Origin of the sequence: Kallipyga massiliensis ph2 (assembly GCF_000311985.1) — a bacterium.
In the GTDB taxonomy this organism is placed as follows: Bacteria; Bacillota; Clostridia; order Tissierellales; family Peptoniphilaceae; genus Kallipyga; species Kallipyga massiliensis.
In genome coordinates this window covers 173,015-230,685 of record NZ_HE978585.1, presented here as the reverse complement: position 1 = coordinate 230,685, position 57,671 = coordinate 173,015, and the positions used below count along the sequence as shown (strand labels likewise).

The following is a 57,671-nucleotide window of genomic DNA, read 5'->3' as shown; positions in this document are numbered from 1 at the left end:
AATTCGTTACGGCTCCGGTTATTCCGCCGAAAGAGGGATACACTTTCGACGGCTGGAAAGAAACAACGAGTGGATTGACCTTCAATCCTAGTCAGCCGGTCACCGCCCAGGCCACCTACAAAGCGACCTGGAAAAAGATCCCGGCAACCCAGGTGTCCGTCAGCTTTGACTCTCAAGGCGGAAGCCCGGTTCGCACTCAGCTCATTAACAAGGGAAGCAGGGTTACTAAGCCCAAGGATCCCACCAAGAAAGGCTACATCTTCGACAAATGGCTGCTCAATGGCCAAGCCTTTGACTTTAACCAGCCGGTGAAAGAGAGTATAGTTCTTACAGCTTCCTGGACGGAAAAGCCCGATCCGGGTACGATGAACGAGTTGATCGTCAAGAACCTGAAAAAGGAATTTGAAGGGGAGTTCTCCATCGACAAGTTCCAGAAGCTGGGTGAAAACCGTGTCAAACTGAGAGGAACCTACTTCAGTTTAACCAAACGCGAGGAGGCAGAACTTCCGGAGTCCTTCGATCCGGCCGCCTACGCCGAGAAATATTTTGATAAGGATCATTGGGATGTGGACAAGGGACTCTTTAAGACCGGTAAAAATGGCGATCTTACCTTCCCCCACCTGCAGCCGGGTGTCTATGACCTGAAGGAGGAAATTTCCCCGGATGGCTACCTGGTTAATCCGGAAAAGTATGTCATTGTGGTGAATAAAATCGGGAACACCATTATCGTTCCGGAGTCCGGCTATGACCCGGATAAGTATCCCGTAGAGGTTGACCATGGGACAGAGCCTACGCCCGATCCCGACCAGCCGACCAAGCGGACAACGCCCAAATCGTTGGATGGGGAATTGACCGTGGAGGACTACAAGCTTAAGACCTCTGCAGAGGACGGCGTCATTCGTCCTTTGAAGGACCAACGCTTCTCCATGGAATACACCATCCGCTTGCCGGAGGATGCCATCCCCGGAGATACCTTCACCATCACTTTGGATAAACATTTGAACTGGGGTGGAATAAGGATTGATCCGGAAAAAGTACAGGATATTGTTACGGAACACGGACAGGTGGTTGCGACAACCCAAGATCAGACCCAGGATAAAAATGGAAGTGTGGTGAGAAAGATCACCTACACCCTGACGGACTATGTGGCTAACCGAACCGACATTGTTATCCACCAGACCGTCCCCGTATTTGTGGACCACAATGAGGTGACCAATAGTACCGGCCTCACCTTCACCAACACCATTGGAGGAGCAGCGCAAACCTCCGAGAGTATCTGGGTGGATTTCCGGTCCTACTACGGCACAGGCGGTTATGTGGACAGTGATTTGAATTGGCCCCTGGGAGGAAAACACCAGGGCTACGAGAATTATTTGGGCGGTTGGTTCTATGAGAACCGTGCTACGAAGGAGATTGAACATTACTACTACGTGTTTGGAGAGAATATCAGCTGGTCCACGGAATATACCCTGAACTTGGAGGCCAAGAGCTGGTTGCGAAACACGCCTTCGGATGTGATCTACAATGATCCGAACCATCCGGTCAAGGTCTCGGTCTATAAGGTGGATGCTTTCACGGCATCAGGAGGGCCCAATACGACGGCCATGCCGCCGAGCTATGGACCTCGAATGATGGATTTGAAGGATGAGAACCGGGTAATGACGGATCAACCCTTTGTCGCCGGTCAGGATGGAATCATCAGGATTCCTCTCAACGTTAACAAGGACTATCCGGACGGCCGATTCGGCTACATCGTCAAGGCGGTAGCACCTTTCGATCGTACCAAAGACCAAGTGGACCTCTACACCTACGCCAAGCTGTCCCATAAAACGAACTTCTACTATCGGGACTTCTGGAACAGGGAATATCATGTGGAGAGTAGAGCGGGAGCCGCTACCTATTGGAACTACCTCCACCGCTATACCGGCACGACTGATGCGAGCGGCAAGGACCTCGTCAATATGACCCTAACTAAGCGAGAACTTTTAGGAAAAGAGGGCGAGGACAAGGATAAGACAAAGCTCATTCCGGGCGCCGGCTTCAAGCTCACCAACAACCAAGGTTTCCAGGACTATGCAGTTACCGGTCCGGATGGGACGCTGAAATTTACCAAGCTCAAACCGGGCAACTACTTCCTGGAGGAAGTCCTGACCCCCAAGGGCTATACACCGGTCAACGTGGTCTGGGATATTCACGTAGGCGAGGACGGAACCATCACGATCTCCGAACCGGAGGCCAGCGACCTGATCCAAGGCGGACAAAACCTCCTGACTGTTTGGAACCGGAAGACGCCGATTGACAAGCCGGTTCTCCAGTTCCCCAACATCCCCAACCGGATTGAATTTACCAAGGTTGGGGAGAGTGAAGCTCCACTGGAAGGAGCGACCTTCGAACTGAGAAGGTCGGATACCCAGACGGGACCCTACACCGTATTAAAAGGATCCCTGTCCGGGGAAAAGATCAGCGGGAAAGATGGGAAGTTCGTCTGGACCAACCTCAAGCCCGGCTACTACCAGGTCTGGGAGAAGAATGCACCCGAGGGCTATATCACTCCCTCTAAAGAAGTAGCCAGCTTCCAAGTCGATTCCACAACCGGCGAAATCAAGAATCTCCGGATCAACGGACGAGACCCCGTCGGGGAAAATATGATCCGAAACCTCCGGCCCATGAAGATGGGGCTCCGGAAGATCGATGAGAAGAAGCTGGATATCACCAAGGGCAAGGTCACCTTCGCCGTCAAAGCGGCCGCCGGAAACAACGATCATCCGGTTCCGGACGACCTAAAAACGATCACTATCGATCTGACTAAGGCCGGTCCCTATGTCCGGGAGATCCCGGGATCCATGGAGGGAAAATACATCCTTAGCGAGGAAACGCCTCCGAACGGATATATCAAGACGACCCACCAGTATGAGATCGAAATCAACCAAGAAAAGCGGACCATCCGCCTCACCCGTGTCATGGATGGGGATACAGAGGTGTCCTACCTTGATAAGGGTCTGCTTAGCGAAGCCGGCCCGGTCATTCTTTACCAAGAGGGTACCAGCGACCAGATCAGCTTAGATATTGTGAACCACCTGTACTATGAATTGCCGTCCACAGCAGGACCCGGCACCTTCCTCTTCACCTTGGTCGGTGCCTTCCTCCTCAGCCTGGCCATCAGCCTATTGCGAAAGGATGATGGCCGGGGCGGTCGGCCCCGAAAAGGTCTCCGCCGATTGCGGAGGCAGTTGGAATGAACCCCTTGTCGATAGATTCCTGAGACACTTGTCTCACCCGTCCACCGAAGCCGACAGGTTTCTGTCGGTAACTGAAAAAAGAAAAGAGGAATGATGATGAAACAGTTGAAGAAATGGACTGCTGTCCTTCTGGCTCTCTTGCTGGTTGTGACACTGGTTCCGGCAAATGTCTTTGCCGCGAAACCGACCACAAAGCTCATCGTAACTGGCGTTGAAGACGGCGCATTGGTAAACGCCTACAAGCTCACTGAAGCGGACTTTACTGCTGACGGTGGATTCAAAGGTTATAAGAATCTTATCGAAAACGCCTTTGCTAACCCCGCCGCCCCAACGACAGACGAGTGGTCTGCATTACTGAATAAGCCGGTCGGTGAGTTGGGAATGGCAATCCCCCTTACCCAGGCTGCAGCAGGCGGAGCTTATGAGTCCGAGCCCCAAGAAGCCGGTCTTTACATGATTCTGGTTACTTCCAAAGAGGGTAAAAAAACGGTGTCGGTTTACAATCCTATGTTGGTAGGCATAACCTACACCACAGAAGGTGGCGAACAGGTAAAGGGTGGTAAGATTAATGTACCAGCCGAATTTCAGCTTGGAAAAGATGCGGTTCTTTATGCAAAGAAGAGCGACGTCCCTCTGAAGAAGACCGTAAAAGATCCAACAGGAAATGAGCCTGAAGCAACGAATCCGACGGACCATGTTATTGGTTTAGGCCAAGGTGAAAAACCGGAATTTACCATTGAAACCACAATTCCTTCCTATCCGAAAACGGACAAGAATCTTGTATTCACCATTACCGATACTTTGGATAAGGGCTTAACTGCACCAAAAGCGGAAGAGATCACCGTTACTGTCGCTGGCCAACCCCTTCCCAAGGATGCGGCAACGGTCGAAGTTGCAAACAATGTCATCACCATCACTTTCACGGATGCTTATCTGAAAGGGTTGAATGGAAAAGCTACGGACGTTAAGGTTGTTTATACCGCTGAACTGAATGATCAGGCAACCACCAACGCCATTCCCAACAAGAATACGGTTAAGGTTACTTACACCAATGATCCGAAGACCGGTAAAACGTCTGAACATGAAGATATTACCAGACAGTACACCTTTGAGATTGACGGCTTGACGAAGGGATCAGGTTCTGAAAAGACCCATGAAATTACCAAGCATGGCGAGATCACTAAGGAAAGCACATGGAAAGACAATCCGCTGGCCGGAGCTGAATTCACCCTCTATGATAAAGATCCGTCAAAAGATCAGACAGCAAAAGCTCTGCGGACAACCACAACGGATGCAACCGGCCGCATGACCTTCAGCCGGTTGGATGAAGGCACCTACTATATCAAAGAAACCAAAGCTCCTAACGGATACCAGCTCAGCGAAAAGGTATACAAGGCAGAGATCAAAGCTGAGTATGATTCGACTAAACACGTGCTGAAATCCTGGTCTGTTGTGATTGATGGAAAGTCTTCCACCTTTACCCTCGATCATACGAAAGAGGAAGTTACTGTTAAGCAAACGGAAGAGAACAATACCCTGATCGAGAACACCAAGATCCCCGGACTGCCCACCACCGGTGGTATGGGTACCTACCTCTTCACCGGCATTGGCGTTGCCCTCCTCGCCGGTGCTGTCGTTCTGATTGCTGCTCAGCGGAAGAAGAAAGTCCAAGCGGAGTAGTTAAGAAAGACGAATAGTTCGTGGAAGAAGCCGCTTTGCCCGGAGTCTTTCCGGGCCGGCCGGCTTCCCGAAACGAGGCCTCGGGCCTCACATTTGATGTGCGGATAGAAAGGAAAGCCATGGAAAGGGAAAAAGAGGAAAAGGAGTCAGGGAAAAAATCATCGAAGAAAGTCAAGATCCTGGCGACCTTTCTCATTCTTGCCGGACTCTTGGTTCTCCTCTATCCGACCATCAGCAATCTCTTTAACCAGTGGCGGGCGGAGCAATTGTCTACCGTTTACCAGGAAGTGGTTAAAGAGATTCCTGATGACCATTTTGCCGAAGAGTTGGAAAAGGCACGGAAGTATAACGAGAAATTGACCGGAGAAAGTGTGCCGGATGTCTTTGCTCTTCGGGAAAAGCATGATGACCCCCTCTATGATTCCCTTCTTAATGTGACCGGCGATGGGATGATGGGGGAGGTGGAAATTCCGGCCATCAATGTCAAGATTCCGGTCTACCACTACACGACCGACCAGGTTCTCCAGCAGAACGTGGGACACCTGGCGGGGTCCTCCCTTCCGGTAGGCGGAAAAGGGACCCATGCGGTTCTCTCGGCTCACCGAGGCCTGCCCTCGGCCAAACTTTTCACCGACCTCAACCTCTTGAAAAAAGGAGATCTCTTCTTCCTCCGGGTCTTGAACGAGTTCATGGCCTATGAGGTGGACCAGATGATCGAGGTGGAGCCGACGGAAACGGCCTCCCTGGCCATCGACCGGGATAAAGACCTTTGCACCCTCTTCACCTGCACTCCCTACGGGGTCAATACCCAGCGTCTCCTCGTTCGGGGCCACCGGGTGGATTACACTCCAGAGGAAATGGCCAAGAAGTACGAAGAAGAAAAGGACATCCGGATTGATAAATCCCGTTTACTCTTTCACATCCTGGCCGGAACAGCCGGTGCCGGGCTTGGCTTCCTTCCCTACCTCATGGTGAGGAAGCGGAGAAAGAAAAATGAGGAGGTCAGGCCATGAAAAAGACCCGCCGTCAGGGTTTCCTCTTCTTCTTAACCCTGGTCATGGTGATCGGTGGCCTGGGCTTCCTCCTTTACCCGACGGCTTCCGACCTCTGGAACCGCTACCGAAACAGCAAGCTGGTCGATGTCTATAACGAGGTCGTCCATGAATTGCCGGCGGATACCAACAAGGCCCTCTGGGATAAGGCCAGGGACTATAACGAGAAACATCGGGCCAACACCATCATCGATGCCTTCAAGGAGGAAGAGGAATATGTCCTGACGGCTCCCTATGACAAACTCCTCAACCCCACCGGGGACAACATCATGGGGACCATCGAAATCCCCAAGATCAAGGTCAAGCTCCCCATCTTCCATGGGGTGGGGGAGGATGCCCTCCAGCGGGGGGCGGGTCACCTGGAAGGGACTTCCCTTCCCATCGGCGGGCCCTCCACCCACTCGGTCATCTCGGCCCACAGGGGTCTGCCCTCGGCGGTCCTCTTCACCGACCTGGACCAAATGGCCCAAGGCGACCTCTTCTTCCTCCACATCCTGGACCAGGTCTTCGCCTATAAGGTGGTGGACATCCAGACGGTCCTGCCCCACCAATCCGAGGCCCTGGCCATCCAGGAGGGCCGCGACCTCTGCACTCTCCTGACCTGCACTCCCTATGGAGTCAACAGCCACCGGCTCTTGGTGGTGGGGGAGCGAACGACCTACCATCCTCAAGAAGCCCCGCCTGTGGAGGAAAAAGATGTGGCGGTTTTGGATACGGTTATTTCGAACTGGCAAATTACTCTGGGCGGTTTCATCCTCCTCCTACTTTTCCTCCTGGTCCTCTGGATCAGCCAAGGCAGGAAAAAGCGGAAGGAGGAGAGCAATAACGCAGGACCCAAAGAAAAGGAGTAAACCATGCAGTATCACCATCAAGAAAAGAATAGGCCCGGAGCGTGGGCGCGGCTGCTGGCCCTCCTTGCTGCCCTTGTCTTGTGCCTGACGGTCCTCTATCCCGGCAGAGCTCTTGCCGAGGGCGAAGAGACCGAGGCCATGGTCCGGTCCTATGACGCCGGAAAATGGGGCTCCCTAACCCTCCGCCTCTCCTACACCAAGGAGGAGAAAGCGGATGCCATCCCCCTGGACGGAGCCCAAATCCGCATCGTCCGGATCGCTGACCTCCAAATGACGGACAAAGGGCCCAGCTACCCCCTTCGGGAGGGTTTGGACAAGCTCCACTATGACTTCCTCACCCTTTCGGCCGGCGGCCTCCGCCAGGCAGCAAAGGAGATCGCCGACTACCTCAAGACCCACCCCGAGGCTCTCACAGCCCTGGAAAAGGAGTCCAACCCCCAGGTTTCCCCCAAGCCGGACGGGTCTACCTCCAAGGGGGTCCGGACCGCCACTTCCGATGCCCAGGGCAAGGTCTTCTTCGACCACCTGGTCCACGGCATCTACCTCATCACCCAGGAAGGCCAGACCGGCACGGCCAAGAACTTTGCCCCCCTGGCCCCGGTTCTCTGCTTTATGCCCGAATACCTGAACGCAGAAGGGAAGGGGACCTGGATTTATGACGTGGTCGCCAACCCCAAGTACTCCCCTAAGAAGCCACCCACTCCTGTTCCTCCACCGGAAAACCCGCCACCGGAAAAGCCGCCCACACCAAATACGCCTCCGGAAAAGCCCAAGACCCCATCGACCCCGGTCCCCAAGCCGCCCTTCACCGGCGACATGATCCATATGGGCCTCTGGATCGGCATGGGCCTAGTCGCCCTGATCGCCCTCTTTGTGGTCTTGCGGAAGAACAAGAAGAAGTAGGCTGGGCTGGTCAATGAGAAGAAGAATCCCCCTGGAATCGAGAATTCGTCGGTTCCAGGGGGATTTTTTATTTCAGAGGGTATTTCACATTGCCTCAACCAAGAATTATTGGGACGGGATGAGATGTGGCTGGTTGAAAGAAACCGATATAATGAATCTGAGTTGTTCTCGATCAGTGATTTTATGAGGTCATGAGGGAGCGGAGGATTGGAAAAAATATGTCGATGGTTTTGGAGGTGCATTTTATGGCAGAAAATAAAGAGATTGTGGTAATCGATGAAACTACAATTAGAAGTAAGATTTACTATATAAGAAATCAAAAGGTTATGCTTGATTTTGAACTTGCTGAAATTTATGGGTATACAACGACAAGATTTAATGAACAAGTAAAAAATAATTCGGAGAAATTTGATGATGATTTTATATTTCAGTTGACGAAATCAGAATTTGAAAACTTGATATCGAAAAAATCGACATCAAGTTGGGGTGGTCGTAGAAAACTACCTTATGCTTTTACAGAGCAGGGTATTTATATGCTTATGACTGTATTAAGGGGAGAACTGGCAGTTAAACAGAGCAAGGCTTTAATACGAATGTTTAAGCAGATGAAAGACTTCATTATTGAAAATCAAGATTTTATCAGCTCAAAGGAATTAGTTCAAATAGCAATTCAAACAAATCAAAACACGAATGATATTGCAAGGATAGATAGCAAGATTAACACATTAGCTACTAAAGAAGATTTGAAAAAGGTGATGGATAATTTTATCGACCCGGAAACATATAAACATTTCCTTTTGATGAATGGAAATAAGATAGAAGCTGATGTAGCCTATACCAAAATATATAAATCAGCAAAGAAAAGTATTTATGTTATCGATAACTATATAGGGCTTAAAACATTGGAACTTTTAAGAGTGGCAAGAGATAATACTCAAATTATCGTCTTCAGTGATAATATAAGAAATAAAGATATGCTTACAAAAAATATCTTAGATGATTTTAGAAAAGAGTATCCTAATGTAGACCTGAGTCTGAAGATAGCCGGTAAAAAATACCATGATAGATATATTGCTATAGACTACGGAAGAGAAAATGAAGCCTTTTATCTTTGTGGAGCATCATCAAAGGATGCAGGAAATAAAATATCAAGTATTACCAAGATAGAAGAATCATCAAAGGATATGTATCATACAATGTTTGGTGGAATGTTAAACAATGTGAATTTGATCATTTAATATGCAAATAACAGATTAGACAGTGATATGAATATGAATGAAAAGGGCCTTGCAGTACTCTGCAAGACCCTTTTTTTGTTTAACTAATAAATGCTCAAATTTAATGCCTGGGACAAAAACTCCAGCATTCGGACGCCGGCGTAGGAGTTGCCGTGCTTGTCCAGGGCCGGGCCAAAGACGGCCAGGCCGAAGGGGTCGGGGGAGGCGGTCAGGATGCCGCCGCCCACGCCGGACTTGGCGGGGAGGCCGACCCGGAGGGCAAACTCGCCGCTGTAGTCGTAGGTCCCGCATGAGGCCATGAGGGAGCGGAGGATCTGGGCATTGACTCGGGAAAGGATGGGGCGGTCATCCTCATCCTTGCCCTCATTGGAGAGGACGAAGGAGAAGTGGGCCAGGTCCCGGCAGGTGACCAGGAAGGAGCATGAGGTGAAATAGATGTCCAGGATTTCCTCCACCGGGAGGTCGGCGGGGAGGATCTTGCAAGAGAGCATGAGGTAGATGAGGGTCCGGTTTCCGTAGGCCGTGGCGGATTCGGAGGCTTTGACCTTCTCGCTGTAGTCCGCTTTTCGGCCGATGAGGTTGGCCAGGCGGTCGGCGATGACCTCGCGGGACCGGTCGCCATAGACCCGGTGGATGAGGGCGACGGTGACGATGGCTCCCGCATTGATGAAGGGGTTGACGGGGACATTCTTGTTGGACAGCTCCAATTCGATGACGGAGTTGAAGGGCTTGGCCGAGGGCTGGACCCCCACATAGTGGCGGAGCTCATCCATGGAATAGTGCTCCAGGACGATCGAATAGAGGGCCACCTTGATGATGGATTGGATGGTGAAGGGGATGTCCGCATGGCCCGCAGTCAGGAGCCGGCCATCCTGGTAGGAGGCCAAACCCAGGAGGTGGGGGTTCTGCATGGACAGCTCGGGGATGTAGTCAGCCACCTTTCCGTCCTTGGTGAAGAGTTTGCCCAGGGCTAGAGCCTGGTCCAATAGGGATTGTGTGAAAACTTCCATGAGAATGATCCTTTGTGGGGTTTGGGTGGTGGGATGTCGGCGGGGGCGTTGGGGCGTTGGGTGGGTGGGGAGCCTGCGGTCTGGCGGCGCATGAGGCGTTTGACTGGATTATACCACGAATGGGAGGCTCCCAGGGGCTCTTCAAACCCTGATAATTGCTAGATCTGAGTAATTATCAGGGTTATAGACCCTGACATTATTTCGGCCCTCCAAATTGTCAGGGCCTTTTTTTGCCCTGATATTTTTGAAATTTTTCAGATTGGTAGGGCTTTTTCCCTGATATTCTTGCGATTAGCCCATTTGACAGGGTCTTTTTTCACCCTGATTTTCTTACAATCTAGCGAATTGTCAGGGCTCTCGGCCCTAACAATCTTAGGATTAAGAAATTTGTCAGGGTTTTGGATCCTTTTTTTGAGATTTGACAAATGGCCAGGCCGCAAGCTTTGGAATTTCATACTCAGGGAGCGGGAGCCTTGTCAATGGACATATGTCGGGCGGTGCCCAAGTGGCAAAAACGGAAGAAAGGGCGGTATCCTCATACCGCCACTACCCCAGCCGGGCTCATCGTATGCTGTTTCCCATGGCGACCCATCCCATTTATGGTAAAATCAACCAGCGAGATACAACGATACAACGAACGGTTGAGAAATATGGGGCTTTTCCAACCGCCGGGATATGGTTTTGGGATCCTCATGGTCCTAGAATAAGGGCAGATCAAGGGAAAGGCTCCTGGTCGACGGCCAAGAACAAAAGGTTCCCTATATAGAAAGAAGGTTGCCATGAACCACCAAGCGATTTGCAAGAATATTGCCAAGTATCGGAAAGAAAAGAAGATGACCCAGGATGACCTGGCAGAGCGGATTGGGGTGTCTCCCCAGGCGGTGTCCAAGTGGGAGAACGGGGTGTCCTGTCCGGATATTGCCTACCTTCCGGAGATTGCTGAGGTCTTGGGAGTGGATATCAATGCTCTTTTCCGGGAGGAAGAGGAAGAACCGGAGACCTATTTGGTCGAAGACCACCAGAAGAAGGATCCGGCCAAGATGCTTTTCCGGATCAAGGTTCTTTCGTCGGATGGGGATAAGGTTCGGGTCAATCTCCCTCTCCCTCTTCTCAAGATGATGATGAACACCGGGGCCTCCATGCAGTTGGGGGATACCGACCTGTCCAGCCTCCGAAACATCGACTGGGACAGCCTCTTCGCCATGATTGACAATGGGGTCATGGGGAAGCTGGTTGAGGTGGAGTCGGCGGATGGGGACTTTGTGGAAATCTATGTGGAATAGCCATGAAGATCATCATTGACCCGGCGGATGGCCACCGCATGGTTATCCCCCTGCCCACTCGCTTCGTTTTCTCCGGCTTCTCCGGACACATCATAAAAAAAAGCCTCCAGGCAGCAAAGCTGGAGGAAGGGGAGAAGGTTCCGGCCATCCCCTATGAGATGCTGCCCCTGGCCGGTCGAGACCTCCTACAAATGCGGAAGGACTACCCCGGCCTTCCCTTGGTCGAGGTGGAGTCGTCGGATGGGGACCATGTCACCATCTATCCATAAACCGCCTCCTTCGATATACCACATCCATCAATCACTTCCCTCCTGTTACCCCCGGTTCGGACAAGCGTCTGTGCCGGGGGTAATTTCATGAGGTTTTTGCCAGGCCTCCCGCCCAATCCCTTATAATAGAAGCAAGAAAGAAAAGGAGTAGACTATGCGGAAAAAAGTACAAGTGGTGACGACGGAGGACCTCATCCTCCGCCCCTTCCAGATTTCGGATGCGCCGGCCATGTTCCGGAATTGGGCCCAGGATCCGGAGGTGATCAAGTTCCTGACCTGGTCGCCTCATGAATCCATCGCGGAGTCCCTGGAGATCTGCACGGAGTTTGCCTTCGACAACCAGGGCTTCGGGGCCAACTGGGCCATCGCGGAGAAGACCAAGCCCCAGGAAGCCATCGGGTCGGTTAATGTGGTTAGCCGGGATGAGGACATCATGGCCTGCGAGTTGGGCTATTGCCTGGCCCGGAAGTTTTGGGGGCGGGGCTATATGAGCCAGGCCGTTAAGGGGGCCGTCGACTTCCTCTTCCGGGAGATGGACTACAACCGGATTGCCGCCCGGCATGACTCCAACAATCCGGCATCCGGCCGGGTCATGGTCAAGGCGGGCATGGTCCGGGAGGGGGTCCTCCGCCAGGCCGGCAAGTCCAACCAGGGGATCGGGGATATGATCTGCTACGCCATACTACGGTCCGAGTGGCTGGAAAGGCAGAAGTAGGCAAGATTTTGGTAAGGAGAAAGGGGGAAAGAATGTACGATGTTATCATTATTGGCGGTGGAGTGGTCGGCTGTGCTTTAGCCCAGCGCCTGTCCCGCTATGAAGGGAAGGTGGCCGTTCTCGAAAAGAACGTCGAGGTCTGCACGGAGACCACCAAGGCCAATTCGGCCATTGTCCATGGGGGCTTTGATGCCAAGCCCGGGACCTTAAAAGCCCGCTTCAACGTCCGGGGGAACCAGATGATCCCGGCCCTGGCCAAGGAATTGGACTTTGTCTACCGGGAGATCGGATCCCTGGTGGTGGCCTTTGATGATGAGGACCGGGAAGCCCTGGATATGCTCATGGAAAGAGGGACGGAAAACGGGGTGGAGAACCTGGAGCTCATCGACGGCGAGAGGGCCCGGGAGATCGAACCCCGGCTCTCCGATAAAGTGGTGGCAGCCCTTTGGTGCCCGGGTTCGGGAGTAGTTTCTCCCTTCGGCATGTGCTATGCCTTCATCGAAAACGCCCTGGAAAACAGGGTGGAGCTTTTCACCGAGCGGGAAGTCGTCGGCCTGGAAAAAACGGATGAGGGGGTCCGGGTTAAGACCAACCAGGGGGACTTCATGGCCCGCTTTGTGGTCAACTGCACCGGCCTCCACTCGGATGAGGTCGCCCGGATGGCGGGGGATGAGGACTTTTCCATCATCCCCACCATGGGGGTTTACCGGATCCTCCGCAAGCAGGCAGACCAGGAGATTTCCACCGTGGTCTTCCAGACCCCGACGGCCAAGGGCAAGGGGATTTTGGTGACGGCGACTTATGAGGGGAATACTATGGTCGGACCCACGGCCTCGGCCATCACCTCGGAGCTGGAGACGGACACCATGGAGGATTCCCTGGACCTGGTCGACCGCCTATCCAAAAAGTCGGTGCCTGACCTGGACTTGTCGACCTCCATCCGGGTCTTTACCGGGGTTCGGGCCAAGCCGGATACCCATGAGTTTATGATTTATCCCTCCAAGAAGATGGAGGGGGTCATCCAGGTGGGGGGAATCGAATCTCCCGGCCTGACCTCCTCCCCGGCCATTGCCGAGTATGTGGACGGCCTCCTCCATGAGATGGGCTTTGATGGCCCGGAGAAGGCGGACTATGTCGGCCGGCGAAAGGGGATCGACCGGGTAGCTCACCTGCCGGAAGAGGAAAGGGCTAAGAAAATCCAGGAAGATCCCAACTACGGGGAGATCATCTGCCTCTGCGAGCAGGTCTCTTTGGGCGAGATTTTGGAGGCCATCCACCGGCCGGCCGGGGCCAAGACGGTGGATGGGGTCAAGCGGCGGTGCCGAGCCGGCATGGGCCCCTGCCAGGGGAGACGGTGTGGACAGAAGGTGCCGGGGATCTTGGCCAGGGAGCTGGGCCTGGCGGAGGAAGAACTGGCTCAGGAGCGCCACGGGGATGCCCTCGTCCGGTCCTTTTTCCGGGACCCGGATAAGGAGGTCCAAGGGGTCAAGGCGGAGGACCGATGACCGGCTTTCAGCTCAAGCTCATCGCCATCCTTACGATGGCGATTGACCATATCGGCTACGGCCTGGTCTACTACGTGGGCCTGGCCGATCCGGACAAGATGGTCCTCTACACCCTCTGCCGGGGGGTGGGCCGGCTGGCCTTCCCCATCTTCTGCTTCCTCCTGGTCGAAGGCTTTGTCCACACGAAAAACCTGGCCCGGTATATGGGCCGGATGGCCCTCTTTGCCCTGGCCACCGAGCCCTTTTTCGACTTCTTCTGCACAGGGACCTGGTTTTCCATGGAGGGCCAAAACGTCCTTTTCACCCTCCTCTTCGGTCTCCTTGCTCTGGCCAGCTACAATAAAAAAGATTGGCCCTTCCTCCTCCGCCTCATGGGCGTAGCGGGGGCCATGGCCCTGGCTCATTTCGCTGGGTCTGACTATGGTTTCTACGGAGTCCTGGTCATCTTTCTGTTCTACCTCTGCCGGGACCTGGGTTGGGGTGGCAAGGGCCTGGTGGCGGCGGCCAACCTCTACCAGAACTGGGCCGCCCTGGGGGTCCTCCTGACCGGCTTCTACAACGGGCAGCGGGGCCGGGAGATCAAGTACTTCTTCTACGTCTTCTATCCGGCCCACCTCCTGGTCATCGGCCTCCTCAGCCAGTATTGGTTCTCATGAGTCGGCATCGGGGTCTTTTGGTATAATGGGGAGGCAGGAGGGGGTCGGGTCGGATAGCCCTTGACCAGGCCCTCTCGTCACGACGAATGTTTACTAGCTTACATGAATAAATCAGGGACCTCAGGCCCCGTGGAAGGAGAAATGCATGGACAGAGTTTGGCATTATTTTAAGGAACTTTCGAAAATCCCCCGCCCCAGCAAGAAGGAGGAGCGGGTATCGAATTGGCTGAAGGAAGTGGCTGAGGGCATGGGCCTGGAAGTCGACCAGGACGAGGCCCTGAACATCCTCATCCGCAAGCCTGCATCCCCGGGCTATGAGGACCATGAGGGGGTCATCCTCCAGGGCCATATGGATATGGTCTGCGAGAAGACGCCGGAGTCGGACCACGACTTCGACAAGGACCCCATTGAGCTGGTCGAGGAGGAGGGATTCCTCAAGGCCAAGGACACCACCCTGGGGGCGGACAATGGAATCGCCGTTGCCATGGCCCTGGCCATCCTGGAGGACAAGAGCCTGGCCCACCCTGCCCTGGAGGTCCTGGTGACGACCGATGAGGAGACCGGGATGTCCGGCATGTTGGACTTCGATGCCCACAAGCTCCAGGGAAGTCGCTTCATCAACCTGGACTCCGAGGAAGAGGGGGTCCTGACCGCCGGCTCTGCCGGAGGCTTCACCTACTCATTGACCCGGTCCCTGGAAACCACCGCCCCCCAGGCCGGCTCCGCCTACCGCCTGGTCCTGGACGGCCTGGTCGGCGGTCACTCCGGCTCCGATATCGATAAGCCCCGGGGCAATGCCATCATCCTCATGGCCCAGGCCCTCCAGGCTATCTATGGAACGGACCTGGTCCAGCTGGCCTCCCTAACCTCGGGCCGCCTGGACAATGTCATCCCCTCCCGGAGCGAGGCGGTCTTTGTCACCGACAAGTCCCAAGCCGATATCCAGGCTGTCCTGGACGGGGTCCTGGCGGACCATGGCGACTTGGAGGGAAGCCCGGCCTTCCACCTGGAAGAGACCGCTATGCCCGAGGAAGTCTGGGCCTCCGGTCTTTCTGAAGACCTCCTCCGCTTCCTGACCACCATCCCCAATGGCGTTTTCGCCCACCTAAAAAACAGCGACCTGGTCCAGACCTCATCCAACATCGCCATCATCGACCAGAAGGATGGGGAGGTTGAGGTGGTCATCTCCTTCCGGTCCTCGGAAGAAGTGGACCTGGGCAAGCTCCGGGCCAAGGTGGATGAGGCGGCGGACCAAGCTCGTCTGGCCTCCCGGACCTTCGCCGTCTACCCCGCATGGGGCTTCATGGAGGAGTCGGCCCTCCGGGACACCTGCTGTCGGAACTACAAAGAAGTCACCGGCAAGGACATGGAAGTCCTGGTTATCCATGCCGGACTGGAATGTGGCTGCATCTATGACCAGCGGCCCGAACTCGAATTTGTCTCTATCGGTCCCAATATGTACGACGTCCACTCCGTCAAAGAGCGGTTGGACATGGCTTCCGCTGAGCGGACCTTCGCCTATGTGAAGGAAATTTTGAAAGCCCTGTAAGAGAGCAACCCCCAGGTCTAGCAAAACAACCCCCAGTCCCGCCTTCGCTTAGGCAAATCCTTTCGGATTTGCAATGCGCTCAGGTCGGGTCTGGGGGTTGCTTTGTGGTGGGGGCGATGTGGGGCCGCCTGTAAGCCCCCTTATTTGGGGAAACGGGGGAAGGGGAGGCCAAGCAAAGCCGCCTCATCCTGCGGAATCAGAGGATAAGGGGGCCATGCGGAGCCTCCTCATTCGGCGGAATCGGGGGATAAGGGGGCCATGCGGAGCCTCCTCATCTGGCGAAATTGGGGAACAGGGAGGCTTTCATGAGCCGCCTTATTTGGCAGAATCGGGGGAAAGGGAGGCCATGCGGAGCCGCCTCATCCGGCGGAATTGGGGGAAAGGGAGGCCATTGGAAGCCTCCTCATTTGGCGGAATCGAGGAAAAAGGGGGCCATGTGGAGCCCTTAGGCCGCCGGCGCACCCTCTTTCTTCCGGAGGAAGAGGAGGGAGAGGACGAGGGCGATGGCGACGGGGGCCAGCCAGCCCATGCCCAGCTTATATAAAGGAAGGAAGTTTTCGGGGAAGGCGAGGAGGGCGGTGATGGGGGCGGATTTGGCGATGGCTTCGGGGCTGGCGGCCAGGCAGTCGAAGAAGGCGGGGATGGCGGCCAGGATGATGGTCAGGGTGAAGGCGGCCTTCTTGAGGGGGGCTATGGCGTTGAGGAGCCAGAGGAGGATGAGGGTGATGGTGAGGGGGTAGAGGAACATGAGGGCGGGCACGGAGAGCTTGATGATGGCGTTGAGGCCGAAGTTGGCGAGGAGGAAGGCGATGCCGATGAAGGTCAGGGTCCAGGCTTTATCCGAGGGGCCCTGGGGGAAGAGGCGGACGAAGGTCTGGGAGATGGAGACGGCCAGTCCGATGACGGTCTTGAGGCAGGCGACGGTGATGGTGAGGCCGAGGAGGAAGAGGCCGGGGTTGCCCAGGTAGTGCTTGGCGGTGAGGACGAGGACCTGGCCGCCGTTTTCCTGTCCCGGCATGATCCCCATGGAGGAGGCGCCGATGTAGGTCAGGCCCAGGTAGAGGATGGACATGATGACCAGGGTGAAGAGGGAGGACCGGCCGGTTTCCCGGGCGATGTCCGCCTCATCCCGGATGCCCAGCTGGCGGATGGTGGTGATGATGGTGATCCCGAAGGCGACGCAGGCCAGGACGTCCATGGTCTGGTAGCCGTCGATCAGGCCCTGGGGGAAGGAGGCTTGGGCATAGGCCCCCTGGGCCTCGAATGAGGCGGGGTTGCCCATGGGGTTGGTGAAGCTCATGACCAGGAGGATGCCCATGAGGAAGATGAAAAGGGGGGCCATGAAGCGGCCGATGACGTCAAGGATCTTGGCCGGCCGGAGGGAGAAGTAGAGGGCTAGGCTGAAGAAGACCAGGGAGTAGATGAGGAGGGGGAGGGTGGCCTCTCCGGAAAGGAGGGGCTTGATCCCCACCTCAAAGGCGACTGTGGCGTTTCTGGGCATGGCGAAGAGGGGGCCGATGGTCAGGAGTAAGAGGAGGGTGTAGAAGAGGCCGAATCCCTGACCGGCCTGGCCGGCGTAGTCCTTGAGGGTTTCTTTGCGGGAGAGGGCAAAGGAAATGATGGCCAGGATGGGGAGTCCGACAGCGGCGATGAGGAAGCCGATGGCGGCGGGGAGGTAGGACCCTCCGGCGTTTTGTCCGAGCATGGGGGGGAAGATGACGTTCCCGGATCCGAAGAGCATACCGAAGAGAAGGCTGCCCACAGTCAGGGATTGTTTCCGAGTTAGTTTTTTCACGGCGAACTCCTTATTGATAAAAGCTTAGGCCCGCCTTCCCTTATTGGGGGATAGGGCCAAATAAATTTGAATGAATTAATTATACCAAATAATGTATAATGTGAGAATGAGGAAAAAATTTGACAAGTAAACGCTAAGTAGACGTTCCATGTTTACTATAGTCATAGTGAAATCCTTTTCAAACGGAGGAGTAAAAAAGGTTTCCTCACTGCCAACCGAAACCCTATGAAACTAGAAAGGACAAAACGATGTCAAACAAAGACACCAAGCAAGTCCGCTTGCCGAGCTTCTTGGAAGCCATCATCCCTATCCTGGTAATGGTCTGCCTCATGGTCTACGTCTTCGGCTTCAGTAACGAAGATTATGACGCGGCCCATATGCCCCTCATCTTCGCGACGATCGTGACTTGTATTATCGGAGTTATTTGCGGTCATTCATTTGATGACATGATGGACGGAATTATGGAGCGTATCTCTGCAACGATGGGGGCCATCCTCATCCTCTTCACCGTCGGTCTCCTGGTATCCTCTTTTATGATGTCCGGAACCATCCCGGCTGTTATCTACTACGGTCTGGACCTCCTCTCACCCAAGCTCTTCCTTCCGGTGGGCTGCATCCTGGTCGCTATCGTCGGCCTGGCCTGCGGATCCTCATGGACCGCCACCGCTACCATCGGTATTGCCTTCATGACCATCGGTGAAGGTTTGGGCATGAACCCCGCCATCACCGCCGGTATGGTTATCTCCGGCGCCTATGTCGGCGATAAGTTCTCCCCCCTCTCCGACACCACCAACCTGGCCGCCGGCGTTTCCGGCACCGGTCTTTTCGACCACGTCGCCGCCATGATCTCCTCCACCGGCCCGGTCTTCTTGATTTCATTAATTATTTATACCATCATCGGCTTCAACGTTTCCGAAGCCGGCTACGATCCCACCATTGCCGGTGGAATCCAACAAGCTATTGCTGATCACTTCAACACTAACCCTTTGGTTCTCCTGCCTATCCTGGTGGTCATCGCGGTCTGCCTCCTCCGGGTTCCCGGACTGCCTGGCGTCCTCATTTCCGTGGCCACCGGTGTCCTCTTCGCCTATATTTTTCAAGGGGGCGGCAGTGTGGGTGACACCTTCACCATCCTCCACTATGGCCCCTCCATCGAAACGGGCAACGAGTTCCTTGATGAAGCCTTAGCAAAAGGTGGTATGGACAACCAGATGTGGACCATCAACCTGATTATCCTGGCCGTCTCCTTCGGTGGTGCCCTCGAGCGCTGCGGGATCGTCGAGAAGCTCTTCGGTCACCTCAAGCAACGGATCCATTCTGTGGGCTCCCTGATCCTCGCCACCATGCTGACCTCCATCTTCTGCGACGCCGCCATGTGCGACCAGTTCCTCGGCATTGGTGTTCCTGCTCCTCTGTATGAAGATAAATATGACGAAATGGGCTTGAGCCGGAACATGTTGTCCCGGACTCTGGAAGATGCCGGTACCCTCTGGGCTGTTATGTTCCCCTGGACCGCATGCGGTGCTTATCAATCCAAGACCCTGGGTGTGAATTCCTTCAAATTCTTCCCCTTCGCCTTCGTCAACCTCCTGAACCCCATCTACGCTGCCCTCACTGCCTTCATGGGCCGGAATATCTTCTGGGCTGACGGTTCTTACACCAACATCTTTGGGAAAACCAGACAGGGCAAGGTCGCCGGTGCGCCTGAAGAGGCTCATGAGGTGGCTATGGAAGCCCTCCGCAAGGGTCGTGAAAACGGGACCATCCCCAAGGTTCAGGCCTAAGTTTCATGTCCGCTTTTTCTCACCATGACTTTCCCTGGAAAGATCAGGCCCCCAAAATTGTCAGCCGCCAATATTCAGGACAGAAGCCCTGGGTGGCGAAATATGGGGTGATCATGGCCTTCTTCTTGATCGGCATGGCCTTCCTGACCCGGTATAAGATCACCATTATCCTGGGCCTACTCCTCCTTTTTTCCCTGGTCACCAAGCGCTACGCCGCAGTGACCCCCCGTGGCCTGGAGTTTTTTGCCGACATGATTTTTCGGACCAACCACCGCCTGATCCCCTGGTCGGACCTTGACGCCATTACCTATGAGAAAATCCCCGGCCAAGCCGACCAGAACATCTTCTACTTCACCCGAGGCGACGTCACCAAGCGGGTGACCTTTCCCTCGGCCGACCGGAAGAAGATCCTGGACCTCGCTCGGGAATACCAACCCGAGATCCGGATCTACGATGGGAAAGACTACCGACAGAAGCTGAGCCAAAAGCTCAAGAAAAAGAAGAAAAATAAGTAGCAAAAAAGAGGCGGTGTCCGAATCGGGCACCGCTTCTTTTTGGTGTGGAGCGCTGGGGGGCGTTCTGGCGGGAGCTCATACCCCTCCAAATGGCAAAAACAGCGGGAAGGGCGGTATGGCAATACCCCTCCAAGTGGCAAAAACAGCGGGAAGAGGGGTATGGAAACACCCCTCCAAGTGGCGAAAACGGCAGGAAGGGGCGGTATGGCGCTACCCCTCCAAATGGCGAAAACTGCGGGAAGGGGCGGTATGGCGCTACCCCTCCAAATGGCGAAATTGGTGGGAAGAGGGGTCTAGCGATACCCCTCCAAGTGGCGAAATTGGCGGGAAGAGGGGTATGGCGATACCCGTCCAAATGGCGAAAATGCCGGGAAGAGGGGTATTTCCTTCACTGCCCTATTCGTGGATTTGTGAAATAGGGCGGAATGTTGTCCTCATGTCCTCCAGGGCAAGCCGGCGCCCAACTGCCGGCGCCCCAACCACCGCTGCCGGCCCCCTTCTCAAGGTCTATTGCAGGCTGTTGACCCGGCCCACCATGAGGGGGCTTTCATTGAAGGCGGTTAGGACAAAGAGGAAGGGGCGGTCGGCCTTGAAGTCGTAGACCTTGTCCGGAATCTCCATAGCCATTTCTGTCTTCATGATGGTGTATGCGGCGGCTTTGGCCCCTTCTTCATCCATCATGAAGCGGGTGGCATGGGAGGCTTCAGTCAGGTAGGCTGGGCTTTCCGGGCTGAGGAGGCCGGTAAAGTCGGCCTTCTGGGAATCAAAGGCTTCCCGGATGCCCAACTTCTCCATGACCTCCACCAGGGAGAACTTGTTGGTCAGGTCAAGCTTGGGCAGTGCCATGCGGACATCGCATGTGGCCTGGTTGGGGTAGTTGTCGGGGTCGGAGAGGAGCTGGGTCAGGTCGGGGGATTGGATGAGGGCATCGAAATCGCCGTCCTTGGGCCGGATGATCCAGAGTCGAGCGGGCCCACCGAAGGAGAGGGAGAGGGCGTCGAAGGTCTTGCCTTGGTAGATGGTATCGATCCGTTCGGCGTGAATGAAGGGGAGGGTTTGGTCTCCATCGACGCCGTGGAAGGTCTCGTCTTTGGTCATGGCCTTCTCAAAGACCTCATTCCATGCTCCTTTGAAATAGAGGGTGGAGGTCAGGGCGAAGACGGTCTCAGGGTTTAGGCTTTCTTCATTAGCCTGGTCATCCAGGAGGCCGCCCGTGTTTTCCTTGAGCCAGTTTTGGAGGAGCTTGTCCATTTCAGGGGACCCCATCTTTCCCTGGAAGAGGGAGGCCCGGAAGTCCTTGTTGATCGACTCCAGCCCTTCTTTGCGAGCTTTGACTGCCTCATTCATCCAGACGGCATTAGCTGATTGGATGTGGAGGAGGCCGTCATCGTAGTTGAAGATTTCCGTCATGGCCCGGCTGTTTCTCCGGTTGGTCTCGGGGGAGTCCAGGGATAGGGCCTTGAGGATTTCCTCCTGAGTCTTGCTGCCGGCCGCTTCCGCCAGGACCGAGAGGCACATGTAGGTGTTGAGGGGGGAGTAGACCACATTATCTTTTCCCTCGCTCATGAGGATCCGGTTCATCTTTTCCGTGTAGCGGTAGAGGGGGTCTTTAAATTTTGACTCCTGGACTTCCTTGTCCAGCCGGTTCCAAAATTCCCGGTAGGCCTCGCTAAGCTTGTCATCATATTTCCCCGAGGCCTCCGGGTGCTGGTGGACTTCCAAGGGGGCGGCCAGGGCTAAGACTTCCTTGCCCGCCAGTGGGCTGGGGGCTTGGGCGGGATCTTTTGTCGATCCGCAGGCGGTCAAGCCAAGGAGGAGGGCCAGGCTCATGGCCATGGGCTTCTTTAGGGGACGGAGGAGGCGGAAGCCCTTGTCCCGGTTTTCTTGTTTGTTCATGGTCAACTCCTTTCCATGAGGATTCACCTTTCGTGGAATCCTTTTCTTTGTTTTTATTATAGGGTGGGGCCGGAGAAAAATAATGGCGGATTTGTGAGGAAAGAAAAAGGGCGAATAAAAGCCCGACCGGGTGGTCGAGCGGGTTTGCTATGGAGTTCTCAGAGGAAAGTGGCGATTTTACTTGAGCAGGGCGGTGAATTCCTTCATCCAGAGGGGGAGTTGGGGCGGTCTCTGGGCGGTAACCAGATTGCCGTCAACAACGACTTTTTCCTCCGAATAGTTGCCGCCGGCGTTGATGAGGTCCGTCTTGATGTTTTCAACGGAAGTCACCTTCCGACCCTGGAGGATACCGGCTTCCACCAGCATGGAGGGACCATGGCAGATGGCAGCTACGGGCTTGTTTTGGAGGACCGCATCCCGGGTGATCCGGACAGCGCCTTCGTGGGTCCGGATCCGGTCGGGCATGAAGCCCCCTGCGATGATCAGGCCGTCGTAGTCCTTCATATCGACCTCATCATAGGTCTTATCGGCGGTCAGGGAGTCCCCCTTCTTGCCCCGGTAGGTCGTCTTTTCCAGGCCCACCAAAGTGACCTCATGGCCATCTTCCTGAACCCTATAATAAGGATAGATGAGCTCGCAGTCTTCAAAATTATCAGCAACAAAAGCTAGAATTTTCATCAGAACCTCCTCTGTTCGTTTGCTTTCTTCCTTTACATACCCGAAAGGATCTTATCCAACTGGTGTTCACGAGAATTCTACTCACGAGTTGAAGAATTTCCACCTCCCTTTTGTGGTATATTGGGAACAAAAGTAACGAAAAAGAGAATCCTGCCCCTCTTTCTATTGAAGAGAAGAGGCGGGAAGTGAAAAGTATGGGAGGAATCAATGAATCAACATCCTGCACACCATAAAGGAAGAAGGTTTCTGGCCTTCCTTTTGGCCGGCCTTCTTTTTTTCTTGCCCTTCGGGGAGGAGGCCCAGGCCTACCGCCTGGACCGAACCTTGGCCAAGCGGCCCCGCTATGACCTGACGGATGGGGGGACCGCCCGCCTGACCCGGATTTTCGAGAAGGAGCTGGGCCCCGGCCTCATCCTCACCCGCTTCACCCGAGTCGACAAAAAGGGCCGCCCGACCATGGGGGCCATCCTGGAGGCGGATCTGACCAATGAGAACGTCAGCCTGGACTATCTCTATAACGGCAAGGTCAACCGCCGTCGGCCCCTAACCCATATGGCGGATGAAAAGGCCAACCTGGCCGGGGCCATCAATGGGGACTTCTTCGATATGCGGACGTCTGGCACCCCAAACGGAAACAGCCAGGACGAAACTCGGGAGGTCCTCAACGCCTGGTCCCACCGGACCCGGGATTCCCTGGTCATTGATGGCCAGGGCGGGGTCCACATGGGGGAGACTCGGCTGAAAGGCAGCGTCACCATCGCTGACCAATCCTATATGATCAATTCGGTGAACATGAACGCGGCCTCCAAGGGAACCTTCGCTGTTTATACCGACAAGTGGGGGAATTACGCCCGCCTTTCTGAAAATGAGGAAGGGATGGAAGCTTTTCTGGATGAGAACTTCCAGGTCATCAAGGTACAGGAAGTCTCTCGGGAGGCCATCCCCTATGGACAAATCGTCATCGCCTCCCCCGGTGGGGCCTCCATGGATGCCCTCAAGGCTCTCCAGGTGGGAGACCAGGTCAGTATTACCTACCGTTTATCCAGCGAACTGACCTCCGATCCTCAGCTGGTCATGGCCAATGGCCACCGGATCCTGACCGGCGGGAAAATCTCCATCCAGGACCGCCAGGTCCACCCCCGGACAGCCGTGGGAACCAACGCCGAAGGGAACAAGCTTTTCATGGTGGTCGTGGACGGAAGAAGCCGCCGGTCCGGCGGCATGACCATGGTCCAGCTGGCCCGGCTCATGCGGGACATCGGGTCCAGCGATGCCGTCAACTTTGATGGTGGCGGATCAACGACCATGGTGGTCCGGGAGCCCGGAGCAGCTAAGACCCGGGTCATCAACCGGCCCTCCGACGGGAGCCAGCGGTCGGTTGCCAACGGTCTGGGCGTCCTCCTCAATGAATTTGCTGCCCCGGAAAAGAACTTTTTCAATGACATCCATGTGGGGCGGATCACCGGGGAAAACCGGATTGAGACGGCCTGCAAGGTGGCCACCCTTTCCATCAAGAAGGCCGACAAGGTCATCCTGGCCCGGTCCGACCTCTTTGCCGATGCCCTCTCGGCCGGCCCCCTGGCCCACCAGGAAGGGGCCGCCATCCTCCTGGTCAACCGGGACCGCCTGGACCCCATGGTCAAGTTCACCATCAAAAAGATTGGGGCCAAGGACATCATCCTGGCCGGAGGAGATTCCGCCCTATCCGACCAGCTGGCCCGAGAGGCGGCTGCCCTGGATAAGGACGGCAAGGTCGAGCGGATCGGGGGATCCAACCGCTATGAGACCTCGGCCCTCATGGCCCGCAGGGTGGTTGCCCTATCCGGCGCCAAGGAGGCCGTGGTCGCCACAGGCCTGACCTTCGCCGATGCCCTCTCCGTTGCCCCCTTTGCCGGTGCTAAGGGCGCCCCCATCCTCCTGACGGCCCCCAACGCACTCCCGGCTTCCACTGCCTCCGCCATCAAGAGCCTGGGCGTTACCGGAGTCCACATCATCGGTGGCGATGCGGCCGTATCCTCCGCCGTAGAAGCCCGCCTCCCCAAGACCCTATCCCGGATTGGCGGGTCCACTCGGTATGAGACAGCCGCCCTGGTCGCCAAAACCCTTGGTGCCGGAGATACCGCCTTTGTCGCCTCCGGAGAGAACTTCGCCGACGCTATGGTCATCGGCCCTGTCGCCGCCGCCCAGGGCGCCCCCATCCTCCTGACGGCCAAGGATAGCCTGCCCGCCGCCATCTCCAACTACATCCAAACCACCCAAATCACCAACTTCCTCATGATCGGGGGAAAGGCGGCGATTGGCGAAAAGGTGGAGTGGGCTTTGTGGGATTAGTGGGGGGGGTGAAGCACTACGATTCGTTTTGTGCCGTGAGTAGTGGTGGTTTGGCGTTTTTGGCCAATCACCACTATAGATTCGTGCCGTGGGTAGTGGTGGTTTGGCGTTTTTTGGCGAACTACCACTATAGATTCGTGCCGTGGATAGTGGTGGTTTGGTGTTTTTTGGCGAATCACCACTATGAAATTGAGCTGTGGGTAGTAGTGGTTTGGAGTTTTTTGGCGAATCACCACTACTCCAGATGCCAAAATAATAGTGGTGGTTTTCAATATTTTCCAAACTAACACTATTGACGGCCATCTCCCCCCCCCTCCCGAACTGCCTGGGATCGGCCAGTAAAATCACTCCCCAAACCAGAAGAAGGTTTGGGGAGTGATTTATTTGTTCTCTTACTATCTTCATCTAAATCTAATAGTCAAGGTGTACTTCACGGAGTTATGTGAGAATAATTCTTCAAGTTTTAACTCGATGGATTTGTTTATATCTTTGGTTGTGATGGTTATTTTACCATTATCCTAATAATCAGCCGCCCATTAGGTTTACAGCAATATTAAATGTAATGACAATCGTTGGAAGAAGGAATAAATCGAGGAAAGCAGCTGCAATGATTGGAACAATGAACATGGCTTTTTTTGATGGACCATATTTATCAGTGACAGATGTGATATTAGCAATGGCATTTGGTGTAGCACCTAAGCCGTGCCCGACTAAACCGGCTAACATAACCGCTGTATCATAGGTTTTCCCTAAAAGCGGGAAACAGATAAATCTGGCATATGTAACAATAAAGATAACCTGAGTAAAGAGGATTATTAGCAGAGGAATTGCCAAGTCAATTAACTCCCAAAGTTTGAGGGACATCATTGCAATCGATAGAAAAACGGCTAAAAAAACATCTTGCATATCATCAACAGTGTGTTGATCAATTTCGATTATTTTAGTCTTTTCGTTAATATTTCTTACAATTACGCCGAGGAACATCCCACCAACGTATGGAGGCAAGGTTACGCCATTAATTAAAGTAGATACCTTATCAACAATAAACCCGCCAATCGTCATGATCACTACGACAAGGGCAATATGTTTTATTAAATTTGCATGGGGATTTGCTATGATGGTATCTTCATCGATTTCTTCTAAAGCACCATCGAAAGATGTATCTGCTTTACTGGGATCAAGCTTGAATTTATTAATGAGATGATTGGCAAACGGACCTCCTAGGAGGGATCCACTGACTAAACCAAAGGTAGCACAAGCCATTCCAACAGTTAATCCTGCAGCATAGCCCATGTCGGTAATTGTTTGACCAAAAGATCCACCGTTTCCGTGACCGCCTACCATTGTTGTTGATCCTGCCAAAAAACCATATATGGGTTCTATACCTGTGGCAAAAGAAAGTCCAATACTAATTGCACTCTGTGCAACAATTAGTAAACAACATAATATGTAATAGACAATGATGTCCTTCCCACCTTTCCTTAAGCCAGTAACGCTTGTGGCAAGTCCAACACAGGTGAAAAAAGCAATCATAGCCGGAGCCTGGTAAGCTGTATCAAAATCAAAGAAGAGGATGCCGGTCATATAAAGTATGCAGTGGATAAAAGAAAAAGTAAATCCACCGGCAACGGGTGCGGGTATACAAAAACGCTCTAAAAAGGCGACATGATTCCTAAGATAACTACCAAAGAGTAATAGGACTAGTGATAGGGCGAGGGTTCCAATCGCATCTAAATGAATTGTTGCTATACCGTCTACTATAGAGAACGACATGTATTTCCTCCTTTACCTTATATTTAAGTAGGAATAAAAAACAGCAAGATGAAGTTTTGATGAACAAAACATCACCTTGCTGTTTAGCTCATCATTAAGCTACACAGGATTAAATCGTATAAGAGGTAGTATATTTTTATACAATTCTTTTTCCTGAAAGATCGCCACCTTCAAAAAACTTTTCAATATTATCGACACACATATTTGCAACTCGTTCCAAAGATTCATTACTTGAGCCGGCGATATGTGGGCTTACAATAACATTGTCCATATGAAGTAGAGGATCATCAGTTTCACATTTTTCAGGATCCGTGACATCCAAACCTGCACCGCTGATTCTTCCATTTTTTAAGGCTCGAATTAGAGCCTTCTGGTCGACAATTGCTCCTCTGGAGCAATTCACAACAAATGCACTTGATTTCATTGCCTCGAATTCTTTGTCACCAATGCTATGATAGGTTTTGTCATTTAAACTCAGATGTAAACTGATGAAGTCTGCTTCCTTAAAAATGACATTCCGGTCATCAACCAACTCAATCCTTTCTGGAGCTTTTTTAATAAAAGGATCGTAGGCAAGAACCTTCATTGAGAAACCATTTAGGGCAATGTTAGCAACCCGCATTCCTATGTTTCCTAACCCAACTAATCCTAGAGTTTTTCCGGTTATCTCTGAAGAAGTATGATCATACTTTGAAGAATAACCTTTTGTTTTATAATCCTCTGTTACCGAGGTTAGTTGCTTTGAAAGTGCCAAAATCAATGCGATAGTATATTCTGCCACTCCCAAAGAATTTTGCCCAGGCGTAATAGTGACACAGATGTCGCGTGATTTGGCCGTTTCTAGATCGATGCCATCGTATCCAACGCCATGATAGGATATGATCTTTAAATTAGGATACTGAGACATCCATTCCTTATTAATGGGATGTAGGCGGTTAATTACGGCTATCACATCTTCGGTTGAATAATTAGGCCCATTTTCCTCATACTCAAATGCAACTCTATAACCTTTGTTTTTTAAAGACTCTATCGCACACTCAGCTATAGGTTCTGTGATTAAAACGGTTGGCATAATCAGCCCCCTTTATTGCTTAAAGATCGTAACCAAGTTTCTTAAGCTCTTTACGAAGTTCTTCTCTTAGAGAGTCACTACAAGGCCGCAAGGGGAGACGAGGAGCACCAAAATCAAATCCCATCATGTTAAGAACTTCTTTAACAGGGGCAGGATTTGGTTCGGCTTCAATTAAAATGGAAAGTTTCCGGAGAGACTTATCGATCTTAAGAGCTTCTTCCCAATTATTCTCCATTAACAGGTCATACATTTTAACTAATTCTTTAGGCATAATGGTGCACATTACACCCATTCCGCCACTTCCACCTTGGCAAAGGTTGGCAAGAATCATGTTTTCTCTGCCTGTTGTACTCTCGAAATATTCGGATTCAGTTCCTTCAATGATCTTATTGGTAATTGTCGGATCCGTGCAATGCTTCATTCCGGTGATATTGGGGACCTTTGCCAATTCAACAATATCCTCTACCGGCAATTCAACGTTAGTGCAGTGGGGGACATTATAAATGCATACGGCCAAATCCGGGAAAGTTTTAGCTACTGTCCGATAGTAGTCTTTTGTAGCCTCACGGCCAGGCTGGAGATAATGGGGGGTAATAAGTAGAATGCTCTCATAACCGAGTTCAACAGCGTATTGGGTCAATTCCAAGGTTTTATCTAAGCTATGGCAACCAGTTGTTGCCATCTTTGGAATGCGATTTCCAATTCCCTCGGCTGCAATTTTGAATAATTCTTTTCTTTCTTCGAGTGACATGGTGGACCATTCACCTGTGCTACCACCTATGCAAATGCAATGAACACCTCTTTCAATGTCATAATCCAACAAGCGCTTGTACTCTTTTGCGTTGATCGTACCGTCTTCGTTAAATGGTGTTGGTGGAACTGGGATAATCCCTTTTGGTGCATAAAGCTTTGACATGTTCTCCTCCTTAGGTTCCTGATGCAAGTGACAAACCTTTTCATAAGACATAGTACAACGATAGAAGAGTAAAGTCAATAGATCATCGATGATATATCATCGATGATCGTATTTTATTTTGATTTTTGCTTGAAATAACAGATATAAATCAACATGGAATAAAAGATGTGATAAAATTTTTCAAGGAGATAAAATGTTCTATAGACATTTTCATATATCGATCGCCGATGAGGAGGATATTCTTGTTTAGTAATAATTTAGCTGTAAAGCAACAAACAGTTAAAGATCAAGTTTACGAAATTTTAAAGCATGAGATAGTGATTGGAAAGTTAAAACCTGGTGAGTCGATTAACATATCAAAACTCACTGAAGAATTGAATATTAGCACTGCACCGGTGAGAGAAGCTTTGAATATGCTGGCACAAGACGGATTGGTAACACTCAATCCGAGAAGACATGCTTCTGTTACAAATATTGATATATCTGATATGGAAGTAACAATGAGACTTCGTCTGCTTCTTGAGCCGTATTCAGCTGAACTATCGATCGATAATATACCCAAAGAAGACATTGATGAAATGCGTCAAAAGCTAAATGCTGTCTTAGAAAAGCCCTATGATGAAGAAATTTATATAGAGTCTGATTTGGAATTACATGATATCCTTTACCGTTATTCAAACTCGGATATCGTAAAAAAGACATTATTAATGATTAAGGAGTATTCGGTCAGACTTCGATTTTATGGAGAATTCTTTGGGAAGGCCGATGAAAGCCAAAGAATACAAATCATTCGGCTTTCAACAGAGGAGCATCTGGGCATACTTGATGCTGTGGAAAAACGTGATGTTGATCTTCTTAAAACATTGGTTTATGAACATATAAAAAATGGAACTGAACGCAACTACTCTACACATTAAGAAGATTTTTGATGATAGTCACTGGCTTTTTTTAATTTGGTGGAGGGGAGAGCATCAACAAAATTCTAGCCTCATGAGTAGATGTTTTCTAAATTCTTTTCAGCTCATTGTTTTTGCCATTATAAAGTCCCCAAAGGCTGGATCCCTAGGTCCAACTTCTGGGGACTTAACTTACTTCATGAATAGCTTTTCTTTAAGATAATTGTCTCTTATGCATTTACCACATTCACAGGTTTACCTGCAAGGAACCGTGAGAATAATTGGGATCCAGGAGTCTTAACTGTCAAGACATATGTTACACATTCAGCTCAAGGGTTCTGACACACTTAGATTTTTCCGGCGATTCTTTTCCAGGTGCTTCTTTTTTGACGGGTCAAGGGCGAAGAGCGACCAAAGGGAGCGTCCCTTGACCAGGAGAAAGGAAGCACCTATCCTTTTCGCTCGGAAAAAGCAGTCGCCTAAGCAACTACGGTTTCAAAATATTCTTGCACAACCTGTTCTGGACTTTTGAAATTCAGAACGTATTTCACTGTTGTATTGTAAAGTTGCTCATGCTTTTTTACCTGCTCAACAAGATCTTTTTTTCTTCTGAAGATATGTCGACTGTAAAGAATTTTTCCATCCTCTCGGTGGCTTCGTTCTACCTTCCCGTTTTGCCATGGAGAATAGGGTCTTATTCTTCTAAGTTTCCAGCCTTTCTTCTTTACCGCCAGTTCAAAGCGACTTTCCCGACTCGTTCGGTCTGCGTCATTGACAAACTCGTAACCGTTGTCCACCTGAATGGTATGAATGGGAAATCCCATTCTTTCTTCTAAATCCTCTAAAAACTTTGTCGTCTCATAGGTCGACTTCTCATCGACGATTTTTAGAACACGCTTTCGACTAAATTCATCAATGGCAGTGATCTGGTAGTACTGTAGTCCATAGCTTGGAAAGCGGATGCATTCTTTCGGAACATATTTAATGTCGATTTGCACTTTATCGCCCGGAAACTCCCCATCAAGACCTTCATGGCGTGTATAACTCTTTCGCTGGCCTTGCACTTTTCGATAGCCCTTTTTCCGAATTTGACGACACATACTTTCAAAAGACCGGGTATACCCTTTCTCTTGACAGCGTACGTATACCTCTGCCAGACCATACAAGCCGTACTGTTTCAGCATAAGACGTATGAGACATAGTTCTTCTTCTCGATGGGCGGTAGGGCTTGTTTTCGGTCTTCTTGAGCGAAGAGCCAGACTTCTGACCGTGCCATCATACCGTGCCAGTTGGCGATAAACAAATTGCCGGTAGGTATGATACCTGCGTGCTGCCTTGGTCACGCCATGCTTTAACGCATACTCACAGACTTTTTGACGGTATCTCATTTCTTCAGTTATAATCGTACTCAAGAGGTGCTCCTTTCGATGCAACGAGTTTTTGGTCAAACACATTGTATCAGAGCACCTCTTTTTATTTTCTTGAAAGTGTCACATATGTCTTACTACATTACACCGTGAGAATAATTGGGATCCAGGAGACCATAAGTTGCAGTAACCACATAACCACAAAGACGTCCAAGCTCAGGGAACATAAATTTCAGAGTCGAGTCGGTATACCAATTTCCATACCAAGGATTATATAACCCCAAGCAATTTTCATCCCTAGGGTATGTGACCACATTCGTAATGGTAGGGGTGTTAAAAGCCTTGAGCTTTTCTATAATCTCTACATCATGCTTGATCTCATCTTCGGTCAGATTCTATTTTTTTTCATTTAGATGTTCCTCCTAGATTTGTTATATAACATGCTGCCATCATCAAACAAGGATGATAGTTTCAACTACAAAAATGCAAACCATTCTCTCCTTAACAATAAGGAATTTTTTGGTACGCAAACCCTGAGAATAATAACTTCAATTGTTAAGAAGGAAATTTCAGACAATAGTTAAAGGCATCTTTCGACTTGGCGGAGGAAAAGCCTCATCCAATTCATCCATAATTTCCCTTGGTAAATGGATATCTAATGTTTTAAGATTTTCCTTCATATGTTCAACGCTTGAGGTGCGAGGGATAGGAATGATGTTGGACCTTTCCTGAATAAAACATAAGAGCAATTGGTAAACTGTCAGGTTAAGTTTCTTAGAAAGACGAACTAGGCTGGGATGTTGAAGCAATCCACGCTGAATTTGTCCAGCTTGGGCAAGGGGACAGTAAGCCATGAGATTAATATTGTTTTCAGCACAATATGGAGCTAGGGAATAATCTATACCGCGGTCTCCTAGGTGATAAAGAACTTGGTTAACCCGACATTGTTTTCCATCCTTCTCAGATAATAGTGCCTTCATATCTTCCGTATCAAAGTTTGAGACACCCCAGTTTTTTATTTTTCCGAGAGATTTCATTCTCTCAAATTCAGAAATCGTTGCTTTCAAAGGAGTGGTCCCTCTCCAGTGGTAAAGATACATGTCCAGATAATCAGTATTAAGCCGACGAAGAGTATTGTTCACGCTGGTTTCCATATGCTCCGGATTCGCGTTCCAGGGGTAAACCTTGGATACAATATAGAGACTGCTTCGGTCATAAGGTTGGATGGCTTCTCCTACCAGTTTTTCGCTCAGGCCCTCCCCGTACATTTCAGCGGTGTCAATCAACTGAATGCCGTGTTCAATGCCATAGCGAATTGATTGGATCTCGGACATTCTTGTACTAGGGTTTTCTCCCAAAAACCAAGTACCGATTCCTAATTTTGGCAACTCTTGATCTGTAAAATCAATTGTTTTCATCAAAGTCTCCTTTCAGATATCATCACGTCCACTCCCTGGTTTAATGGTCAATTTAAATGCCAGGTATAGCGAAATATAGTCCTTCAAGTTTCTAGGGTTAAAGCCTGTCATTTTTTTTAATTTATTCAATTGATATTGCAAGGTATTTGGGTGGATGAACAGGGTATCAGCACATTTCTTTAAGCTACCATTTGATTCTGTATAAGCTTGTAGCAGGCGTTCATAATATAGGATCTCGTCATGACTTAAATTTCCGAGGATTCTATTGATAAAGACATTCTTATTTACTGCATTGACAGATTGGAGAATTAATCCCAATCCAAGATCCTTATAAAATAAATAATTATGAGGGCGATCAGTTTGAATCCAGGAAACGCAGGATTCTGCTTGTAAATAGCTCGCACGAATATTATTCAGATTTACAAATGGATCACTAATACCGAAGCATAAATGAATGGAGTTATACTCCAGAAAGTGATCTATGATCTGGCTTATTTCTCGGGTGAGAAGCTCTTTATCAACGATTCCTGTTATAATAATGACTTTATCGTAGTAAATTCCCATAATGCTTCGGTTGGCAAATTTTCGACTTAAAGTTAGAACATCTAAATTTATGTTGTCTTTTAGAGAGAAAGCTTTTCCATCCCTGGACTTGCCAATTAAAATGACGTGCTGAGAACTTTGTGCGAGCTCCAAAGGGATTTCGAAATCAGTAGGAATATCGTTAATCAGTTGCTCAATAACGAGTTTATTTAACATTTGATGATGGTTTTGTGTCTGCTGGACCCAATTTTGGGCGATCAGGATCTCCGTCATTTTTCGGATGATATCACCATATTTCATCACTTCTTCCGGTTTCCCTGTAATGCCAATTACACCTATAATTTTCCGATTAAACCGTATGGGCATATTTATCCCCGACTTTGCTCCTTGATAGGAATTATCATCAGAAATTGCTACCGTAGTAGATTTTTCCAGGCACTCCAAAGCACCATAGTGAATGGAGCCTTCACGGTCATCTACAGTTGATGCAATGATGCGACCCTCGGAATTCATGAAATTCAGGTCATAATCAATAATCGTTTTTAGGCGTTGAACAATACTTTTGGCAATATTTTGATCGATTTCTAGCATAGATTCCCTCACATTCAAGAACGTTTATTCTTCATACATAGTATAGCAGACAGTTGAAACAAATTATTGATCAGATTTCAAGAAATATTCGTTTCATCAAACATATAACTGTTTATTGAAATTTGATAATATTCTTTTTAAGAAAGTGTTTGCACGTCAATGGAACTACTACTTTAACAGGAGGAAAAATCAATGTTTACGAAGAAAAAACGGTCTATTTTAATACTTTTAGCAATGGTTCTCATTGCTGTAACTGCCTGCGGTGGTGGCGGTGGCGGTAACGAGGATGCCAGCTTCGAAGGTCAGAACGTTAGAGTGGTTATCGGATCTTCATCAACAACCGGTGACTCCTACCTGGTTGCTGATGGCACCATGAGAACACTGGGTGGTCTTCTCAAGTCAGACATGAAAGTTGATGCTGTAGGTGCCGGCCCTGCCTTTGAAACCATGCGTGGTGCAAAAGCCGATGGTTCAACGATTATGATGTTCCATGATATGACCTACTTGGGTGTTTCCTTTGGGAGTTTCCCCGAGGAGTATAGCCTTGACAACTATACGGTTGGTCCCATGATGATTTCCAACCCCGGTTCTTGTTTTGCAGCCACTGCTAAGGCTCCTTACAATTCTATGGTAGAAATGGCCGAATACTTAAAAGCAAATCCGAATGAGACGGTTAGAGTTAACATTGAGTCCGGTTCTGTGTCTCACCTTGGCTTTATCGTTTTCTATAATTGGGTAGTTGACAATTATGGGCAGAACGTTGCCAACCAAATCAGCGTCATTGTTGGTGGTTCAACGGCTGAAAAGAGCCAGAGACTTTGGGATGGAAACACGGATGTGATCTTTGGCGACTATTCATCTTTGCTCCAGTACACCGAGGAGGGAGTAGAAGATCAGTTAGCCATGAAGTTCATTGGTTTCCTAGATAAAGTTGATGGTGTAGACAACCTGTCCTTTGCTGAGCAGGGAATTACTGTTGATGGTGAGCCCTTCGTTTTTGCAAAAGACTTTGTCATTTACCTACCTAAGGATGCACCTAAGTCTCTTCTGGATCAGTTAGATGAAGCTTGCAAGAAGGTATCCGAAGATAAAGATTATATCGAACGCATGACAGGTTATAAGTACAAGGTTAACTTCAAACCTTCAGCTGAGGCTGAAAAGTATATCAAGGATAAGGCCACTAAGATGGACAAGCTCATCAAGGCCGCTCCTTCATTAGACACATTGACCAAATAATAAATGCTTTAGGAGTCAAGGGTTATGAATATAACTTATTCAAATTCCCACCTGGTCTTCCCTAAGATTACCTTAATGGTCTTAGGGATACTAGTTGCGGGCTTAGTGCTACAGCGCTTTATCCGGACAAAGAGAGCAGGAACCGGGTTCTTCGGTGATGGCTCATTTGAATTCTTTGTCAAGGATTTCGATAAGGTGCGCTTTTTTGGCACTTTTTTAGGCTTGTTCGGCATGATCCTCATAATGATATTCGCCGGCTTTATTCCGGGCGGAATCATTGGGATCTCATTCCTGAACATTTTATATACTGGATTTGATAAAAAGAACATTTTAGTTTCCATTATTATCGCCAGTATTGAGACCTTAATTGTATGGTTCATTTTTGGTCAAGTTTTCTCAATCACATTACCGTAGGAGGTTCGTATGTTCGACTTTCAAGTAACCTATATTGCTTTGGCCTTATTGGGTGTGGTTGTAGGAATCGTATTTGGAGCCTTACCAGGAATGACCGCAACGATGGCTGTTGCGATCTTCTTACCACTCACCTATGGTTTAGGCCTAGTTCCATCTTTATATTTATTAATTGGATTATATGTTGGAGGGATTTCAGGTGGACTGGTTCCTGCGATCCTCATCAATATTCCGGGAACTCCCTCCTCCTTATGCACTACCTTTGATGGTCATCCTATGGCCATCCGTGGAGAAGGTGTCCGAGCGATGAGACTGGGAATTTCGGCCTCGTTAGCAGGCGGTATCATCTCTCTCGTTGTCCTAGCCTTGTTCACACCTATCCTGTCAAAGTGGGCCATCAAATTTTCTTCAGTCGAGAAATTCCTGATCATTGTCTTTGCTTTGACGGTTATCGCTTCGTTATCACATGGAAAGATGCTCAAAGGATTGTTTACCGGCGTGGTAGGTATTTTCTTCTCTCTGGTTGGCGTTTTCGAAATGAACCAGATGACAAGATTTGTTCCCAAGTCAATGAGCTTAACCCTACGCGATGGCTTTCAGCTTTTACCTCTTTTGATCGGCTTGTTTGCTTTTGCCCAATTGTTCTCTGAAGCAGAAAAGGGAATGAAGCAGACACTTGTGGACACTTCCGAGCTGGATAGCAATGCCCGTGTATTTAAGTTCAGAGATCTATTACCTCAATCGACAAATATTGTTCGCTCCTCTTTGATCGGCACATTTATGGGAATTCTTCCCGGTATTGGAGGTTCGGCCGCTTCCCTATTGGCCTACTCACAGGCCAAGACCTGGTCCAAACATCCGGAAAAATTCGGGACTGGATTTGACGACGGCTTGGTTGCCAGTGAGGCCTCAAACAACGGAATCACAGGCGGAGCTTTGGTTCCCCTTTTGAGTTTGGGTATCCCCGGAGATTCGACCACGGCAGTGTTGATCGGTGCCTTTGTTTTACAGGGTATTCAAGTCGGACCACTCTTTATCGAACAGAACCCTATGCTTTGGAACACCATCCTCTTTGCCCTTCTGCTTTGCAATCTCTTAATGTTCGTCTGCATGTACTATCCGGTTAAGCAGCTGGCCAATATCATTAAGATCCCCAAGGGAAGACTTTATCCGGCAGTAATCCTTCTTTGTTTAGTTGGAGCCTATGCCACTAGAAATGGAAACATGTTCGATGTTCTTACCTTATTCATTTTTGGCCTCATCGGATATCTGTTTGAAAAATTTGATTACCCAACAACAACCTTCTTAATTGGTTTTATCTTAGGAAGAGATTTGGAGAGATACTTTATTGACTCCGTGACAGGCGCAAATGGTGACTTATCTATCTTTTTTGCACGGCCGATTTCTTGGGTCATTTGGGTCATGATTATCGCATCTTTGGTTTATGCTTTCTTCAGCGCAAGAAAGAGCCAGAAACAGGAAGCGGTGAGGTAAATTATGCAAGTCATTAAAATCAATCCAAAAGACAATGTTGTGACTTGCATTATCGAGGAAGGCTTAGCGGAGAATAGTCAGATTCCGGAATTTCATTTATCCACACAATCGAATATTCCCTTCGGCCACAAGATAGCTTTAGAGGATATTCCACAAAACAATCCGATTATTCGGTATGGAACCACGATCGGTTTTGCAAAAGAAGATATTGCAAAGGGAGGGTTGGTTGATTTCCATAATGTATCAACTACCACCTCCTCAAAGTTAGATGATTTGCTCGATATTCCTTTTGCTATCCAAGACTCCGGTTATCAAATTCCTGACTTGAGCGATAGAACGTTCATGGGTTATGCGAATTCCGATGGAACCGTCGGCACGAAAAACATCCTAGCAATCCATACGACGGTTCAGTGTGTCGCTGGAGTTGTGAATCGTGCCGTAGATTATCTCCGTCACAATGTTCTAGCAAATTATCCTGAGGTTGAGGATGTCGTGGCCATAAATCACAGCTATGGCTGTGGTGTCGCCATTAATTCTGACTCTTCCTACGTTCCCCAGGCGATTATCACCAATATTGCCAAGAACCCTAATCTTGTCGAAGAGTCTATTGCTATTGGATTGGGATGTGAGAAATTCACCATGACCAGGGCTTTTGAACACATCCCTCTTGAGAACCAAATTATCCTCCAAGAGGAAGAAGGTTTCGAGGCGATGATGGAGAGAATTATCTCTTTGGCTGAGAAAAAGCTTGACATCCTGAATAAGCGTCAAAGACAGGCCTGCCCCTTGGATCAGCTTCGTCTTGGCGTACAGTGCGGGGGAAGCGACTCCTTCTCCGGGATTTCTGCCAATAATGTCATCGGCTATGCGATTGATGCTTTTGCTAAGGCCGGAGCCAAGGTCGGATTCTCTGAAATCACTGAAGTGAGGGATGGATCTCAAAAACTGATCGAAAGAATGAGGGACCCTGCTTTACGAATGAAGTTTGTTGATATCGTCAGCTGGTATGATCATTATCTCGAATCTGATCATGTAGATCGTTCGGCTAACCCCACCCCGGGCAATCTGGAAGGTGGTTTGATCAATATTGTGGACAAGGCCATGGGCTCCATCAACAAGTCAGGATTTTCTGAAATTAAGGATGTTGTTGCTTTTGATGAAATTATCCATACTCCTGGCGTCAATTTCATTGCCACCTCGGCCTCAGACTTCGTTTGTGGAACGAGTCAATTAGCTGCCGGTGTCACACTCCAGGTCTTTTCAACGGGACGCGGAACTCCCTACAATTTAAGGGAGTACCCCGTGATCAAGCTGTCCACGAATCAGAAGCTGGGCCATCATTGGAAAGACTTAATTGATCTGGACTGTGGTGACTTGCTGATAGGCTCTCGCAGTTTGGAGGAGTTGGGCACAGATCTTATTGATTTAATCATCGATGTAGCGAGCGGAAAAACAAATACAAAGGCGGATCATTATCAATTATTCAACGATTTGGTCGTCTTTAACCCGGCTCCGATTACGTGATTGTAGAAAGGAATACTCATGGATTTAGACCTCTTAAAAGGCGTCATTGTTCCGATTATAACTGTCATTGATGAGGACGAAAACCTTGATGAACAAGGAATGCGGGATCAAGTTGATTATGTTATTGAAGGTGGAGTCGACGGAATCCTAGCATTCGGATCGAATGGAGAGTTTTACCAGGCGGACGAAGACTTCATGGAGGAGACCCTGCAAGTTATTATTGACCAAACAAGGGGTCGTGTCCCTGTCTACTTCGGCATTGGTGCTATTAACACCAAAAAAGGTGTTCGCTTAGCTAAGATGGCAGAGTCTCATGGTGTTGCCGGCGTATCAATTCTTCAACCGATGTTCATTACACCAACGGAAGATGAACTCTACCATCATTTTGCAACTATCGCCAATGCTATCCCTGAAACACCGGTTTTGCTTTACAACAATCCTGGGCGCACAGGTTATAAGATGACTCTGAACCTGGTGGACAAATTAGCTCATGGGGTTAAAAACATTGTTGGTATGAAAGATACGTCTGGCGATATTACCTTCACAGAAGAATGCATCCGCCGGACTAGAGATATCAACTTCCGTGTTTTTGGCGGAAAAGATACGTTACTCTACGCTTCTCTATGTGTAGGGGCTGTAGGCGGTGTGTGTACGGCTGGCAACTTCATGCCAGGCCTGATCGGCGCTGTTTATAAGGAATTTGTGGCAGGAAATTTGGAAGCCTCATTAGAAGCTCAATTTAAATTAAATCCAGTAAGATTGGCCATGGATTTGACAACCTTCCCTGTAGCTGCTAAGGATATGTGCCTCCTCCAGGGGCGGGAAGTTGGTAAGCCATTCTTGCCGACAAGATTGACTGCCGATGAAAAGACTTTAGATATTTTTAGAAAGGTTATGAAAGAAGCGGATTTGCTGTAAGTTGATTTTTTCTCATTTAAACAGAAAGGAAAGCTTTATGAAAATTGGATTAATTGGATTAGGGATCATGGGGCTACCCATGGGGAAGAACCTGTTGAAGGCAGGTCATGAACTCTATGTCAATGATAGAAATCAAGATCGGGTTAAGGAGATTGTCGCGGAAGGAGCTATTTCCGCTAGTCATGAAATGCTAGGCGATGAATGTGAGCTTATTTTAACTATGCTCCCCAACTCTCCCCATGTAAAATCCGTTATGTTAGGTGAGGATGGTTTAGTGAATTACATGAAAAAAGGACAAGTTTTCATTGATATGTCATCCATCAATCCCATTGCTTCTCAGGAGATTGCAGCCGAATTAGAGAAAAAGGGCATTGAAATGCTGGACGCACCGGTTTCTGGTGGAGAACCTAAGGCAATCGACGGGAGCCTATCCTTTATGGTTGGCGGTAAAAAGGAAATCTTTGAAAAATATAAGGATATTTTGGCTATCATGGGCGGATCCGTTGTTCTATGTGGAGATGTTGGTGCCGGGAACACAACAAAGCTGGTTAATCAGCTTATCGTAGCAGCAAACATCCAAGCTTTAGCTGAAGGTCTAACCTTGGCATCTAAATCAAATGTAGATCCTGAGGTTGTCTTCCAGGCTATCCGTGGCGGATTGGCCGGATCCACTGTAATGGAAGCAAAGTCCATGATGATGATCGAAGGTAATGATAAGCCTGGATTTAAAGTTGACCTCCATATCAAGGATTTAAATAATGTTCTTGAGGCAGCTCACTCTGTAGGTGCCTATGTCCCGATGGCGGCTCAATCTCAGGAAATTTTCCAATGGCTCCACAACCATGAAAAGGGCAACGCAGATCACTCAGCCATGGCTCAATTTTATGAGAGTGTCACCGATATTAAGATAGGCCGTAAATAACCAATATGCCCCAGGCTGTCTTAAGTCAAACTTAAGACAGCCTTTTTACTTCAAGGAGGAAGACAGTGATACCTAGAATTACAAAGATGGAAGTTTTTCCCGTTGCCGGCCTAGACAGTATGGAATTAAATCTCTCCGGAGCGCACTATCCTTACTTTACAAGAAATATTGTTATCTTGACAGATGATCAGGGCAATGAGGGCATTGGAGAAGTTCCTGGTGGAGAAAAAATAACAAAAACCTTGAATAAGGTGAGTAGCTATGTCATTGGAACTTCTATTGGAGAGTACAAAAACACGCTGAATGCGATTCGGACCTGGAATCAGGAGAATATTAAAGATGATGTCCGTGGCAAACAAACCTTCGACCTCCGCGTAGGTGTTCATGTTGTTACTGCCATTGAATCCTGCCTTCTTGACCTTCTAGGTCAATTTTTAAATGTGCCTGTGGCTAGCCTCTTAGGCGATGGGCTTCAGAGAAAAGATGTCCGTTTCCTGGGCTACCTTTTCTATGTTGGTGATAGAAAGAACACGAATCTCCCTTACTGCGTAGAGGAAGATTGCGATGTCGATTGGTATCGCTTGAGAAATGAAGAAGCATTAACCCCAGAAAAGATTACGGAGCATGCCATTGCTATTCACAATAAATATGGTTTTGAAGATTTTAAGCTGAAGGGAGGGGTCTTCAGCCCTGAAGAGGAAGCGGAAGCTGTAATTTCTATCAAGAAAGCTTTCCCTAATGCGCGTGTCACTTTAGATCCAAATGGTTGCTGGTCTTTAGAAGAGGCCTTACGAATTGCACCAAAATTAAAGGATGTATTAGCTTATTTAGAGGATCCCTGCGGTGCTGAAAATGGTTTTTCCGGACGTGAAATTATGTCAGAATTCAAGCAAGCCTCAGGTATGAGAACGGCCACCAATATGATCGATACCGATTGGCGTCAAATGCGCCATTGCCTAGAGCTCAAAGCCGTCGATATTCCTTTAGCGGACCCCCATTTCTGGACCATGGAGGGATCTGTGCGCGTTGGTCAGATTTGCAACGAATTCGGTCTCATGTGGGGCTGCCATTCGAACAACCACTTTGATATTTCCTTGGCCATGATGGCTCAATGTGCCGCTGCTGTTCCCGGTAGACTCAATGGAATCGACACCCATTGGATTTGGCAAGAGGGAAGAGAACGGTTAACTACTGCTCCTATGCAAATTGTTGATGGGTGTATTAAGGGAATTGATCAGACTGTCGGACTGGGAGTAAAAATCGATCGCGATCAACTTATGAAAGCACATCAGCTGTATGTTGATAATAATCTTGGACAACGCAATGATGCGATCGGAATGCAGTTTTTAATTCCTGATTGGAAGTTCGATAATAAAAAGCCTTGTTTAGTTAGATAAGTTATATTCTAGAAATGAGATAACGAATGGATTTGAAGCTAAAAAAAGATGCTGACTATATTATCGATACTTCCATTAAGGCAGTACTTCCCGATGAAGCGGTTCGACGGGCATTAATTGATTTTAAGATGCCCAAAGGCAAGCTCTATCTGGTGTCTGTTGGCAAGGCAGGATGGAAGATGGCAGAAACAGCGATTGATATTTTGGGTAGCGAGTCGATATATAAAGGGATCGTTATTACAAAGTACGACCATTGCGTTTATCCCTTAGAAGGTGTTGAGCTTTGTGAAGCCGGCCATCCCATCCCTGATGAGAATGGTTATAAAGCTACCCGCGCGGTTCTTCAAGAAGTCAAGCAGTTGGGCGCTGATGATTTAGTTCTCTTTCTTCTATCCGGTGGGGGGTCTGCTTTATTTGAAGACCCCCTTATCCCACCGGATGACCTTCAGGATATTACCAAACAACTCTTGGCAAAGGGGGCAGATATCGTAGAAATCAATACGATAAGAAAGAGACTTTCCGGTGTCAAGGGTGGGAAATTTGCAAAATCTTGTGCTCCAGCCAGAATCTACTCAATCGTCCTATCAGATATTATAGGGGATCCTTTAGATATGATCGCATCAGGTCCTGCCTGTGTGGATACTTCTACTTGTCAGGATGCCTTGAATATTATTAATCGTTATGAAATAGAAATGTCGGATGAAGCGCTTCAGTTGATGAAGATAGAAACGCCAAAAGAGATAAGCAATGTCGTGACAAAAATTACCGGTTCGGTTACAGATCTAACAGAAGCCTGTAAAAAAGCCTGTATTGAGTTGGGTTACGAACCATTTATTTTAACGGATCAGTTGGATTGTGAAGCGGCAGAAGCAGGGCGCTTTCTCTCGGCCATTTTGAGAACCCATGCCAAGGAGGATAGGAATCTCGCTTTTATAGCAGGGGGGGAAACAGTAGTTCGCTTGAAAGGTAATGGACTGGGGGGGAGAAACCAGGAACTGGCTCTTGCTGCTTGTCCGGAGATCGCTGGTCTGAAGGGTGGCGCTATTTTTTCTGTCGGTTCCGATGGGACGGATGGGCCTACCGACGCAGCAGGTGGATACGTGGACTATGAGAGTAAGAAAGAAATGGATGAAGCGGGACTCAATATCTATGCTTATCTGGAAAATAATGATTCCTATCATATTTTAGAAAAAATAGGAGGATTGATTGTTACCGGTCCTACAGGAACTAACGTCAACGATGTTGCCGTTGCCCTGTTAAAGAATAGTTGACCTTGAAAGAGAGTTTCATTTGGAAAATTTCAGTTTTACCATGGGGGTCGTATTCCCGCTTATTTTTTACATGTTAGTGGGATATGCCTGTAAATTAAGGGGCCTAATTAATAAGGATCTAGCACTCAAGATCAATAGCTTAGTTTTTTCCTTGTTCATGCCCATGAGCCTTTTCTTAAGTTCTAGTCGATCTTTTGAAATAAGAAGGGAGTTAGTAGGCGTTATCGCCTTCACCGTGTCTGGCATGCTTCTTGTATTCTTCATCTCCTGGTTCTTTTATAGCAGATGGGTCACAGAGGATAAATATCTTGGCTCCCTAATTCAATCCAGCTATCGGACGAATTTAGGTTTATTTGGTTCGGCCCTCACATATGCTCTCCTTCAAGGTAAGGGAACGGGAATAATAGAGGTTTTGGTTGCGGTGTATATTCCTCTTGCCAATGTGCTCTCTATTTTCATCTTGCAGTACTATGGATCAACAAAGACATCAATGAAGGATACCCTGGTACATGTCCTAAAGAATCCTCTGATCGATGCTGTATTATTAGGGCTGGTATTCTCGCTTCTAAATATTAAAATCCCAGACCTCCTCTATGGACCCATGAAGTCAATTGCGAATATTGGGACACCTCTGGCTTTGATTTCATTGGGGGCCATCTTTTCCTTTGAAGCCACAAAGAAGATTTTTAAGGTCCTTGTAGTTTCAACGATCGGTCGTCTGGTCATTGTTCCTCTCTGTATGCTATCCCTTGCAGTTCTCATCGGTTACCGAGGAGAAACTCTGGTTGCTCTTTTAGCGGTCTTTGCTTCGCCTGTAGCAGTTGTTACTTATTCCATGTCATCCTCCATGGGACAAGATGAGGAATTGGCTGGACAGATCCTGATTTTTACTTCGATCTTCTGTGCATTCAGCTTGTTTTTCTTCATTTATATTTTAAAAAGTTTTCAATTGATATAGCTTAATGGATCTAATGCAGAAGCCATCCAAGCAAGTGAGGCTACAAACTACAATGGTGAACACTAATCCGAGTTTATAGGATTGTTTTCATTTCAATCTCACCATCATTTCCACTAAATAATTGCGTTGTGGAATGTTAGTGAGAAAACCCTCCAAAAGAAAGGACCTGACCCTAGGGCCGGGTCCTTTCTTTCAAATTTACTGGTCAAGGTCATGCAAATTCTAAGTGGTAAGGGTGTGCTTAATGGAGTAAAAGAGAATAATTCTTCAAACTCTAATTCGATGGGTTTATCCATATTGGTGATGCCGACGGTGCCTCCTGCATAGGTGATGGTTGCTCCAAGTTTGACGCTTTTTGCCCGATGTCGAGGTCTAGCTCTTCCAGAACGAGGTAATCGTCATCGGTTTCTATTCCTTCCTGGAATCCTTTTAGAATAAGAGACACAAAGGGGCAGCGGTGTCTTTACCTTTATTCGTCCAGTTATAGACAAATTTGAGGAACGGTTTATTGTCCGTATCTTTAACAATGCTGAAAGATATGGTGGTATCGAAAGATATGAAAGAAATAGTCTTGCTAAGTTCTAAAGAATTTTCATCCCCCTTTCGATTTTTACTGTTAAAACATATGTTACACGTTTTACACAATGTGGCATATACATTGAATATAGCAAATAACAGAATCATTGGCTACTTTGAAACAGTGTTAATAACGACAAAAAGCAGAATGAGAAGCTACAGATTATGTTAATTGTACCAGCACTCGAGAAATGGGTAACCATCTTTCTTAACAAATCTAATTAAGAGACTAATTAAAAACTATGGCGATGCTGCTAATGGTTGAATATCAATAGAAGATAGTAATGGTATAAACGCTTATCTTCAACTATTAGCTGTGAGCTCGAAAGAGGGAGGTTTATTCCGCTTGATGTGAAGATGCGAGAACACACCTCCTATTCAGTGCATGTGCCACAAGACCCAATCAATTTCATTGCGATAGATAAAGGACATGCCATAAAGTCTAGTTTAAACGAGGCCTTTAATGATATTGTCGAATATTGCATTATCTAGAAAAAATATCAACCTGTTACAGAGATTAAGAAAATAAAAGACTTTTCTTTGTGATTAAAGTTTACACAAAGACTCCTACAATTCTTTTAGCAAAAAATATTTCTTCCTTCTAAACAAACGAAATTTTTTCGCATAATTGAAGGAGAACAAAACGAGAATATTGTCGTGTTATACGAATTGCATCGAAGAAAAATGTTGAAGGAAAGATGTATGTGCATTTATCTCAACGGGAGCTTGAAAAGATGAGCCTCGTTGTTTGAATTTTCGTCCCCTATGGGGGATGAAAGGATTGTGAAGATTTGTTATGATCTATTACTTTATAAGTTCTAATTCACAATATCATATATTTAATATGAATTTGCTTGACGATTAAAATAATAAGAGGTATATTTTAATTAGTCGACAAATTACAATATAGTATACAAATTAAATGCTGCTTAAAGTAGTTGTGTTCTAATAGAGGCTATAAGGAGGAAAAGGGATGGCAAGAAAAGTGTTGTTAGCTCAGGACGTAGATCCATCAGGAAAACGATTGTTAGAAGACAATGGGTTTGAATGGATTTTAGCTCCGAAAGAAGATGAAAAAACAATTATTGATCTTATTGCGGATTGCGAAGCTGTTTTTTCAAAGACATATTTCCTTAATGAAAACATTCTTAAGGCAGGTAAAAAATTAAAAGTAGTAGCCAAACATGGGGCGGGAATTGATAATGTAGTTGATTTAAAAACTGCAACAAAACTAGGAATATATGTTGTTAGGACACCACTTGCAAATGCAGATTCTGTTGCAGAGCATACAGTTGGTGGGATGTTGGCTTTTAATCAGAAAATTATACAGATGCATAATGCTACTAAAGTCGCTGATTTTGCTCAGCAAGAATGCGGCGATATGCACGAAATTAAGGAAAAAACTATTGGAATTATAGGTCTTGGAAATATCGGAAGTCGAGTTGCTAAAATTTGTGCCCTGGGTTTTGATATGAAAGTTATTGGATATGACCCATATGTGAATATTAAGAATATCCCGGATTATATTGATCAAGTCAGTGATATAAACAGAGTATATGAAGAGTCTGATTATATAACTCTACATTTGGCAGCAACACCAGAGACGATTGATATGGTTTCGGAAAAACAATTTGATTTGATGAAGAAATCAGCTATCTTTATTAATCAGGCTCGTGGTAATTTAGTTGTTGAGGACGATCTAATCAAGGCCCTTAAAAAAAGAAAATAAAAGGTGCAATACTTGATGTCTTTAGAGATGAGCCAGTTAAACGTGATAATCCCTTATTATCACTAGATAATGTTTTATTATCTCCTCATTCTGCAGCATTGACTGATGAAGCAAAGGAAAAGATGAGTTATGGTGGCGCAATGGGAATCATCGAGGTACTTACGGGGAAAAAGCCTACATGGTGCTGTAACTATGAAGAAGTAAAAGCAATTAATAGTAGGGGGGAGTAAAATGAAAAAAGTGCTGAAGTGGTTAGATCAATATTTTGAGCTAGTCATAATGGGAATTGCACTAACTACAATAATTGTCTCCGTTACATTAGATATAGTTTTAAGGAATCTAACAGGCTCAGGTTTGGCATTTGCACAGGAATTATCTCAGAAATGCGAAATAGTATTAGCAGCAATGGGGATTTCCTATGGTGTTGTTACAGGAAAACATATGAAAGTCGATATACTACAAACATTTTTTCCTAAAACAAAAAAGCCTTTAGAAGTTGTTGGAGATATAGTCATCTTTCTTTTTTGTGGGTTTATGGCTGTGTTTGCTATTAATAAGTTGGAGGGAACCTTAGCTTCTGGTGCTACCACCGCAATTTTAGAGATTCCCACATTTTACATATATTTAACGATGGAAATTGGTTTAATTTTGGCTTGTATTAGAATAGTAGAAAAATATATAAAGAACTTTTTATTTAGGGAAGGAGAAATACAGTGATTTATGTTGGTTTATCATTAGCCGTGTTCTTCCTCCTACTCATTTTGGGAGTGCCCATTGTATTCTCTGTTGGAGTTTCCGTTATTACTATTTGGCTTCAGAATCCACAGATTGTTACTAACCCAACTTATACATTTCAAGCGATGACTACTTCACTTGATTCCTTTGTGCTCGTAGCAGTACCGCTATTCATTTTTTCCGGGCAGATTATGGCAAAAGGTGGTATTGCTGATAAGTTGTTTGGATTTTTCTCATATTTTACAGGAAAGTCCAGATCTGGTTTGCCCATTACTGTAATTATAACTTGCCTATTTTATGGCGCAATTTCAGGATCAGGTCCAGCTACTGCTGCAGCTGTAGGGGCTATGGCTATTCCAGTATTGACTAATTTGGGATATGATTTAACCTTCTCTGCGTCTTTGATTGCAGTGGCAGGAGGATTGGGAGTGATTATTCCTCCTAGTATTCCGATGATCATGTATGGCACAGCAACAGGAGCCTCTGTGGGGTCATTATTTATTGCTGGTATTTTGCCTGGTTTTCTTATCGCTGCTTGTATGATAATTTATTCAATATATTATTGCCGAAAAAATCCACCAGATATGAAGAAGTTAGAGGAACAACAACAAAATCTTCACTCAATAGGATTTTTATCAAATCTTAAACAAAGCTTTTTGGCACTATTGTCACCTGTTATCATACTAGGTGGAATTTATAGTGGTATATTTACTCCAACGGAAGCCGCATGTATTTCAGTTGTATATGCATTGCTTGTCAGTTTGCTTGCGTATCGAACTTTAAAGATTAGTGACATTCCCCATCTCATGAAAGAATCATTAGATTCAATTGCCCCTGTTCTTATCATTATTGGAGTAAGTTCCGTTTTTGGGAGAGCCCTATCCTTACTAAATGTGACTTCTGATATTTCAAGCTTTATTATAAATAATTTCCCCGGGAAAGTTGCAATTTTATTATTTATAAATTTCTTGCTTTTAATTATTGGTTGTGTCATGGATACGACACCGGCAATTCTAATTTTTGCCCCAATTTTTTGGCCAATATGTGAAAGTCTGGGAATGGACATAGTACATTTTGGGATAATTATGGTTGTGAACTTAGCAGTTGGCTTTGTGACTCCTCCTGTGGGCATTAATCTATTTGTGACTTCCTCCATAACTGACGTGCCTGTTATGAAGTTAGCAAAAAAAGCTACACCATTTATCATTTCGTTCATAATTGCACTATTGATGATTACTTTTATTCCTGCAATTAGTCTTTCATTGTAGCGGTGAAGGAATAACACATATTCAGTTATTCCAACTTAAATTAAGGAGGTTAAAATGAAAAAAAATTCTTTGCGTAGGATGCTGGCTTCGTTACTTTGCGCTTTATTGGTGGTTTCCTTAGTTGGTTGCGGGGGAAAAGATACACCCTCTACTAGTAGTAATGTAGAAGGCAAAAACAATAAAGTTACATTTATTGCAGCCCATGGAAGTACAGAAAAATCAACTTTAGGTCAATTTTTTCAGTCAATTAAGGATTATCTAGACCAGAACTCAAATAGCTTAGAGATGCAAATTCATCCAGCGGCGGAATTGGGAAACGATGGAGAACTAGCAGAAAGCATTGTAGAAGGAAGTATTCAGCTAACTTCTGGAGCGGCAGCAAATTATATACAAGTTGTCCCAGATTTTGCAGTCTTTGATTTGCCATTTGCTTTTGATAGCTATGAACAGATGCGAAAAGTATGCTCTGATAATACATTTTATGAGTCGCTAGATAAAGTGGTAGAAAAGAAAGGATTGAAATTAGGTTGTATAAGAGGTGAAGGATTTAGAACTTTATTTACGAAAGATCGCCCTATAAAAGAACCTAGCGATATTAAAGGGTTAAGATTACGAATTATGGACAACAAGTACCATATGGGGTTATGGAAAGACTTAGGTGCAGATACCACTACAGTTGCTTTTAGTGAACTTTATACAGCCTTACAGCAAGGAGTTGTTCAAGCACAAGAGAATACAGTCACGGCGACTCTTACAAACTTTAATTTATATGAAGTAACAAATTCTGCTACTTCAGTAAAACATGAAGCAACAATACATCCTTTTTTAATAAACCTGGAATGGTTTAATAATCTAACGGAAGAGCAACAAATTGATCTGATAGAAGCTTGTAAATATGCTCAAGAGAATGAACCAAATAGAGGAAAAGAAGATGAAGAGAATCTTAAGAAGCTTGAATCGGAAAATGACTATTCCATTTATAGCTTTACAGATGAACAAGTGGAGGAGTGTCGAAAGGCAACGAATGGAGTGAGAGAGGATATTCAGAAAACTGTTTCTCCAGAACTCTACGATGCTTATATCAAGGCTATTGAAAATAACAAGTAGACTGTAATTCTAGTTCCATCTTGTTACTTATTTCGCATTCTAGTGTTAAACTAAATCATAACAGGGCAAAAATGCCCTGTTATGAGGAGGTTTATTATGTTAAAGACTCAAATTAAGAGACAAGCTAGAGTAGCAAATCTTCTTACTAGTCTATATAACGAGATCCTATTAAGTGAATATGAAGATGGAGCTGAGATAACGGAAGCATATATAGCAAATAAGCATGGTGTATCTAGAAGTACTGTCAGGACCGCCTTATCAGAATTAATTGACAATGGTTTAGTGATTGTTAAGCCAAATGGCAGAAAGTATATCAAAGGGATTACTTCAAAATATATTGAGGATCTATGTCAGACGAGGAGTCTTCTGGAATGTGAAGCCGCACGAATTATTTTAGAACGAGAAAATAATGATTTTTCAATATTATTATCAATCGTAGGCAATTTTTATTCGGATCTACAAGAAGTGAATTATGAAAAACGAAGAAAAAAAATAGCCTATACTAATGAAGCTTTTCATGACCAGCTTTTTCTCATGACTGATAATCGACCTTTGATCCAGTGCCGTCAATCTATCGAGCCCATTCTATCCTCAATTATTTATCTTAACGCCTCTTTGGATTCTAGTTTCAATGAGCAGGGATATTACGACTCCCATAAGCAAATAGTGGAGCTATTAATGGATAAGGATCCTAATTGTATTGACTATATTAGGTATCATGTTCGTGAGGCTACTTTTAAAGACATATTGAAAGTCATAGATAGGCATACGAAGGCAATTAAAAAGGAGTAAAGTTGGAAATATGAAATATATTGGCATAGATCTAGGGAGCAGCTATATTAAGGCTGTTTTAATTGATATAGGTAACAATACAGTTGTAGGTATTTCGAACATGAAAGCGCCTTCTAATGAAAAGGGGTTAGATACTTATAAATATGAGATTCAGGCCTCTGAAATTGTTAACATTGTTAAAAATTTGATAGATAAATATACCAAATCATATGATGATATTGAAGGGATTATTTTATCTACCCAGATGCACGGTTTTATATATTCAACCCCAAATAAAGAAGATATGTATATCTCTTGGCAGGATATGAGATCTTTAACCAATAAAAAAGGTGCCGATGAGAATTATATTAGTTTTCTATCAAAAAAAATAACACAGGAATCAATGCTTCAGCAAGGGGTTTATATCAAACCATCATTAGGAATTTGTAACCTATATGCAATGCTAGAGGAAGAGCAGGACACACCCAGAGATGGTACCTTTTATACATTAGGATCCTATGTGATTAATGCTCTTACAGGACAAAATGTTGCACACATACAAAACGCAGCTCCTTCTGGGATTGCTAATATTGTAAGAGTAGAAAAAGCAAATAACCTTTTAGCCGCATTGAATTTGAACGACATAACTTATCCAAGGATTACAAATAAAGATTATGAGGCTTGTGGCATCTATAAGTCTAACGGACTAGACCTTAAAGTGTTTCCTGACTATGGAGATATGCAGATATCAATTCTGGGCTGCGATATAGGTCCAGGGGATGTAGTTATTAATACAGCAACTGCTGCACAGGTTATTAGATATTCAGATATTTTTTTACCAAGTAACGATTATGAAATTCGCCCATTTTTTGATGGAAGCTATCTTTATACGATTTCTAATATGCCAGCTGGCAGAAATCTAGATGTACTGGTCAACTTTTTTAAAGAAATTGTTTATGAATTAACAGGAAATAAGGTTGACTCTCAGCAAATCTGGAAATATTTTCACAAGGGGACAGAGTATAGTAATGATGAATTGGTGGTTGATATTAATTTTTATAAAAACCCATATAGTTTAAATGGAGGTTCAATTAGAAATATCACACATAATAATCTTCGTATGAGTATTATTTTTAATGCAGCAATAAAAAACATGGCTGAGACTTACTGGAGATTCATCAAAAAACTAGGTGCAGAGCCGAGTGAGATAGATCAGATTATTTGTGCAGGAGGTGTTAACTGGAGGACTCCTGAGCTCTGTGATGCCATTGGTAAAGTATCCAATAAGCCTTGGAGATTATCATCAATGGAAAATGAGTCAATAGCAGGGTTGTTTAGACTAGCCCTAGTTTGTAGTGGACGTTTTAAAAATATGCATGAATGTATGGAAATGCCAATTAGCATTAAATAGGAGGTGATACAATGGGAAATTTATCGCTAAATAATATTGTGCTTGGTACTATGATATCAGAGTTTAGCGAACCAAATTTAATTAGAATTTTTTCAAAGGGAGGCTATAATTTCGTGATTATTGATGGTGAACATGGCCCCTTTTCCTCAGATCAATTGTCAACAATGATATCATTAGGTAAATGCATTAACTTTCCTATTATTGTTCGAGCACCAGGTTTAGATAGAGGGTTTTTAACAAGAACATTAGATATGGGTGCATCTGGTTTTTTAATGCCTATGGTTAATACTGCGGAACAGGCCGCAAAAATTGTACAATACGTAAAATACAAACCTATAGGAAGCAGGGGCCTTTCTTTAACTCGATCTCACACTGACTATTGTCCACCAGATTTAAAGAGTTATATGAAGGAAGCAAATAATAAAACTTTACTTCTGGCTCAAATTGAGACAATGGAGGCTGTCAAGAATGCAGAGCAGATTGCATCAGTACCAGGAATAGATGCTTTAGTAATTGGACCTTCTGACTTGTCTTCTGATTTAGGTGATCCAGGAAATTTGTCAAATCCCAAGCTTCTCTCTTGTGTTAAACAAGTCGCTAATATAGCGCGGAAACATAACATTGTTTCTGGAACGGTATCCGGGAATATGGAATATCTACATAAATGTCATGATGAAGGTATGAATTTTTTCTGTGTAGGAAGTGAATTAAGTATGTTAATTAAATCTGCAAAGAATAATGTCAAGACCTTCTATAACGAATTTAGCTAGGTGGAAGATATGATTATCTGTCAATATAGTGAGCTTGAAAGATATAGTCCTATATTAAATGGACTAAAGCAAGGGATAGAGGTTATTGAGAAACTAAGAGATCAAGGTTTTCCAGAAGGGCGCTTTGATTTCCAAGAAGGATTTCTTATGGTGATTTACGGTGAGACAAAAGACTATAGTAATATTGAATTTGAATCTCATCGAGATTGGGTTGATGTTCAGTATATTCTTTCAGGTGGAGAAAAAGCTTATTATTTGCCAATAAATGAGCTAACATCAATAAAATCTTATGATAAAAACAATGATATTGAATTTTTTCACACAAAGAATAATGCTACACCAATAAACGCGACACCAGGAATGGTTTATATCGCATTTCCTGAGGATGGACATATGCCAGCTAGACATATTGTCAATGAAGCAACATCCTATTCGAAGATCATTATGAAACTTCATGCCTAGTTTTTATTAAGAAGTCGAGTATGATAATGCACGACAGTATCAACTAGATCTCATCGTGATGAAGGCGATATCTATTAGGAAGATTGTTAACGGTGATGAACACCAATCCGAGTTTTCTGGATTGTTTTCATTCCATTCTCACCCTAATTTCCGCTAAAATATTATTTTATGGAATGTTGGTGAGAAAACCCTCCAAAAGAAAGGACCTGGCCCTAGTGTCCAGGTCCTTTCTTTTAGTAATAATTAGAATAAACTACTCTATTGTTATGAGTGAAATATATTCTAGAATGTCCTAAATGTTGTATTAGATACATTTCTCTTCAGACTCTTTTAACCGATTCCTTCATCAAGTAAATGACAAGTGATAGGGTAGATTCGTTAGCATTAAATAAAATAAATATTGTTGAATAAAATATGAGAAATCGCTTGCATATAATGATAGATATTGATATAATTTAGAAAATAATGAAGAAAAAAGACCGAAAATGAAAACAACCCATCTTTCATTTTCATTTCTAAAGGTTTGTAAAGTTTGAACCTATATTATTTTGAATAGAAAATATTTAGGGGGATTCTATGATTCAAGCTGAGCGCCTTGAAACGATTCAAAATTTGTCCAATACCAATGATATTGTGACTTGGGATTATTTAGAGAGTCTTCTCAATGTTTCAAGATCCACTCTTCGCCGTGATGTGAGTGAGCTTGAAAGTGCAGGAGTTTTAAAGAAGACCACGGGTGGATTTATTTTCAATCAGAAAGCACATCGCAGTGAGCCAAGCTATCGGATCCGTCAGGTATCACATACAGATGAGAAGATAAGAATTGCGAAAGCAGGAATTGACTTTATCGCAGACAATAGCTTTATTATGCTTGATTCTGGGACAACAATTATGGAATTAGCTAAAAGGATTCCGGAAACGTTGAACTTAAATGTTATTTCCTATGATTATCAGTCGATCGCTTGTTTAGAGGGAAAAGATAATATCACTTCGTATCTTGCAGGTGGGGTGGTTCGAAAAGGATTTTCTGCTTGTCATGGCCATTTTGCAGAGCAGATGATGGCTAGCTTTCATGCAAACACATGCTTTCTAGGGGCTGATGGTGTAACAGCTTCGTTTGGGATATCCGGTTTTAATTCCTACGATATTCATTTGAAACAGATCATGATCGAGCGATCGGAACAGGTTGTCCTTTTGGCAGACCATTCCAAGTTTGAAAAAAATGCATTTGCTCTTGTTGCTTCAGCAAAAGACATAGATGTCATTATTACAGATAAAAAAGTTTCTGAAGACCAGGTTCAAGCTTTAAGAGACTTGGGCGTCAAAGTTATCATCGTATAGGATAGGGAGGCTGTTATGGATTTTCCAACAACATTTTTTGGATGGGTAAGCTTTTTACTTGAAAAGTATTCGGTTGACTTTCTCAGGGGACTCTTGGTTACCTTAGAACTTGCGATCATCGGTACCATCTTAGGATGCCTTATTGGCTTTATCGTAGGCATGATACGAACAATCCCGATTGATGAAGATTCATCCGTGGTGCGAAAAACGCTTACAAGAGTACTAAAGGCGATTTTAAGTGTCTATGTTGAAGTAGTTCGTGGCACACCGATGATGGTCCAAGCTATGGTTCTCTATTACGGAACGATGTCGATTTGGGATATGGATATTCCGTCATTCCGTGCCGGTATTGCTGTCCTCTCTTTAAATATAGGTGCATATATGGCCGAATCTGTGCGGGGAGCAATTAAGGGAATTGATCCCGGCCAGATGGAAGGAGGAAAGGCAATAGGGATGAATTACGGGCAAATTATGGCTCGGATTATTCTTCCACAAGCCTTCATTAATCTCATTCCCCAAATTGGAAATACTTTTGTTTCTGCAATTAAGGATACTTCTATCCTAAATGTAATTGCTGTTACGGAACTATACTTCACAGCGAAGACAATCACCGGTACATATTACAAGTTTTTTGAAACCTACATCATCATCTGCGCCATCTACTTTATCCTCACCTTTACAGTGTCCTATCTCCTAAAATTCGTGGACAAAAAGTTGGCCGGTGGACAGAACTATGACCTGATTCTTGATGACAGTGAAAGTGAGGTGGCCTAATGGCAGAACCCATCCTATGTGTTGAACATTTAAAGAAAACATTTGGTACACACGAAGTCTTAAAAGATATCAATTTTGAGGTGGATAGGGGCGAAGTTATCTCCGTAATCGGTTCGTCAGGATCAGGAAAATCGACACTACTTCGTTGCATTAACCAGCTGGAAAGAGTTACTGACGGAAAAATTCTCTACAAAGGACAGGAGGTTCAACGCTCAACCAAAGGGAAAAGCTTGTTTCGAGCGAAGGTTGGGATGGTATTCCAGTCCTTCAACCTCTTTGCCAATCTAAACGCAATAGAGAATTGTATGATTGGTCCTCAAACTGTTCTTAAAAAGAGCAAGCAAGAGGCTCAAGAGCTGGCGATGAAATATTTGAAGGCAGTAGGGATGAGTGCTTACCGGAACGCTCGTCCCCATCAACTATCCGGTGGACAAAAGCAAAGAGTAGCTATCGCCAGGGCCCTCTGTATGCAGCCTGAAGTTCTATTATTTGACGAGCCTACTTCGGCCCTTGACCCCGAGATGGTAGGTGAAGTACTCCAGGTTATTGCTAAGTTGGCAGAATCGGGCATGACCATGGTTATTGTTACTCATGAAATGATGTTTGCTAGAGATATTTCCAGCCGCGTTGTCTTCATGGACCATGGAATCATTGAGGAGCAAGGCCCTCCTGAACAATTATTTAATAACCCCCAAAGCGAAAGAACCAGGGAATTCTTAGCCAGATTTCAAAGATAGAAGGGGAGTTGACTACGAAAGAGAAGAGAGGAGTTCGACTTGATCAGTGCAAAGAACATCTCCGGCATGGGGATCCATTACCACTATTTTTCCCGCTCTTATATGTTGGAAGCTCAAAAAACAATTGGTTTTTCCTCTATTGAGCTTTACGGTGCAGATCCTCATGTGCACCTCACTTCTGAGGGGATCGCAGAAAAAAATCAAGTGATCAAAGACCTAAAGGAATCAGGACTGAAAGTTATATGTGTAACTCCGGATAATTGCATGGGCCCTTGGCAATACGCAATAAACGGAGAAGTGCAGTTAGAAGAGGCAAAAAAGTATTTTCTTAACACCCTTGATCTTGCACTTGATCTTCAATGCGAAAAAGTGGCCTGTCATTCGGGCTGGGGGATGCGAGATGAATCAGAGAAAGAAGCTTGGCTAAGAAGTCTGCATTTTTTTGAATGGTACGCCGAACAAGCCGCAGACAGAGGGATTACCCTAGTGATGGAGTCCCTTCGGGAGGAAGAGTCAAACCTGGTTAATTCCCTACCTCGTTTGAAAAAATATTTGAAGGAACTGGACCATCCTTCCGTTCAGCCAATGATTGATACTTGCGCTATGGCAGTGGCTGGTGAGAGTTTAGATGAGTGGTTCGAGGCTTTTGACGGGAATATTCAACACCTCCATTTTATTGATGGAACACCCTACGGACATCTTGCCTGGGGTGACGGGAACCGACCTTTAGAAGATTATCTTGAGACTCTGAACAGATTTAATTATCAGGGTTACCTAACACAAGAACTTACAGACGATCGATATTTTAAAGATCCCAAAGCAGCGGATAGGCAAAGCTTTGAGACCATCTGCCAATTGCTGAAGTAATTTCGAGTTACAGTGAAATAAAGAAGAAATGAGGTATTTATGTGGACAAAGGAACTATTTGGAACAGATAAGCCAATTATTGCCCTATTACATTTAGATTCTCTGCCGGGTGAACCAGGTTATAAAGGTTCACTGCAGGAAGTTATGGATCATGCAAAGGCTGATTTAATCAATTTGCAAGAAGCCGGAGTCGATGGGATTCTTATTGCTAACGAATATTGCTTTCCAATCACTCCAAACACAGGAACGGTAACCTTAATGGCCATGGCCGCCGTCATTGGGCATTTGTATCCGGATATCAAGGTTCCCTTTGGCACCAACGTGGTCTACAACCCGGAAGAAACCATCAAAATGGCCGCTGTATTTGACGCATCCTTTGGAAGAAGTGCCTTTAGTGGTGCTTATACAGGAACCTACGGCCTTCATTCTGTGGACTTCGGTGAGAATGTGCGTTTAAAGTATTCTTTGGGAAAACCGGATATTCAGTTGCTTTGCAAATTCAACCCGGAAGGTGATACCCGACTAGGCGATCAGACAGAAGAAGAAGTGTTCAAGACACTAACAGACGGGGGTTATGTAGGTGCATTATGCGTATCCGGTCCTGGATCAGGACAAGAGGCAGACTATGGCTATCTGACCAAGATCTGTGAAATGGCTAAAACTCGCCAAGTTCCTGTTTTCTGCAACACCGGATGCCGATATGACACGATCGAAAAAATCCTTGAGGTGGCAGACGGCGCTTGTGTTGGCACCGCCTTTAAGGATGAAAACGGTCGTGTATCCTTGGAGAAAACCAAGAAATTTATGGATCTTGTTAAGAAAAAACGCAATTAAGGTAGCTAAGATGAAAAAATATTTCATGGGTGTTGATGTCGGGACACAACAGACGAAAGGGATATTGATTGACCGAAATTTACGGCCAGTTGCCAGTTATTCAGTCAGTCATACCATTGAAAACCCTCAACCTTACCACTATGAAATGGATGCCAATATCTGGTGGGATGAATTTTGTCAGATCAGCAAGGAGTTGCAAAAATCTGCCGGAGTTGAATCCCAAGAGATTGCAGGCGTAGGTGTTAGCGTTATGGGCTGCGACTGTATCCCTGTGGACCGTGAGGCAAATCCTCTACGAAAGGCGATTTTGTACGGGATTGATGCCCGATCCGTGGACCAAATTAAGAGGCTTGACGAGGATTTCGGAGAAGAAAAAGTCTTAGAAATGTTCGGTCATAAACCCAATTCCGATGATATCTCTACCAAGATCCTTTGGATCAAGGAAAATGAGCCGGATGTTTTTAAGAATACTTATAAATTTCTTACCGGTTCCTCATATATGGTCGCTAAACTCACTGGAAACTATTGGATTGACCAATACCTGGCCATAAGTTCTTTCCGCCCTCTTTATAACGATGATGGTTCCTTCAATAATGAATACTCCTCCTATTTCTGCACTAGTGATCAGCTAGC

48 protein-coding genes and 1 pseudogene (2 of these 49 running past the window's edge) are annotated in these 57,671 nt (G+C 46.5%); 39 read left to right on the top strand and 10 right to left on the bottom strand.

Features of this window, described 5'->3' with window-relative positions; all coding sequences use genetic code 11:
• The 6 genes from HGKM_RS00995 to HGKM_RS00970 all read left to right on the top strand — a co-directional run.
• On the top strand, window positions 1-3,239 hold the end of the coding sequence (locus HGKM_RS00995) for a SpaA isopeptide-forming pilin-related protein (protein ID WP_019133445.1). It extends 10,381 nt beyond the left edge of the window; only the last 3,239 of its 13,620 coding nucleotides appear in the window; its start codon lies off the left edge, out of view; its stop codon occupies window positions 3,237-3,239.
• Window positions 3,240-3,332: 93 nt separating this feature from the next.
• A complete protein-coding gene (locus tag HGKM_RS00990) occupies window positions 3,333-4,919 on the top strand; it encodes a SpaH/EbpB family LPXTG-anchored major pilin (protein ID WP_172634676.1) in 1,587 nt (528 codons plus the stop codon).
• 119 nt (window positions 4,920-5,038) lie between these two features.
• Complete coding sequence (locus HGKM_RS00985; RefSeq protein ID WP_051010863.1) at window positions 5,039-5,932, top strand: class C sortase; 894 nt, start codon at window positions 5,039-5,041, stop codon at window positions 5,930-5,932.
• Window positions 5,929-6,822: a class C sortase gene (locus HGKM_RS00980; protein ID WP_019133442.1), complete on the top strand. Its 894-nt coding sequence runs from the start codon at window positions 5,929-5,931 to the stop codon at window positions 6,820-6,822. The genes HGKM_RS00985 and HGKM_RS00980 overlap by 4 nt, the downstream gene beginning before the upstream one ends.
• Before the next feature lie 3 nt (window positions 6,823-6,825).
• Entirely contained in the window at window positions 6,826-7,725 is a 900-nt protein-coding gene (locus HGKM_RS08135; RefSeq protein ID WP_051010831.1) for a hypothetical protein, read from the top strand.
• Window positions 7,726-7,970: 245 nt separating this feature from the next.
• Window positions 7,971-8,963 carry an ORF6N domain-containing protein gene (locus HGKM_RS00970; RefSeq protein ID WP_034579175.1) on the top strand — a complete coding sequence of 331 codons (993 nt, stop codon included), beginning with the start codon at window positions 7,971-7,973 and terminating at the stop codon, window positions 8,961-8,963.
• Between the two features lie 83 nt (window positions 8,964-9,046).
• Here HGKM_RS00970 and glsA read toward each other — a convergent pair whose 3' ends face one another.
• Entirely contained in the window at window positions 9,047-9,973 is a 927-nt protein-coding gene (gene glsA / locus HGKM_RS00965; RefSeq protein ID WP_019133440.1) for a glutaminase A, read from the bottom strand.
• A 779-nt stretch (window positions 9,974-10,752) separates the two neighbouring features.
• Between glsA and HGKM_RS00955 the strand changes: the two genes are divergently transcribed.
• The 6 genes from HGKM_RS00955 (at window position 10,753) to pepD (ending at window position 15,950) form a co-directional block, all read left to right on the top strand.
• Window positions 10,753-11,256, top strand: coding sequence for a helix-turn-helix domain-containing protein (locus HGKM_RS00955; RefSeq protein WP_019133438.1), 504 nt, complete (start codon window positions 10,753-10,755; stop codon window positions 11,254-11,256).
• A gap of 2 nt (window positions 11,257-11,258) precedes the next feature.
• The gene (locus HGKM_RS00950) at window positions 11,259-11,525 is read left to right on the top strand and encodes a hypothetical protein (protein ID WP_019133437.1); all 267 of its coding nucleotides are present in this window, start codon (window positions 11,259-11,261) and stop codon (window positions 11,523-11,525) included.
• Between the two features lie 154 nt (window positions 11,526-11,679).
• Entirely contained in the window at window positions 11,680-12,240 is a 561-nt protein-coding gene (locus tag HGKM_RS00945) for a GNAT family N-acetyltransferase (protein WP_019133436.1), read from the top strand.
• Between the two features lie 32 nt (window positions 12,241-12,272).
• Window positions 12,273-13,745, top strand: coding sequence for an NAD(P)/FAD-dependent oxidoreductase (locus HGKM_RS00940; protein ID WP_019133435.1), 1,473 nt, complete (start codon window positions 12,273-12,275; stop codon window positions 13,743-13,745).
• Window positions 13,742-14,401 (top strand): TraX family protein, encoded by a 660-nt coding sequence (locus tag HGKM_RS00935; RefSeq protein WP_019133434.1) that lies wholly within the window; start codon window positions 13,742-13,744, stop codon window positions 14,399-14,401. The genes HGKM_RS00940 and HGKM_RS00935 overlap by 4 nt, the downstream gene beginning before the upstream one ends.
• A gap of 145 nt (window positions 14,402-14,546) precedes the next feature.
• On the top strand, window positions 14,547-15,950 hold the full coding sequence (gene pepD / locus HGKM_RS00930; RefSeq protein WP_019133433.1) for a beta-Ala-His dipeptidase: 1,404 nt from the start codon (window positions 14,547-14,549) through the stop codon (window positions 15,948-15,950).
• Between the two features lie 445 nt (window positions 15,951-16,395).
• Here pepD and brnQ read toward each other — a convergent pair whose 3' ends face one another.
• A complete protein-coding gene (gene brnQ, locus HGKM_RS00925) occupies window positions 16,396-17,745 on the bottom strand; it encodes a branched-chain amino acid transport system II carrier protein (RefSeq protein WP_034578860.1) in 1,350 nt (449 codons plus the stop codon).
• A 248-nt stretch (window positions 17,746-17,993) separates the two neighbouring features.
• Here brnQ and nhaC point away from each other — a divergent pair, with 248 nt between their 5' ends.
• Window positions 17,994-19,529: a Na+/H+ antiporter NhaC gene (gene nhaC, locus HGKM_RS00920; RefSeq protein ID WP_019133430.1), complete on the top strand. Its 1,536-nt coding sequence runs from the start codon at window positions 17,994-17,996 to the stop codon at window positions 19,527-19,529.
• 5 nt (window positions 19,530-19,534) lie between these two features.
• Window positions 19,535-20,044: a hypothetical protein gene (locus tag HGKM_RS00915; RefSeq protein ID WP_019133429.1), complete on the top strand. Its 510-nt coding sequence runs from the start codon at window positions 19,535-19,537 to the stop codon at window positions 20,042-20,044.
• Between the two features lie 507 nt (window positions 20,045-20,551).
• On the opposite strand, the gene HGKM_RS00910 is transcribed toward HGKM_RS00915, so the two are convergent.
• Both HGKM_RS00910 and HGKM_RS00905 read right to left on the bottom strand, forming a co-directional pair.
• A complete protein-coding gene (locus HGKM_RS00910; protein ID WP_019133427.1) occupies window positions 20,552-21,940 on the bottom strand; it encodes a serpin family protein in 1,389 nt (462 codons plus the stop codon).
• Between the two features lie 177 nt (window positions 21,941-22,117).
• On the bottom strand, window positions 22,118-22,618 hold the full coding sequence (locus HGKM_RS00905) for a type 1 glutamine amidotransferase domain-containing protein (protein WP_019133426.1): 501 nt from the start codon (window positions 22,616-22,618) through the stop codon (window positions 22,118-22,120).
• 207 nt (window positions 22,619-22,825) lie between these two features.
• On the opposite strand from HGKM_RS00905, the gene HGKM_RS08130 reads away from it, so the two are divergent.
• Window positions 22,826-24,949: a cell wall-binding repeat-containing protein gene (locus HGKM_RS08130; protein WP_051010829.1), complete on the top strand. Its 2,124-nt coding sequence runs from the start codon at window positions 22,826-22,828 to the stop codon at window positions 24,947-24,949.
• A gap of 525 nt (window positions 24,950-25,474) precedes the next feature.
• Here HGKM_RS08130 and gltS read toward each other — a convergent pair.
• The 3 genes from gltS to HGKM_RS00885 form a co-directional block, all read right to left on the bottom strand.
• Window positions 25,475-26,722, bottom strand: coding sequence for a sodium/glutamate symporter (gene gltS / locus HGKM_RS00895; protein ID WP_019133424.1), 1,248 nt, complete (start codon window positions 26,720-26,722; stop codon window positions 25,475-25,477).
• A 136-nt stretch (window positions 26,723-26,858) separates the two neighbouring features.
• The gene (locus HGKM_RS00890; RefSeq protein ID WP_019133423.1) at window positions 26,859-27,794 is read right to left on the bottom strand and encodes an NAD(P)-dependent oxidoreductase; all 936 of its coding nucleotides are present in this window, start codon (window positions 27,792-27,794) and stop codon (window positions 26,859-26,861) included.
• A 19-nt stretch (window positions 27,795-27,813) separates the two neighbouring features.
• Window positions 27,814-28,710 carry a dihydrodipicolinate synthase family protein gene (locus HGKM_RS00885; RefSeq protein ID WP_019133422.1) on the bottom strand — a complete coding sequence of 299 codons (897 nt, stop codon included), beginning with the start codon at window positions 28,708-28,710 and terminating at the stop codon, window positions 27,814-27,816.
• A 242-nt stretch (window positions 28,711-28,952) separates the two neighbouring features.
• Here HGKM_RS00885 and HGKM_RS00880 point away from each other — a divergent pair, with 242 nt between their 5' ends.
• Complete coding sequence (locus HGKM_RS00880) at window positions 28,953-29,627, top strand: GntR family transcriptional regulator (RefSeq protein ID WP_019133421.1); 675 nt, start codon at window positions 28,953-28,955, stop codon at window positions 29,625-29,627.
• Window positions 29,628-30,085: 458 nt separating this feature from the next.
• On the opposite strand, the gene HGKM_RS00875 is transcribed toward HGKM_RS00880, so the two are convergent.
• The 3 genes from HGKM_RS00875 to HGKM_RS00865 all read right to left on the bottom strand — a co-directional run bounded on the left by HGKM_RS00875 (window position 30,086) and on the right by HGKM_RS00865 (window position 33,525).
• The gene (locus tag HGKM_RS00875) at window positions 30,086-30,994 is read right to left on the bottom strand and encodes a DDE-type integrase/transposase/recombinase (RefSeq protein ID WP_425357647.1); all 909 of its coding nucleotides are present in this window, start codon (window positions 30,992-30,994) and stop codon (window positions 30,086-30,088) included.
• Window positions 30,995-31,542: 548 nt separating this feature from the next.
• Window positions 31,543-32,391: an aldo/keto reductase gene (locus HGKM_RS00870; RefSeq protein WP_019133419.1), complete on the bottom strand. Its 849-nt coding sequence runs from the start codon at window positions 32,389-32,391 to the stop codon at window positions 31,543-31,545.
• A 12-nt stretch (window positions 32,392-32,403) separates the two neighbouring features.
• Window positions 32,404-33,525 (bottom strand): CdaR family transcriptional regulator, encoded by a 1,122-nt coding sequence (locus HGKM_RS00865; RefSeq protein WP_019133418.1) that lies wholly within the window; start codon window positions 33,523-33,525, stop codon window positions 32,404-32,406.
• A 192-nt stretch (window positions 33,526-33,717) separates the two neighbouring features.
• On the opposite strand from HGKM_RS00865, the gene HGKM_RS00860 reads away from it, so the two are divergent.
• The 23 genes and pseudogenes from HGKM_RS00860 to HGKM_RS00750 form a co-directional block, all read left to right on the top strand.
• Entirely contained in the window at window positions 33,718-34,761 is a 1,044-nt protein-coding gene (locus tag HGKM_RS00860) for a tripartite tricarboxylate transporter substrate-binding protein (protein ID WP_019133417.1), read from the top strand.
• A gap of 24 nt (window positions 34,762-34,785) precedes the next feature.
• On the top strand, window positions 34,786-35,175 hold the full coding sequence (locus tag HGKM_RS00855) for a tripartite tricarboxylate transporter TctB family protein (RefSeq protein ID WP_019133416.1): 390 nt from the start codon (window positions 34,786-34,788) through the stop codon (window positions 35,173-35,175).
• Between the two features lie 9 nt (window positions 35,176-35,184).
• Window positions 35,185-36,666 (top strand): tripartite tricarboxylate transporter permease, encoded by a 1,482-nt coding sequence (locus tag HGKM_RS00850; RefSeq protein ID WP_019133415.1) that lies wholly within the window; start codon window positions 35,185-35,187, stop codon window positions 36,664-36,666.
• A gap of 3 nt (window positions 36,667-36,669) precedes the next feature.
• Window positions 36,670-38,190 (top strand): UxaA family hydrolase, encoded by a 1,521-nt coding sequence (locus HGKM_RS00845; protein ID WP_019133414.1) that lies wholly within the window; start codon window positions 36,670-36,672, stop codon window positions 38,188-38,190.
• A gap of 18 nt (window positions 38,191-38,208) precedes the next feature.
• The gene (locus HGKM_RS00840) at window positions 38,209-39,108 is read left to right on the top strand and encodes a dihydrodipicolinate synthase family protein (RefSeq protein ID WP_019133413.1); all 900 of its coding nucleotides are present in this window, start codon (window positions 38,209-38,211) and stop codon (window positions 39,106-39,108) included.
• A gap of 37 nt (window positions 39,109-39,145) precedes the next feature.
• On the top strand, window positions 39,146-40,030 hold the full coding sequence (gene garR, locus HGKM_RS00835; RefSeq protein WP_019133412.1) for a 2-hydroxy-3-oxopropionate reductase: 885 nt from the start codon (window positions 39,146-39,148) through the stop codon (window positions 40,028-40,030).
• Between the two features lie 86 nt (window positions 40,031-40,116).
• Complete coding sequence (locus tag HGKM_RS00830; RefSeq protein WP_019133411.1) at window positions 40,117-41,427, top strand: enolase C-terminal domain-like protein; 1,311 nt, start codon at window positions 40,117-40,119, stop codon at window positions 41,425-41,427.
• Window positions 41,428-41,453: 26 nt separating this feature from the next.
• Complete coding sequence (locus tag HGKM_RS00825; protein WP_019133410.1) at window positions 41,454-42,698, top strand: glycerate kinase type-2 family protein; 1,245 nt, start codon at window positions 41,454-41,456, stop codon at window positions 42,696-42,698.
• Window positions 42,699-42,717: 19 nt separating this feature from the next.
• The gene (locus HGKM_RS00820; RefSeq protein ID WP_019133409.1) at window positions 42,718-43,656 is read left to right on the top strand and encodes an AEC family transporter; all 939 of its coding nucleotides are present in this window, start codon (window positions 42,718-42,720) and stop codon (window positions 43,654-43,656) included.
• 1,549 nt (window positions 43,657-45,205) lie between these two features.
• A pseudogene (locus HGKM_RS00815) lies at window positions 45,206-46,191 on the top strand (NAD(P)-dependent oxidoreductase).
• A 1-nt stretch (window position 46,192) separates the two neighbouring features.
• Window positions 46,193-46,678 (top strand): TRAP transporter small permease, encoded by a 486-nt coding sequence (locus HGKM_RS00810; protein WP_019133407.1) that lies wholly within the window; start codon window positions 46,193-46,195, stop codon window positions 46,676-46,678.
• Window positions 46,678-47,964: a TRAP transporter large permease gene (locus HGKM_RS00805; RefSeq protein WP_034579167.1), complete on the top strand. Its 1,287-nt coding sequence runs from the start codon at window positions 46,678-46,680 to the stop codon at window positions 47,962-47,964. The genes HGKM_RS00810 and HGKM_RS00805 overlap by 1 nt, the downstream gene beginning before the upstream one ends.
• A gap of 54 nt (window positions 47,965-48,018) precedes the next feature.
• Window positions 48,019-49,071 carry a TRAP transporter substrate-binding protein gene (locus HGKM_RS00800; protein ID WP_019133405.1) on the top strand — a complete coding sequence of 351 codons (1,053 nt, stop codon included), beginning with the start codon at window positions 48,019-48,021 and terminating at the stop codon, window positions 49,069-49,071.
• A gap of 96 nt (window positions 49,072-49,167) precedes the next feature.
• Window positions 49,168-49,863 carry a GntR family transcriptional regulator gene (locus tag HGKM_RS00795; protein ID WP_019133404.1) on the top strand — a complete coding sequence of 232 codons (696 nt, stop codon included), beginning with the start codon at window positions 49,168-49,170 and terminating at the stop codon, window positions 49,861-49,863.
• 10 nt (window positions 49,864-49,873) lie between these two features.
• Window positions 49,874-51,253, top strand: a complete 1,380-nt coding sequence (locus HGKM_RS00790; RefSeq protein ID WP_019133403.1) for a sedoheptulokinase — start codon at window positions 49,874-49,876, stop codon at window positions 51,251-51,253.
• 11 nt (window positions 51,254-51,264) lie between these two features.
• Window positions 51,265-52,023 carry an HpcH/HpaI aldolase family protein gene (locus HGKM_RS00785; RefSeq protein WP_019133402.1) on the top strand — a complete coding sequence of 253 codons (759 nt, stop codon included), beginning with the start codon at window positions 51,265-51,267 and terminating at the stop codon, window positions 52,021-52,023.
• A gap of 9 nt (window positions 52,024-52,032) precedes the next feature.
• Window positions 52,033-52,485, top strand: coding sequence for a NanQ anomerase/TabA/YiaL family protein (locus tag HGKM_RS00780; RefSeq protein ID WP_019133401.1), 453 nt, complete (start codon window positions 52,033-52,035; stop codon window positions 52,483-52,485).
• Window positions 52,486-53,061: 576 nt separating this feature from the next.
• Window positions 53,062-53,826, top strand: a complete 765-nt coding sequence (locus tag HGKM_RS00775) for a DeoR/GlpR family DNA-binding transcription regulator (protein WP_019133400.1) — start codon at window positions 53,062-53,064, stop codon at window positions 53,824-53,826.
• Between the two features lie 15 nt (window positions 53,827-53,841).
• Window positions 53,842-54,600 (top strand): amino acid ABC transporter permease, encoded by a 759-nt coding sequence (locus tag HGKM_RS00770; protein WP_019133399.1) that lies wholly within the window; start codon window positions 53,842-53,844, stop codon window positions 54,598-54,600.
• Window positions 54,600-55,337 carry an amino acid ABC transporter ATP-binding protein gene (locus HGKM_RS00765; RefSeq protein WP_019133398.1) on the top strand — a complete coding sequence of 246 codons (738 nt, stop codon included), beginning with the start codon at window positions 54,600-54,602 and terminating at the stop codon, window positions 55,335-55,337. The genes HGKM_RS00770 and HGKM_RS00765 overlap by 1 nt, the downstream gene beginning before the upstream one ends.
• A gap of 39 nt (window positions 55,338-55,376) precedes the next feature.
• Window positions 55,377-56,204, top strand: coding sequence for a sugar phosphate isomerase/epimerase family protein (locus HGKM_RS00760; RefSeq protein ID WP_019133397.1), 828 nt, complete (start codon window positions 55,377-55,379; stop codon window positions 56,202-56,204).
• Between the two features lie 39 nt (window positions 56,205-56,243).
• Complete coding sequence (locus HGKM_RS00755; protein ID WP_019133396.1) at window positions 56,244-57,038, top strand: BtpA/SgcQ family protein; 795 nt, start codon at window positions 56,244-56,246, stop codon at window positions 57,036-57,038.
• A gap of 10 nt (window positions 57,039-57,048) precedes the next feature.
• Window positions 57,049-57,671 carry the 5' portion of an FGGY-family carbohydrate kinase gene (locus HGKM_RS00750; protein ID WP_280985659.1) on the top strand. Its footprint extends 613 nt past the window's final position, so only the first 623 of its 1,236 coding nucleotides appear in the window; its start codon is at window positions 57,049-57,051; its stop codon lies off the right edge, out of view.

What these genes read in the sequence shown, in the direction of transcription:
- gltS (WP_019133424.1), bottom strand. Translation starts at nt 26,722, where the DNA reads ATGTCGTTCTCTATAGTAGACGGTATAGCAACAATTCATTTAGATGCG.
- HGKM_RS00875 (WP_425357647.1), bottom strand. Translation starts at nt 30,994, where the DNA reads ATGAGATACCGTCAAAAAGTCTGTGAGTATGCGTTAAAGCATGGCGTG.
- HGKM_RS00980 (WP_019133442.1), top strand. Translation starts at nt 5,929, where the DNA reads ATGAAAAAGACCCGCCGTCAGGGTTTCCTCTTCTTCTTAACCCTGGTC.
- HGKM_RS00770 (WP_019133399.1), top strand. Translation starts at nt 53,842, where the DNA reads ATGGATTTTCCAACAACATTTTTTGGATGGGTAAGCTTTTTACTTGAA.
- HGKM_RS00765 (WP_019133398.1), top strand. Translation starts at nt 54,600, where the DNA reads ATGGCAGAACCCATCCTATGTGTTGAACATTTAAAGAAAACATTTGGT.
- garR (WP_019133412.1), top strand. Translation starts at nt 39,146, where the DNA reads ATGAAAATTGGATTAATTGGATTAGGGATCATGGGGCTACCCATGGGG.
- HGKM_RS00865 (WP_019133418.1), bottom strand. Translation starts at nt 33,525, where the DNA reads ATGCTAGAAATCGATCAAAATATTGCCAAAAGTATTGTTCAACGCCTA.
- HGKM_RS00855 (WP_019133416.1), top strand. Translation starts at nt 34,786, where the DNA reads ATGAATATAACTTATTCAAATTCCCACCTGGTCTTCCCTAAGATTACC.
- HGKM_RS00850 (WP_019133415.1), top strand. Translation starts at nt 35,185, where the DNA reads ATGTTCGACTTTCAAGTAACCTATATTGCTTTGGCCTTATTGGGTGTG.
- HGKM_RS00755 (WP_019133396.1), top strand. Translation starts at nt 56,244, where the DNA reads ATGTGGACAAAGGAACTATTTGGAACAGATAAGCCAATTATTGCCCTA.
- HGKM_RS00885 (WP_019133422.1), bottom strand. Translation starts at nt 28,710, where the DNA reads ATGTCAAAGCTTTATGCACCAAAAGGGATTATCCCAGTTCCACCAACA.
- HGKM_RS00825 (WP_019133410.1), top strand. Translation starts at nt 41,454, where the DNA reads ATGGATTTGAAGCTAAAAAAAGATGCTGACTATATTATCGATACTTCC.
- HGKM_RS00990 (WP_172634676.1), top strand. Translation starts at nt 3,333, where the DNA reads ATGATGAAACAGTTGAAGAAATGGACTGCTGTCCTTCTGGCTCTCTTG.
- HGKM_RS00935 (WP_019133434.1), top strand. Translation starts at nt 13,742, where the DNA reads ATGACCGGCTTTCAGCTCAAGCTCATCGCCATCCTTACGATGGCGATT.
- pepD (WP_019133433.1), top strand. Translation starts at nt 14,547, where the DNA reads ATGGACAGAGTTTGGCATTATTTTAAGGAACTTTCGAAAATCCCCCGC.
- nhaC (WP_019133430.1), top strand. Translation starts at nt 17,994, where the DNA reads ATGTCAAACAAAGACACCAAGCAAGTCCGCTTGCCGAGCTTCTTGGAA.
- HGKM_RS00950 (WP_019133437.1), top strand. Translation starts at nt 11,259, where the DNA reads ATGAAGATCATCATTGACCCGGCGGATGGCCACCGCATGGTTATCCCC.
- glsA (WP_019133440.1), bottom strand. Translation starts at nt 9,973, where the DNA reads ATGGAAGTTTTCACACAATCCCTATTGGACCAGGCTCTAGCCCTGGGC.
- HGKM_RS00795 (WP_019133404.1), top strand. Translation starts at nt 49,168, where the DNA reads ATGTTAAAGACTCAAATTAAGAGACAAGCTAGAGTAGCAAATCTTCTT.
- HGKM_RS00790 (WP_019133403.1), top strand. Translation starts at nt 49,874, where the DNA reads ATGAAATATATTGGCATAGATCTAGGGAGCAGCTATATTAAGGCTGTT.
- HGKM_RS00870 (WP_019133419.1), bottom strand. Translation starts at nt 32,391, where the DNA reads ATGAAAACAATTGATTTTACAGATCAAGAGTTGCCAAAATTAGGAATC.
- HGKM_RS00845 (WP_019133414.1), top strand. Translation starts at nt 36,670, where the DNA reads ATGCAAGTCATTAAAATCAATCCAAAAGACAATGTTGTGACTTGCATT.
- HGKM_RS00905 (WP_019133426.1), bottom strand. Translation starts at nt 22,618, where the DNA reads ATGAAAATTCTAGCTTTTGTTGCTGATAATTTTGAAGACTGCGAGCTC.
- HGKM_RS00955 (WP_019133438.1), top strand. Translation starts at nt 10,753, where the DNA reads ATGAACCACCAAGCGATTTGCAAGAATATTGCCAAGTATCGGAAAGAA.
- HGKM_RS00830 (WP_019133411.1), top strand. Translation starts at nt 40,117, where the DNA reads ATGGAAGTTTTTCCCGTTGCCGGCCTAGACAGTATGGAATTAAATCTC.
- HGKM_RS00910 (WP_019133427.1), bottom strand. Translation starts at nt 21,940, where the DNA reads ATGAACAAACAAGAAAACCGGGACAAGGGCTTCCGCCTCCTCCGTCCC.
- HGKM_RS08135 (WP_051010831.1), top strand. Translation starts at nt 6,826, where the DNA reads ATGCAGTATCACCATCAAGAAAAGAATAGGCCCGGAGCGTGGGCGCGG.
- HGKM_RS00940 (WP_019133435.1), top strand. Translation starts at nt 12,273, where the DNA reads ATGTACGATGTTATCATTATTGGCGGTGGAGTGGTCGGCTGTGCTTTA.
- HGKM_RS00985 (WP_051010863.1), top strand. Translation starts at nt 5,039, where the DNA reads ATGGAAAGGGAAAAAGAGGAAAAGGAGTCAGGGAAAAAATCATCGAAG.
- HGKM_RS08130 (WP_051010829.1), top strand. Translation starts at nt 22,826, where the DNA reads ATGAATCAACATCCTGCACACCATAAAGGAAGAAGGTTTCTGGCCTTC.
- HGKM_RS00860 (WP_019133417.1), top strand. Translation starts at nt 33,718, where the DNA reads ATGTTTACGAAGAAAAAACGGTCTATTTTAATACTTTTAGCAATGGTT.
- HGKM_RS00780 (WP_019133401.1), top strand. Translation starts at nt 52,033, where the DNA reads ATGATTATCTGTCAATATAGTGAGCTTGAAAGATATAGTCCTATATTA.
- HGKM_RS00915 (WP_019133429.1), top strand. Translation starts at nt 19,535, where the DNA reads ATGTCCGCTTTTTCTCACCATGACTTTCCCTGGAAAGATCAGGCCCCC.
- HGKM_RS00800 (WP_019133405.1), top strand. Translation starts at nt 48,019, where the DNA reads ATGAAAAAAAATTCTTTGCGTAGGATGCTGGCTTCGTTACTTTGCGCT.
- HGKM_RS00775 (WP_019133400.1), top strand. Translation starts at nt 53,062, where the DNA reads ATGATTCAAGCTGAGCGCCTTGAAACGATTCAAAATTTGTCCAATACC.
- HGKM_RS00785 (WP_019133402.1), top strand. Translation starts at nt 51,265, where the DNA reads ATGGGAAATTTATCGCTAAATAATATTGTGCTTGGTACTATGATATCA.
- HGKM_RS00840 (WP_019133413.1), top strand. Translation starts at nt 38,209, where the DNA reads ATGGATTTAGACCTCTTAAAAGGCGTCATTGTTCCGATTATAACTGTC.
- HGKM_RS00810 (WP_019133407.1), top strand. Translation starts at nt 46,193, where the DNA reads ATGAAAAAAGTGCTGAAGTGGTTAGATCAATATTTTGAGCTAGTCATA.
- HGKM_RS00945 (WP_019133436.1), top strand. Translation starts at nt 11,680, where the DNA reads ATGCGGAAAAAAGTACAAGTGGTGACGACGGAGGACCTCATCCTCCGC.
- HGKM_RS00890 (WP_019133423.1), bottom strand. Translation starts at nt 27,794, where the DNA reads ATGCCAACCGTTTTAATCACAGAACCTATAGCTGAGTGTGCGATAGAG.
- HGKM_RS00970 (WP_034579175.1), top strand. Translation starts at nt 7,971, where the DNA reads ATGGCAGAAAATAAAGAGATTGTGGTAATCGATGAAACTACAATTAGA.